This is a genomic window from Candidatus Eisenbacteria bacterium, from assembly GCA_035712145.1.
GTDB lineage: Bacteria > Eisenbacteria > RBG-16-71-46 > RBG-16-71-46 > RBG-16-71-46 > DASTBI01.
The window spans coordinates 1-57,671 of record DASTBI010000158.1 but is presented as its reverse complement, the minus strand read 5'-3'; the positions used below and the strand labels follow the sequence as shown (position 1 = coordinate 57,671).

The following is a 57,671-nucleotide window of genomic DNA, read 5'->3' as shown; positions in this document are numbered from 1 at the left end:
CGGGCGTGGCGACGGTCGAAGGCGCTGCCGCGCTGCCGCTCAATCCCGCCGCGCTCGGCTTTCGTTATCGATCCGAGCTGCTGCTGGCTTTCCGTGAAAAGGCGGAGCGCGATCGCGCCTATGGAGCGTGGGCCACGTTCGGCAGCCTCGGCTTCGTCGCGGCCGCGGAGGAGGACGCGCGCAGCGCCATCGGCATCGGGATCGGCGGCGGCGACCCGCGCTTCTCGGCCGGGGCGAGCCTGGCCTGGCTCGATGGCCACGGCAGCCGCGCATCGGATCTGACCTTCGGTTTGTTGTCGCGACCCGCTCCCTGGCTCGCGATGGGCGCGACGGCCGCTCACGTGGCCGAGACGGAGTTCGAAGGCACGCGCCTCGGCAGGGCGTACACCGTGGGTCTCGGCTTGCGCCCGCTCGCCTGGTCGCGTTCGAGCGCCGCGCGCTTCGGACCGCGCTTCACGCTGGGCGCGGACGTGCGCATGGTGGAAGACGAGCCGGCGGAAGCCGCGCGAACGCGCGCCTTCGCCGAGCTCGAGCCGCTGCCGGGCATCGCGCTGCGCGGATCGGTCGAGCGTGGCGGCTTTCGAATCGGGATCGGAGTCTTCGGCGTCCGCGGCGGATATCACGGCGGCAGCCGGTACGACGACGAGGGTGAGCGACATGGCGGCGCACACGCGCTCTCGTTCCACGAGGACGAGGACCGCACCGTGCTCGCGGGGCCGCGGGACCGGCGCGTCGGCGTGCTCCGGCCTTCCGGAGCCTTGGGCGACGAGGCGTTGCCGGACTTCTCGGTCTTCGGCGGCTCCTCCACGCGCTCGGCCGGCGACCTGCGACGCCAGCTGGATCAGGCCCTCGAAGACCCGCTCACGCGCGGCGTGCTGCTCGAGCCGCGCGGCATCTCCAACATGGCCCAGATCGAGGAGCTGCGAACCCGCATTCAGCGACTGCGCGCGAGCGGCAAGCCGGTCGTGGCGTTTCTCGAGACCGGGGGCGGCCGGGGCGATCTCTACCTGGCCAGCGCGTGCAATCGCGTCGTCGCCACCGAGGAGGCGATCTTCGCGGCGCTGGGGCTACGCACCGAGCGCCGCTCTTACCGCCGCTGGCTGGCATCGCTGGGACTCAAGATCGATCGCGCATCGGTCGGAGACTTCAAGTCGGCGTACCGCAGCTTCAGCCAGGACTCCACGCCCAAGGCAGACCGCGAGCAGATCGAGCAGCTCCTCGACCGCAGCCAGAGTCTGTTCGTCGGCACGGTGGCGGCCGATCGCCACATGGATCCCGCGCGACTCGAGCGCATTCTCGACGGGCGCTGGTGGCCGGCGCGTGAGCTCCAGCGCGCGGGGCTGATCGACACGGTGGCGTATCGCGAGGACGCGCTCGCAATCCTCGGCCGTCTGTCCGGTCTCTCCGACAAGCCGCACCGGGTCTCGATGTCGCAGGTCCGCCCCGCACGGCGCCCGTGGCGCGTCCCGCGACCGGTGGCGGTGGTGTACGCGAGCGGAGGGATCGAGACCGGCGGCGACGGGCACGATCTGCTCAACGGCCCTTACATGGGCTCGGATGCGATGACGCGGAGGCTGGAGCGCGCCTTCCGCGACCCCGAGGTCAAGGTGGTCGTGCTGCGCATCGAGAGTCCTGGAGGCTCCGGGCTCGCGTCCAATCTCATTCTCCACCAGACCCAACGGCTCAAGCGCGAGACCGGGAAGCCCTTGATCGTCTCGATGGGCGGCGTTGCCGCGAGCGGCGGTTACTACATCGCGCTCGGCGCCGACCGCATCTACGCCGATCGCTACACCCGCACCGGCTCGATCGGCGTGGTCTTCGTGAAGCCTTCGCTGGAGGGCTGGTACCGCGAACACCACGTGCGGCAGGAGGCTTTCGAGCGCGGCCCGTTCATGGGAGGGAGTTCCTTGGGCCGGGACTGGACGCCGCGCTGGCAGGCGGCGGCGGACTCGACGGTGCGCAACGCCTATGAAGTGTTCAAGACCAAGGTGAGCCAGGGCCGCAAGCTGGACCCGGCGCAGGTGGAGGCGGTGGCGCAGGGACGCGTGTGGATGGGAGAGGAAGCGCGCGAGCGCCGGCTCGTCGACGCGATCGGTGGTCTCGACGAAGCGATCGAGGAGGCGAAGCGCCTCGCTCGCGTGAGGCCCGGCGAGAAGATCGAGCTGCTCGAGGTCCGCCGGCCGAGGCCGCGGCTGGTCGAGCGCCTGGCCGGCATGGCGGTGCGCGACATGTTCGGATCGGTGCGCATCCCGCAAGGGGAAGCCATCGATCTGCGCGCCGATGTCGACATCGACGAGTAAGCGCCGTCGCGCAGCTCGAGACCAGGGCACGCCGGCGCTCGGCCGTCCCGCCGCCGCCATCGTCCTTTGGGTGGCGCTGATCACACTCGCCGTGCTGCGCGCGGCGCTCGCGACGCCCGGCTCCATGGCCGCATGGGGATTCTCGCTGCTTCGCTTCGCGCCGGGCGCGCTCTCGTGGTCGCTTTGGGTCGTGGGCCTGGCGCTGCTCGTGCCGGGAATCGCTCGGGCCGCGTCGCGCTGGGCGCAGCGGATCGCGCCGCGCGGAATCCTCGCGGCCGTGCTCATGGGCGTCACGCTGGCCGCGCTCGTCCTGGGATGGCCGGACCGTCTGCACTTCGTCGGCGACTTCCTGCTGCGCGAAGGCGCCTCCGCGCGCTCGCTGAAACCTTCGGGACTCTTCCCTCAGGCGCTGCCGCTCGATGTCTTCCTGCACCACGGGCTCCCGCGCGCGATGGCCGATGCCTGGAGCGTCCCGACCGCCGTGACCGAGCGGGCCCTCGGCGCTCTCGAAGCGGCCCTGATCGGCGTGCTCGGCTACGGCTACGCGCGCACGCTGCGAATGGAAGGCGCCTCGGCGCTCGCCATCGCGGCGGTGACGGCGCTCGGAGGGTTTCTCGGGATCTACACCGGTTACTCCAAGGCGATCGCCGAGATCACGCTGCTCACGCTCGCCCTGGGCCTGTTCGCGCTGCGCGCGCTGGAATCGCCGCGCTGGCTCTTCGCCGTCGGCCTCACGGTGGCGGTCTCGGTGATCCTGCATCGATCGGCGCTCGCGCTCCTGCCCGCGGCGGCGCTGGCGACGGTCCTGGCCTGGCGCCGCGATTCCCGGAGGATCAGAGACCCGCTCGTGGTGGCCGGGCTCCTGGCGGGCGTCGTCATGTCGGCGATCATGCTGCCGCGAATCGTGGGCACGATGCTTCGCTTCGATCCGGTCCACTTCACTCCACTCGAGCCAGGAGCTCACGGCGCGCTGGGTGCTTTGACGACGGGAACGCGGCTCCTCGACCTGATCAACGTCATGGGTCTCGTCTCGCCTCTGGCCATGGCGATTCCGATCGTGGCGGTCGCGATCGGCCGTCGCGTGCTCACCTCGCCGGTGGGCTGGGTCCTGGCGACTCTCGCGCTGCCCTGGATCGGGATGACGCTGCTCATCCATCCTCCGCAGGGCATGTTTCGCGACTGGGACAATTACTCGGCCGCCGGCATCGCGCTGTCGATGATCGCGGCGTGGCTGGTGGTGGAGTCGGGGGCCCATCCACGCCGGCCCGGCCTGATCCTCGCCGCGGCGCTCGCGGCGGCCGGTCCGAGTCTCTCCTGGCTCGCGCTCAACGCCGATGTCGACCGCGGCTTGGCGCGCATCCACGCTTACCTCGCCGAGCCGCCGCGCCGCAGCGACGCGGAGCGCGCGCGTGTGTGGGACTTCCTCGGCATCCGCAACGCGCAGCTCGCACGCTGGGACGCGTCCGCCGAAGCCATGGCCCGGGCCGCCGAGACCGCGCCGAGCCCGCGGGTGCTGCTGCAGTGGGCCCTGGCCGAGCAGGCGCGCGGCCGCTCCGCGACCGCCCGGGACGTCTTTCGACGCGTCACCGAGATCCAGCCCGCGGACGCGCGCGCGTGGTACGGGCTCGCCGCCGAGTCCTGGAATCTCGGCGATTATGATGAGTGCCGGCGCGCGGCCTTGCGTCTGGAACAGCTGAGTCCGGGAAGTCCGGAAGCGCGCCAGCTCCTCGAAAGCCTCGAGAGGATCCCTTCGCCCGATGGCTCGTCAGAACGCTAGGAAAGGAAGCGCGCGTCCCGCCGCGAAGGCAGGCCGCGCCGCCGAGACTCCGCTTCCGTCGCCGGTCGCGTGGACCTTGTGGGGGCTGCTGGCCACGCTGCTCCTGCTGCGCGCGATCATGGTCTTCCACCCGTCGATGTGGACCTGGTCGCTCAATCTCCAGCGCTTCCTCGCCCCGGCCTGGGGCTTCGGACTGTGGGCGCTCGCCGCGGTGGCGCTGATCCCGGGCGTGGCGCGGCGCGCGACGCCCGCATGGAACGCGATCGGGGAAGCGATCGCGAAACGGCCCGGCCTGACGACTTCCGCCGCCGTCCTCGCCGCGATGCTGCTGGTGTGGCTATTTCCCGATCGCGTCCGGTTCACCGGCGACTTCCTGCTTCGCCAGGGAACGGTCGAAGTGGCGGAGCGTCCCTCCCAGCTCTTTCCTCAGGCGCTTCCGCTCGACGTGCTGCTCCACTATGGAGTGCCTCGCGTGCTGACCCAGGCGCTGGCGATCGACGCCAACGGCGCCGCGCGACTGCTGGGCATGCTCGAGGCCGGCACGCTCGCCGCGCTGGCGATGGGTTTCGCGCGAACGCTCGGGCTCGTGGCGGGCGCCGCGGTGGCGGTGGCGGGCATCGTCTTCTTCGGCGGCTACCTGGGCATGTTCACCGGCTTCAGCAAGGCATTCGCCGAGATGTGCCTGCTGGTCGCCGCGGTCGGCGTGTTCGGGCTCTCCGCCATCCGCCAGGGGCGGGGGCTCCTGGGGCTCGGTCTGGCGCTCACGATCGGCGTGACGCTGCATCGCTCGGCGCTCGGCCTGCTACCCGCGGTCGTGTACGCATGGGTGGCGTGGTGGCGCGTGCACGCACGCGAAGGCGCGTGGAAGCGCTCTTCGGTCCTGGTCGCGCTCGCCATCCCGGTGCTCGGCCTGGCGGTCATGGTGCCGCGCATCATCGCGGTGGTGCGGCGCTGGGATGCCGCCCACTTCGATCCACGCGGGGCCGAGCTGTCGGGGAGCGTCCTGAGCGCGGCTTTCTCGGGCGCGCGACCGGTGGACCTGGTGAACCTCGTGGTCATGCTCTCACCCGTCTCGTTGCTGCTCGCTTCGTGGGTGGTGCTCGCGCGACATCGCGCGGCCGGAGCCTCTCGCGAGGCCGTCTTGCTGGTGCTCCTGGCCCTGCCGTTCCTGCTCGTGATGCCGTTCATTCATCCGGCACAGGGTCTGTTTCGCGACTGGGACGACTTCGCCGCGACCGGCGTGGCGATCTCGCTCCTCTCGGCATGGACCGTCGCGCAAGCGCTCCGCGCATCCCCGCGCCACGCGCTGGCGGTCGCGATCACGCTCGCGGCGATGGTACCCGCCGTCCAGTGGCTCGCGCACAACGCCGACGTCGATCGCGGGTTCCAGCGCGTGCGCGCCTTCGTGCTCGAGCCGCCGCCGCGCGCGCCTCGCGAGCGCGGCACGACCTGGGACTTCCTCGGCATTCGCAACTTCCGGCTCGAGCGCTGGGAGGACGCCGCCGAGTCCTTCGCGCAAGCCGCATCCACGTCTCCCAGCCCGCGCATTCTCCAGGAGTGGGCGCTGGCCGAGACGATGCGCAAGCAGTACCCGCTGGCGCAGCAGATCTATTACCGCTTCCTCGAGAAGAGTCCCGCGAATCCCCTCGGATGGCTGGGCCTGGCCCAGGTGTCCATCTATAACGGCGATCTCTCAGAGGCCCGCCGCGCCGCTCACCGCCTGCTCGAGCTGGAGCCCGGCAACCGTCATGCGCTCGAGGTCCTCGCGCGCGCCGAACAGATGGAAGCGGCGGCGCGGGGTCCGCAGGCGCAACCGTGACGAGCCGCGTCCGCACGGCGCTGGCGCTGGCGCTGGTGCTGGCCACGGCGGCGCTCCTGCATGCCGGCTCGCTCGAAGCACCGTTCTTCGCCGACGACTATCTGTTCCTGGATCAGGCGCGCGGCCGGTCGCTGCCGGCGTTGCTGGCCAGTCCCGACCCGCTCGGCAACTACCTGCGGCCCGTCAGCCGGCAGGTGTGGTTCTGGACGATTGCGAGCGTGTCGGGAGAGTCCGCGCGAGCCTTCCACCTCGCCAATCTGCTGCTCTTTCTCGGGATTCTGCTCCTGCTGTACCGCGTGGCGCGGCGCTTCCTTCCATTCCACGCGGCGCTGTCCGGCGTCGCGGTCGTCGCCGTGCATCACGCCGCGGACGTGCCGCTCCTGTGGGCGAGCGGCAGCCAGGATTTGCTCGCGGTGCTGGGGTCGCTGGCGGCGATCGAGCTTCACGCCGCCGGCCGGCGAGGCTGGGCGGCGCTCGCGATGGCGCTCGCGCTGCTCTCCAAGGAGACCGTGGTCGCGGCGCCGCTCCTGGCGATATGGCTCGCGCGCCGGGAAGGCGAGAGCGCCTGGGTCACCGTTCGCCGCGGATGGCCTCAGCTCGCCACGCTCGCCTCGTGGGCGGTGGGCTGGCTCGCGACCTCGGCGCGGCGGCCGGTGATGGGACTCGAAGTGAGCGTGACGCCCGAAGGCATCCCGGCGACGCTGCTGCACCTCCTGCAGGTCACTCTCGGCCTCGAGGTCCCGCATCGCGGTCTCGGCAGCGTCCTCCACGTGGCGCCGCCGGTCGCGCTGATCCCGGCGCTCCTGGGCGTCGGGTGGCTGGCATTCACGGCCGTGGGCGCGCCGCGCACCGGTCGCTTCGCGGTCGCCTTGCGGGGTCTCGCCTGGGCGTTGCTCGGGGCGATGCCGGTGGTGGCGGTGGCCGCCATCTGGAGCGCCTACTACTACCTGTTCTCGGTGTGCGGCATGGCGCTCGTGATCGGCGCGCTGGTGGCGAGGTCGCGGCCCTGGGTCGCCCTGCTCCCCCTGCTGATCGTGGGCACGATGTCGGCGAACGCGCGCCACCTCTCGGAGTTCGCGATCGAGCGCGATCCGTGGTCCACGCAATCCCATCTCAACCGTCACTATTTCGATCGCGGGATGAGGTTGGCGGAGCGCGTCCTCGACGATCTCAGGCGCCAGCGTCCGCGGATTCCGCCGCGCAGCACGCTCTATTTCTCGGGGCTTCCCCATTCGATCGCGTTCCAGGCCGGCGACGGTCCGTTGGTGCGATGGGCGTATCGCGACAGCACGCTGCGCTCGTACTACTTCACCGGTTTCCGTCTGGCTCACGCGCGGCGCGGCTCGCTCTTCTTCTTCAGTTACCGCCGCGACAGCCTGGCCGAGATTGAAGGACCGGACTCGCTGCGGCGCGTCGCTCTCGCCCTGATGTTCAGCGATGCGCCGCTGCCCGCGCGCGACGTGCTCGCACTCGACTGGGAGCGCTCGGCCTCGCTCGAGACCGCGTACCGAGTGGCGTGGGTCGAGCTCACGCTGGGCGGGCTGCACGCGGCCCGGCCCTGGCTGCAGCGCGCGGGGGTGACGCTCGCGCTCGGTCCGACGCCGGAGATCGAAGGCGCGCTCGAGTCGGTGGCGCGTGGTGATACCGCGGCCGCGATCCGCTCGATGGCCGAGGCGGTGCGGCGCCACGGACTCGATCCCGGAGCGCATGCGCTCATGGCGGATCTCCTCCTGGCCACGCGCGAGCTCGACCTGGGCGCCGTCGAGGCCTACGCGGTGCGAGCGCTGGCGCCCGGCGATCCGATGGCCTGGCGGCGGTGGGGCATGGTGGAAGCCTTCGTCAACCGGGATCAGGAAGCGGTGCGGGCATTCTCGCGTTACCTCGAGCTGGCGGGCATCGCGGAGAGCGACGATCCGGAGGTGGCGGCGCTGCTGGCCCAATTGCGCCGCCGCATCCCCGGCGGCGACATCGCGCAGGCGGAGCTCGGCCGCGTGAAGTAGCTAGCCCTGCTCCAGACGGCGCCGCAAGGCTTCCGTCCACGCGCTGGTCGGCTCGAGCTCCTCGTAGCGCCGAGCGAGCCGCTTCGCTTCCTCGGCCCGCCCGACGTCGAGCAGGAGCAGCACGCGATCGTAGAGTGCGAACCGGTAGAAGGAGTCTCTCTCGTCCACGGCTGCGAACTGGGCGATCGCCTGCAACAGAAGGCCGCGGGACGAAGCCTGATCGCCCTCCGCCAAGGCGCGGCGCGCCAGCGTGACGCCGAGGCCGAGCCGCGCCTCGCCGTAGCGCGGGGTCAGCGAGAGCGCCGCGCGGAAGCGACGCTCGGCCAGCTCCAGGCGGTCGGCTTCCAGCGCCACGTGGCCGAGCAGACAGTCGAAGCGCGGATCGAAGCGATGTCGCGCGCGTCCCTGCTCGAGGCGGAAGGCGGCTTCGGTCAGGCGCCGGTCGCGAGCCCCATCCGGGCGAGCGCGTTTCCCGCCTTCACCGAGCGACGTGGCGTAGCGGAGCGCGCCGGCATCCACCTCGATCGAGCCGCCCAGGAGATCGAGCGCCTCGGCGACGCTCGAGTCCTGCGGCAGACCCGAGGGCGCCGCCGGGCGGTAGAGCCAGCTGGTGAGACCGATCCCCATCAGCAGGGCGAGGATGACCACGAAGAGCACGACCGCTCTCGTGTTCCAGGACGGACGAGTGGCGGGTGGCGGCGGCGTGGGATCGGCTCGGTCGTGTTCCATGCGAGATCGAAGGACGAGGCGATGCTACCTCAACGAAGTCGAGGTTCCATCCGTTGTCGACGGTGGCGCTTCCTGCTATGTTGCCGCGGTTCCGCGACTCCAGCAGGTCCTGGATGGACGTGGCCGCGAGGCGAGCGCAAGGAGGGGTTCGACCGCCATGGGCCTGGTGCGGCTTCTCCAGATCTCCGACTTCCATCTCGGCCGGCCGTTCGGCTGGCTGCCGCCCGATCGTCGCGAGCTCCGCCGCCGTGACCAACGCGAAGCGCTCGAGCGCGCAGTCAAGGAAGCCATCGAGCGCAACGTCCAGGGCATTCTGCTCGCCGGCGATCTCTTCGACGAGGAAGGCGTCGATGCCGACACGCTCGCCTTCGCGATCGGCGCCTTCCAGATCCCGGGCTGCCCTCCGGTCTTCATCGCGCCCGGCAACCACGATCCGTGCTCGCCGCAGAGCCTCTACTGGAATCCGCGATTGCTCAAGGCGCGCGGCCGTCAGTGGCCCGACCACGTGCACGTCTTCACCGACGCCCGCTGGACTCATGCGCCGCTGGTGGATGGCGTGCGGGTCTGGGGCCGCTGCTACATCTCCAAGGTGAGCGTCGCGGAACGCCCGCTGTCCAAGGACTGGCTTCGCGACGTCCAGGTCGGGGATCCGCAAGTGAACGTCGCGGTCTTCCACGGCTCTCGCGAAGGGCACGTGCCGCCCGGCCAGACCACGATCTCCCCGTTCTCGGACGAGGAGGCCGTGGATTCCCCCTTCACCTATCACGCGGTCGGGCACTACCACGCGGCCGGCCGGCTGGCATCGCCCCAGGGACGCGTGGCGGGCGTGCGGCTCGCCTACGCTGGCTCCGCGGTCGCGCTCGACACCACCGAGCTCGGAGCGCACGGCGGGCTCGAGGTGAGGATCGAGCACGGCCACCGGCAGCCGTTCGTCGAGACCGAATTCGTGCCGCTCGACCGGCGCCAGGTGCACACGCTGCTGGTCGACGTCACCGGCTGCGTGAGCGCGGAGCGCGTGGATCGCAAGATCGAGCGCGCGCTCGACGACGTCGGCGCCGGCGATGACGACATCGTGACCGTGCGTCTCACCGGACGCCTGGCGCGCGACGTCCGCTACGAGCCGGCGCGCGAGGTGTCCGCTCGCGTGTTCCATCTCCGCATCGACCGCCGCAGCCTGCGTCCCGACTATCCGCTCGACAGCTACCGGGAGTCGAGCGGCGCGACCACCGACGAGCGCTTCGCGCGCGCGCTCCTGCAGCGGCTGGATGCCGCCTCCGATCCCGAGGAGAAGGCGCGGCTCGAGCGCGCGCTCTATCACGGACTCGATGCCTTCCAGCTCAAGGAAGCGATCCCGGTCCACGAGGAGCTCGAGCCGTGAAGCTGCTGCGTCTCAAGGCCGACGGCTTCGGCGCGCTGCGCGGCGAGATCCACTTCGATCCCGACCGCATGACCGTGATCCTCGACGACAATGAGCGCGGCAAGTCCACGCTCCTCGCCGCCGTGACGGCCGCGCTCTACGGACTGAACGGTGATCGCCGCAGCCACCGCCCGCTGACTCCGCTCGAGCGCTGGAAGCCATGGGACGGCGGCACCTATCGGGTCGAGCTCGAATTCGAGTGCGAAGGCGAGCAATACACGGTGTCGCGCGACTTCGACCAGGGCACGGTGGCCGTCTGGAGCAGCCGCGGCCAGGATGTGACGGCCGACTTCCGCGACGGCAACGACTATCCCGTGGGCAAGCGCCTGCTCGAGCTCGACGCCGACGAGTTCGAGCGCTGCGCACTGGTCCGGCAGGGCGAGCTGTGGCAGGTCGTGCCCGACGACGAGCGGGAGCGCCGCTCGCCCACGCTGCGCGCGCGGCTCGAGGCCGTGGCCGACTCGCGGGTGGGGGACACGCGAGCGAGCGAGGCGATCAAGATCCTCGAGACGGCGCTCAAGCGTTACGACTGCCCGGAGCTGGAGTTCACCGGCACCATCGTCAACGCGCTCGCGCGCCTCGAGGCCAAGAGCCGCCTGCTCGAAACCGAGCTGCAGGAGCTCACCCACGAGCTGGAACAGAATGCCGCCCCGCTCGCGGAGCTCGCCGACCTGGAAGAGGTCGAGCGGGAGACCCGCGACGCCCTTGCCGGGCTGGACTCCGAGTGGCGCGGCGTGCTCGCCAGCGACGCGTTGCGGCAGCTCGAAGAGGACCAGAAGCGTCAGGAGGAGATCGAGGCGCTGCGCCGCGAGGCCGACAGCCTCTCGGCGGTGAGCCAGATGCCCGGCGACGCCGAGAGCCAGCTGCGCGACACCGTGGCCCGCCTCGAGGAAGCCGAGCGCAACGTGTCCACGCTCGAGGGACGGCGTCAGGAAGAAGCGTCACGCCAGCGCGCCGAGCTGGAGAGCGAGCGGAGGAGCCTCGCGACCTTCGAAGCCGGCGGCGCGCTCGAAGCCGATCGCTGCGTAAGCCTTGGCGCCGAGATCCGCCGGATCGGCGAGGAGGAATCCCGGCTGCGCGACGAGATCTTCCAGGTGCGCGAATCGCTGGCCGGTGAAGGGCACGACCCCGGACGGCTCCAGTGGCTGACCCATCGCCTCGGCCGTCTCTCGGAGGCCGACCATGCCCTGCTGCGGCGCCAGTCGGAGCTGACCATCGCCCATCACACCGAGAGCGCGACGCTCGAAAGCCAGCGCACCACCAGCAGCGAGACCCTGCGCGCCATCGACGCCCAGCGCTCCAGCCGCACGCTGCCCGGCTGGTTCCTGCTCGCGCTCGGCATCGCCACGCTGGTGGCGGGGACGGTGGTGGCGTCGCTGCGCGGACTTCCCTGGCTCTCGACCACGTTCTTCATCGCCGGCACGGTCCTGTTCGGAATCGGCATCGCGCTGGTCACGGGCGGCCGGAACATGAGGGCCGATGAGCGCGAGGAGTCGCTGCGTCTGCTCGCCGACGCGCAGCGTAGTCTCAACCAGCTCAAGCATCAGCGTGCCGAGACCGAGACCGCGCTCCAGAGCCTGTCCCGCCAGCACGGCTATCGCGATCACATCGAGCTGCTCCGCGAATGGAACGAGCTGGCGCGCCTCCGCGACGAGAGCGCTCCGGCGGTGCAGGCGCAGTCTCGTCTCGCGGCGCTGGATGCGCGCCGACGCCAGTCCATGGAGGAAGCCGGCGAGCTGCTCGCGCGATTCGGCGTCACCACGGCCGACCCCGAGAGCCTCGAAAAGGTGGCGGGGCTCCTTCGCCAGCTCGAGGCGGTTCGCCAGAAGCTCGCGGCGCTCGACCGCAACTGGGGATGGATCGATCAGCAGAAGCAGGTGGACGAAGCCGCGGCGTCGGGACTTCGGGAGCGGGCGCTGCGGATCCTCCAGTCGGCCGGGCTGACCTACGATCCGTCGCGGCCCTGGTCCGAGCACCTCCGCGAGCTGGCAGAGAAAGAGCAGTCGCGACAGCGGCTGATGCTGCTGACCCGTGAGCTGATTCCGAGCGCCGAGCGCCGCCGGCTCTCCGATGCGCGGCGCGCGGAGCTGGAGAGCCAGGTGGCGCTCGCCGAAGGAGGCACGTCGTCGCGATCGCCTCGCAATCAGCGCTCGATCGACGAGGAGCGCCGCCGGCTGCTCGAGCGCCAGGAGGAAGCGCAGAGGAAGCGAGCGGATCTCCGGGTCCAGGTGGAGGAAGTCTCGCGCCGCGTGCACGCCCAGCGTCCGGAGCGCCGCGCGCAGCTCGAGCGCATCCAACGCGCGCGGGTCCGCGCACAGCGCTTCATGGAATCGGTCGAGCTGGCGATCACCACGATCCGCGAGGTCGCGGCCGAGACGCACCAGCGGTGGGCGGACTATCTGAACCGCCGGGTCGCCGAGCTGCTGCAGATGGTCGGCTCCACGATCGACCAGATCCGTTTCGGGGACGATCTCGATTTCTCGGTGCGGCTGATGGGGGGACAGACGCTGGCACGAGGCAAAGCCGACCAGCAGCTCTCGGCCGGCGCCCGTGATCAGCTCTACCTGGCCGTGCGCCTCGCGGTGAGCGAATTCCTGTCACGCGGGCAGACTCCGCTGCCGTTCCTGCTCGACGATGTCTTCGTGACGAGCGACGACGAGCGAGCCCGGAGCGGGATGCGGTTGCTGATCGAGCTCGCCACCACACATCAGGTCGTGCTGCTCACCTGCCATCGGCGGCGATTCGACATGATGGCCGAGGTCGATCGCGAGCTGTACCTCGGGCGCGTGCAGTGGCTCGATGCCCGCTCCGTGGGCGCCGAGCGAGACGCCGGCGAGCTGGCCGGCTAGGCGGTATCGACCGTCGCGCGCCAGCGCGCCAGCCGGAGGCGATACGTCCGCTCGATGCGGCGCTGGATCAGCAGGTGGCGGGCGAATCCCGCGAGCACTCCGCCGCACGCCGTAACCCACGCGCCGCCGAGAAGCATCATTCCGGCCAGGTCATAGAGATCGGAATCGATCCACATCGAAGACACCTCGTGCGCGAGGGAACGTGGATAGGGAAAACCGGCTACGCGCTCGGAGGATTGCCGGCCACTCCGCCCCGGGGATGGACGATCAACGCCGAGAGCAGCAGCGCGACACCCGCGGCGCCTGGAATGATGCCGACCGCCCAGAGGTTCTTGCCCGGCTCCATCAGCGTGAAGAACGCGATGAGCCCGGCGGAGACAGCCAGCGTGATGATCCCCGCGATCAGGAGCCCCTGCGCGCGACGTCGGTCTCGCTCGGGGCCGGAGAGTCCGAGCAGGTCGTCTTCGTCGAGCCCGATGTTGGGCAGGGGCGGAAGCTTCGAGACGTCGATGCCGCGCTGGATCGCGGCGATCCGCTCCTGCTGAGCCAGCTCGATCAGTCGCTGCCGACCGAGCGTCTTGATGATGCCCGTGGTGATGCCGCCGACGATCGCGATGATGGGGATCGAAAACACCAGAAACGGGATGAAGTCTCCGCCGTCGAATCCGAACATGGCCTTGCCCTCCTTCGGGTGCGGGGCGCCGGGCCCATGCCGGGCCCCGGCCTGGTGGTGTTCCATTCGCAGGTTTGGACCCTCGCGGGTCGTTCCCGGGTTTCAGCGCCGCGATGAAACCTGACGAGCCCCACACCGGGTCCAAGGAGCTGATGGGGACCATGGGCCCGGCGCCCGGCCTCGAGATCGAGTGGATCGAGCGGGCCCGGCGTGGTGAAACCGAGGCGTTCCGCGCTCTGGTGGAACGCCATCGGGATCGGGCCTATGCCCTCGCGCTGCGGATCGTGCGAGTCCCGGCGGACGCCGAGGAGGTGGCCCAGGACGCGTTCGTGAGAGTGTGGCGAGCGCTTCCGCGCTTTCGCGGTGACGCCGCCTTCACGACGTGGCTCCACCGCATCGTGGTGAGGCTCGCATTCGATCGCGCGGCGAGGCTCGCGGCACGCAGGACGCGCGAGGCGCGGCGGATCGGCAGGGAGGCCATGGAGCCGTCCGGGCACCGATCGGCCGACACGGGGGAAGCAGGGGAGAAGCTGGAGCGCCTCATGACCCGGCTGACGGAAGCGCAGCGCGCGGTGGTGACGCTCTACTACTTCTACGATCGGTCGGTGGAGGACGCGGCGCGTGTGCTCGGCATGCCGGAGAACACGGTGAAGACTCATCTGAGTCGCGCGAGGTCCGCGCTGCGCGCGGCATGGCAGGAGAGCGAGCGAGGATGAGCTCCGAAGACCTGGACCGCTGGGTCGATCGGACGCTGGAGCGGACGCTGAGCGCCCGGGATTCGGCTCCCGATGGGTTCACCGACCGCGTCATGGCCCGCGTCGGGAGCGAGTCGTTCGAGATGACCGTGGTCGCGCCAGCGTTTCCCTGGTGGGTTCGCGTGATCCTCCAGCCAGTCACCGTTCTGTCACTGGCGCTCGCCGGCGGACTCGCCGGGGGTTGGCAGGGACTCTGGGCCCTGGCCACGGCGAGCCGATCGGTGGTTTCCCAAGGCGTTCCATGGCTTTCGACGGCCTCCGGGATCTCCGCGGCGGGAATGCTCGCGCTCGAGCTCGCGCTCGCCACGCTGCTCGCGCTGTCGGCGGGTCCCCTGGCCCGCGCGGCAGGCCGGTTTGCCCGGCGTATTCCGCTGACCAGCCCCTGACACCGCGTCGGAGGCCTCTGATACCCTTCCCGCGTGCTGCGTGACCCCGCGGACCACTCCCGCAAGCCCAACCGACTCTCGAGCCAGAAAAGCCCCTACCTGCTCCAGCACGCCACGAATCCTGTGGACTGGCGACCCTGGGGGGAGGAGGCCTTTCGAACGGCGCGAGACGACGACAAGCCGGTCTTTCTCTCGATCGGCTATTCGACCTGCCACTGGTGTCACGTCATGGAGCGCGAGTCCTTCGAGGACGACACGATCGCCGAGCTGCTCAACCGCTGGTTCGTGCCGGTCAAGGTGGACCGCGAGGAGCGTCCCGACGTCGATCGGGTGTACATGACCGCGATGCAGACGATGGGCGCCGGAGGGGGGTGGCCGCTCAACGTCTTCCTCACGCCGGATCTCAAGCCGTTCTTCGGGGGCACGTACTTCCCGCCGCGATCCGCCTACGGGCGCCCGGGCCTCGCGGAGGTGCTGTCGCGCGTGCACGAGGTGTGGACCACGCAGCGCGCCGATCTGGAGCGCACGGGAGATCAGGTGCTGGCAGCGCTCGCCAGTCTGAACCGCGCGGACCGCGAAGCTCCGCCCATCGAGGCGCTGATCGACCGCGCCTTTCGCGAGCTCTCGGCGTCCTACGACGCCCGCCACGGTGGATTCGGCACGCAGCCCAAGTTCCCTTCCACCGTCAATCTGGACTTCCTCCTGCGCGTCGCCATGCGCGACCCGGCGCGGCGCGAAGCGGCGCTGTCGATGGTGCTTCACCAGCTCGACGCGATGCGCGCGGGCGGGATCCATGACCACGTGGGCGGAGGTTTCCACCGCTACTCGACCGATGCGCAGTGGCTGGTGCCGCACTTCGAGAAGATGCTCTACGACCAGGCGTTGATCGCGACCGCCTTTCTCGACGCCTTCCAGGTGGCGCGGCGGCCGGTCGACGCGGCCACGGCGCACGGGATCTTCGAGTACGTGGCGCGTGACCTCACCGCTCGGGGAGGCGCATTCGACTCGGCCGAGGATGCCGACAGCGAAGGCGAGGAGGGGAAGTTCTACGTGTGGACGCCCGCCGAGCTCACGGAGGTCCTGGGCGCGGACGACGCGCACCTCGTGGCGTTGCGCTTCGGCGTCACCCCCGCGGGCAACTTCGAGGGCGGCGCCTCGATCCTCCACGAATCGCAAGACCCGGAGGACGTGGCCCGCAAGCTCGGGACCCAGCCTGACGAGGTCGAGCGCCGCTGGCAGGCCGCGCGCTCACGGCTGCTCGCCGCGCGATCGCGGAGGCCGCGCCCCCATCGCGACGACAAGGTCATCACCGCCTGGAACGGGCTCATGATCACCGCGTTCGCGCGCGGCGCGCGGGTGCTCGAGCAGCCCGAGTACGCGTCACGCGCGAGCCGCGCGGCCGACTTCCTGTGGAGCCATCTGCGCGACGAAGAGACCGGTGTTCTGCGACGGAGATGGCGCGAAGGCGAAGCCGCGGAAGCCGGCCAGCTCGACGACTACGCCTATTTCGCGCAGGGGCTGCTCGAGCTCTATGCCGCCACTTTCGATCCCCTGTGGCTCGAGCGCGCCGTCGAGATCACCGCTCGCCAGATCGAGCTCTTCTGGGACGAGGAGCAGGGGGGGTTCTTCGAGAGCCCCGCTGACCCTTCCATTCACGTGCGGCTCAAGGACGGCCACGACGGAGCGGAGGTCGCCGGCAATTCGGTTGCGGCGTGGAATCTCCAGCGCCTCGCGGAAGTGCTCGATCGCGACGACTGGCGGCGCCTCATGGCGCGCACGCTCGAGTACTACGCGCGCCGGCTCGAGCCCTTCGCCTCGGCCATGCCGCGGATGCTGATGGCGATGGATCTGGCGGCGGTCAAGCCCCGCCACGTCGTGGTGGCGGGCGACCCCGCAGCGGCCGACACCCGAGCCATGATCCGGGTGTTCGATCGGCGTTACCTTCCGGACGACATGCTGATGGTGGTGGATTCCGGCGAGCGCAGGAAGCGCCTCGCCCGGCTGGCGCCGTTCGTGGCCACGCTGGCGCCGCAGGGCGCAGCGACCGCATACGTCTGTGTCGACCGTGCGTGCCGGCTTCCCACCGACGATCTCGAAACCTTCGCTGCCGAGCTGGAGGGAGCGCCGGCGGCCGTCACGGGCAAGGAGACCTCTCGATGAAGTTCGTTCCTGCTTTGGCGCTCACGCTGCTCGCCGCAGTCTTCACCGACGCTCGAGCCCAATTGGGAACGAACGTTCCGGAAGCCGCCGAGCTGGTCCAGATCACGACGGTCGAGGCGAAGATCACCGCGGGCGGAAGCGTGCGCGCTCGGATCGAGCTCGCGATCGCCGAGGGATGGCACGTGAACGCCAACCCGCCGGCGCTCGATTACCTGATCCCCACCGAGGTCGAGGTGAGCGCCAGCTCGGGGATCGTTGCCGGGAGCCCGATCTATCCCGCGCCGAAGAAGGCGAAGCTCGCCTTCGATGACAACGAGCTCCTGGTCTACGACGGCGCGGCGGTCATCGAGGTGCCGCTGACCGCCGCCGCGAGCTCGCCGGGGGGACGCCGGACGCTCTCCGGAACGCTGCGCTTCCAGGCGTGCAACGACCAGATCTGTCTGGCGCCCGCGACGGTCGCGTTCAAGATCCCGGTCGATGTCGAAGCCGGAGCCTCGAGCGGGACGGCGCCGATGCCGCAGGGCGCGGGGGCCCCCGCCGACTCGGCCCCGGGCACGGGGACCGCGCCGTCCTCCTCCTTCCAGATCGCGCCGCCCGCGCAGGGAAGCCAATCGGCGGCCATCGGCAAGAGCCTCGAGGCCGCGCTGGCGAGCGGCGGACTGGTGTGGTTCCTGGCGCTCTTCGTCGGCGGCCTGTTCCTCAACCTCACCCCGTGCGTGTTCCCGATGCTGGGCGTCACGGTCTCGATCTTCGGCGCGCGCCGCCAGGAGCCGCTGCCCACGGTGATCAGCGCGGCCTCGCTTTACGTGCTCGGCATCGTGGTCATGTACTCCACGCTCGGCGTCGTCGCGGCGCTCACCGGCGGGTTGTTCGGCGCGGCGCTGCAGAGCGTCTGGGTCGGCATCGCGCTCGGTGCTTTGCTGATCGGACTCTCGCTCTCGATGTTCGGCCTCTACGAGATGCAGCCGCCGGCCTGGCTGCTCCAGCGGGTGGGTGGCGCCAACACCACTTCCGCGATGGGACTCTTCGTCTCCGGGCTGATGGTCGGCATCATCGCCGCCCCTTGCGTCGGGCCGTTCGTCGTCGCGGTGCTGGCGATGATCGCGCAGCGCGGCGACGCGATGTTCGGGTTCCGCACCATGTTCGCACTCGCCCTCGGGCTGGGCTTTCCATACCTGTTCCTGGCGAGCTTCTCCAACCTGCTCCAGCGCCTGCCGCGCTCCGGCGACTGGATGGTGTGGGTGAAGAAGGTGTTCGGCGTCATCCTCCTGGGCGTCGGGCTCTTCTACCTGCTGCTGGCGATCGCTCCCGACTGGGCGCCGTGGGTGCTGCCGGCCGCATTGGTGCTGGGTGGAATCTACCTGGGCTTCATCGACCGGAGCGCCACCGCCCGGCCGCGATTCCGGCTGTTCCGCTACGGAGTCGGCGCCCTCGCGGCCCTGGCGGGCGTCATGGTCGTCGCGACCACGCCTCGTCAGAGTGTGGCGTTCGAGCCGTTCGCCGCGGAGGTGCTCGCAGCGGATCTCGGCCGCGGGCATTCGGTGATGATCGACTTCTCCGCCGACTGGTGCGCGCCCTGCCACGAGCTCGACCGCTTCACCTTCACCGATTCACGGGTGCGGGCCCTGGCTCGCTCGTTCCGCGCCTATCGGGTGGACCTCACGCGCTACGACTCGCCGGAGTCCAAGGCGCTCAAGCAACGCTACGGCATTTCCGGCGTGCCCACCGTGGTGTTCATCGGACCCGACGGGCAGGAAGTGATGGAAGCGCGAGTCGAGGGATTCCTGCCGCCCGAGCACTTCCTCGAACGCATGAAGTATGCGGGCCGTCGAACGGGCGCGATGGCGACGAATCAATGAGTGCTCGGCTCACCCGCGCGCCGATCAGATCTTGAAGTTCCAGCCGGCCACGATCTTGATCTCCGGAATGTCGCCGAGCCCCAGCCGGAGCTCGCCGAAGAAGCGGTTGCCGGACTGCGTCGGGACTCCGGCGCCGCCGACCAGGTTGAGGCCGACTTCGGTGTCCGAGCCGCCGCCCCCGTCCACCTCGATGAATGCGAGTCCGAGTCCGGCGCCGGCATAAGGCCGCCAGGCCGAACCCTCGACGGTGAAGTGGTAATGGAGGTCGAAGTTCATGGCGATCACCGTGACGTCGTCGCCGAACCCGAACTCGAGGCTGGGATCGAAGGTGAGATCGGGTGCGAGCTCGCCGATGATGAGCTGTCCGCCGAGGACGAGCTGGTCGGGGTCGATGCTCACACCGACACGGGGCCCGACTCCGCCGAGCGTCGCGGCGGCGTGGGCCGCGGGAACTCCGGTGAGTGCGCCGAGTGCTGCGAGGACGAGAACGATCCGCTTGAGCATCTCTTCCACCTCCATGGGAACGAGCACAAGACAGGGGAGCACACCAGCGCACCGAGCTTATAATGCGGCCCGCGGCTCATCAACCACATGGAGGCTGGTCATGACGTCGTCGAGCGTGAAGCGTCGCGACCGCGTGAGTTCGTCCTTCCTCGTTGCCTGCCTCGCGCTCGTCCTGTTCGCCGCTCCGGCCCGCGCGACGATCACCCCGGATGCTCAGAAGATCGTGGACCGTCATCTGAAGGCGGTGGGCGGCCGTGATGCCTGGATGCGTGAGCGTGCGCTGCACGTCAAGGGATCGGTCCAGGCGTTCGGCCTCACCGGTCAGGTGGAGATCTGGTCCCAGCGCCCCGATCGCTCGGCCAGTGTCACGAGCATTGGGCCGTTCACCATCCGCGAAGGGAACGCAGGCGGTGTCGCCTGGCAGGTGGACCAGAACGGCAAGCTCTCGCGACGGGACGGCAAGGACCTCGAAGATTCCCAGGCTTCGACCTACTTCGAGAACGAGCTGTGGCTGACGGACGACCAGGGCGGCGGTGCCGTCAAGCGCGTCGAATCCGAGCGAGACTCGGCCGGGCGCTACGACGTGCTCGAGGTCACGCCGCCGGTCGGGCGGCCGCGGCGCCTGTGGTTCGATCAGAAGAGCGGGCGCCTTGCGCGAGTGGTCTCGCGCCGCGATCAGCAGACGATCGTGAACCGGATGACGGACTACCAGATGATCGAGGGTCGGTGGCGGCCACGGCTCACGGTGGTCGAAGTCGAAGGCATGCCGATGAACACGGCGCGCCTGACCCTGGACAGCGTGTGGGTGAATCCCACGATCGAGGCCTCGGTGTTCGCTCCACCGACGCCGTCCACGAGGGACGTGCGGTTCGTGGGCCGTGCCGACTCCGCGCGAATTCCGTTCGTCTACCGCACGCGCCACGTCTGGGTGAAGGCATCCGTGAACGGCGGACCGCCCGAGGACTTTCTGGTCGACACCGGCGCGAGTCTGACGGTGATCGACAGCGCATTCGCCGCGCGGCGCGGCATCGCGACCGAGGGCCAGATCGGCGTCACCGGCGCCGGGGCCGCGGGCGGCGCGTCGTTCTCGGCGGTCGATTCGATCGTGGTGGCAGGCGAGGGCGGCGGTGTGGTGATCGGCCATCAGAAGGTGGCCGTGCTCGGCTTGAATCCGCATCTCGAGCCGTTCTTCTGGCGACCGATCGCCGGAGTGCTGGGCTACGACTTCATCAGCCGCTTCGTGATGGAAGTGGACTACGACCGCGGTGTGATGACCCTCCATGATCCCAAGACGTTCCGTGGAACCGGGTTGGGGGCTGCGGTGCCCATGACGATGGCCGGCAACATTCCGGTGGTCAAAGCACGGCTCGATTCTGTGGAAGGAGAGTTCCGTCTCGACGTCGGTAGTGGCTCCCCGGTGGACATGCACAGTCCGTTCGTCAGGAAGCACGACCTCCACGCGAAAGCCGGAAGGAGCTTCCAGGTGACGGGTGGCGGTTTCGGCGGCACATTCACGAGCACGTTGTGCCGGATGAAGTCATTCGCGATCGGCCCCTACCAATGGAAGGACCCCATCGTGGTGCTGTCCCAGGCGACGACCGGCGGACTGGCGAGCGAGGACTATGCGGGCAACATCGGCAACCAGATCCTGGAGCGCTTCAAGGTGACTTTCGACTACGACCGGCGGGTGGTCTATCTGCAGCCCGGTCAGCGCTACGGTCAGCGCGATCGTTTCTCGATGGCGGGTTTCCAGCTGGCCAAGCTGGGCGACCGCTACGAGGCGATGCAGGTGCTCCCGGGCTCAGCCGCCGCCAAGGGCGGGCTCAAGGCGGGAGATCGCGTGCTGACCATCGACCGGCAGACGGTCGCTTCCTACGATCCGGAAGTGCTGAGACGGATGTTCGAGGAAGGAAAGGCCGGCGAGCGCCACACGCTCGAGGTCGAGCGCGGCAGCAAGAAGAAGAAGATCACGCTGACGCTTGCGGAGATTCTGTAGCGCCCCCACCATGAAGGTTGAGGACTCGACGCGGCGGCGACTAGACTTCGCCTGTCGATCGCGCCGGACGTAGCCTCTCCAGTCCCGCGGACGAGGGCTGCCATGACTCATCTTCGACGCGTCGCGTCCTTCCGCACGCTCGGCTTGCTCCATGCCGCGTTGCTATTGGCCCTTGCTTCGGGCGCCTCGGCCCAGATCGGTGTCTGGCGCGAGTCTCAGCTTCCCGCTCGCCAGGGGCATTGCGGCGTCTTCGATCCGACGGGTCGCCGGCTGGTGACGTTCGGCGGGATGGAAGCGACGACGCTTCGTGCCGGCGTGTGGGAGCTCTCCCTGCCCGATCTCGGGCCTTCGCGATGGCGACCGGTCGCGGCCCTCGGGTTGCCGCCATCGCCGCGCGCCGGCCACACGGGCATCTACGATCCGGTGCGGCATCGCATGGTCGTCTTCGGAGGAAACGACGGCGCCAGATCGAACGAGGTATTGGCGCTCTCGCTCACGGCTCCTGAGACCTGGAGCCTTCTCACGCCGAGCGGTTCGCCGCCCACCGCCCGCGAGCTGCACGCGGCGATCTACGATCCGGTCGGCGATCGGATGATCGTCTTCGGAGGCACCGACGGAACCAAGCTGAACGACGTGTGGGCGCTGTCGCTCGCCGATCCGCCCGTGTGGACTCTTCTGACGCCCGCGGGGACGCCGCCGACACCCCGAAGCGGCGCCAGCGCGGTCTACGACTCGCAGCGCCAACGAATGGTCGTGTTCGGCGGGAAGCCCGACTCCGGAGACGGCAACGAGACCTTCGCGCTCGACCTCGCCGGCCCACCTGCGTGGTCCCAGATCGTCACCTCGGGAACGGGGCCGGGGCAGCTGACGCGGCACGCGGCGCTCTACGACGCGCCGCGTGATCGCATGCTGATCGTCTCAGGCGAGAGCTTCTTCGGAGACCAGGTGAGACTCGACAGCTATCAGCTGAATCTCGCGGGCTCGCCGACCTGGCAGTCCTTCACGATCATGATGGGATCTCGCAGCACGTTGATCTATGACGCGCCCAAGGACCGCGCCATCCTCTACGGGGGATGCGTCGACACTCCGCCAGCCACCACCAGCCAGGCATGGATCGTTCCGCTGACTGGGACGGCGCCCGCGACTCGTCTGGTGCCGTCGTTCGGCCCGCGCACCGGATGGATCGATGAGACTGCCGTGTTCGATCCCGTCCGCCGCCGAACCCTGGTCTTCGGCGGAGTATTCGTGGACTTCCTCGAGCCTATCTTCTCGAGCTTCACGTCCACGTTCATCATCCCGCTATGGCAGGGACCCAACCCGCCGCCAGACCTGGTCTACGACTGGATCAACTTCGGGAACTCCGGAGCTCTCCCCTCGCCGCGCTATGCACACTCCGCCGTCGTCGACGCTCCCGGCGACCGCATGATCGTCTTCGCGGGCCACTCGGAGTCCTCCCTTCAGCCCGTCAATGATGTGTGGTCCCTCGAGCTCGGCACGGGAACCTGGTCGGCGCTGGAGCCCACGGGAGATCCACCCGCGGCGAGACTCGAGCACTCGGCCATCTTCGACAGTCCGGCCCGCAGGATGATCGTGTTCGGCGGGCAGACGGTCGCCTTGTTGCCACCCTTGAATCCACTGAACGACCTGTGGCAGCTCGATCTCGACGTCAGCCCTCCCGCCTGGTCGCCGATCACGCCTGAGGGCACGCCGCCGCCGGCCCGCTCGTGCCACAGCGCGATCTTCGACGTCGCCCAGCGACGCATGGTCGTGTTCGGCGGTCGGGATGCGAGCGACGCGCTCCTCAACGACGTCTGGTCCCTGGACCTGAACGGCACCCCGACCTGGACGGAATTGACGCCGAGCGGAACGCCGCCGTCGCCGCGCGATCAGCACGCCGCGATCTACATGGGAGGGACATCTCCTCGCATGCTGGTGTACGGCGGGAACGCCACCCGCGAAGTCTGGAGCCTTTCGTTGAACGGGAGCCCGGCTTGGACTCTGGAATCCGTCGGCGTCCCTCCCGACGTTTCGGATACGCCGCTCGCCGTGGTGCCTGGCGCCGATGGCGTGCCATTCGACGACGGCCCGACGATGCTGATCCTGGGTGGCAAGAGCGCGAGCGTCTGGGAGCTGCGATCTCCGACCTCGGTTGCCGTGGGCGCGAGCCCCTCCAGTGGGCTTCGGCTTCGGGGCGTCCGACCCAATCCCACCGCCGGGCTTTTGAGCGTTGCCTTCACGCTCGAAGACGGCGCCAAAGCGACACTCGACCTGTTCGATCTCTCGGGTCGTCGGGTGGCGACGCGCAACGTTGGCGTGCTCGGCGCGGGAGCACATGTGGTTTCGATCGCAGAGGCCACGTCACTCGCTCCCGGTCTCTACTGGGTGCGACTCACTCGCCTCGGTCAGTCGGAATCGGCCAGAGTCGCCGTGGTGCGCTGAACGAAGGCATGCCGGGCTCAGCCGAGACGCGCTGGATCCCGATGAGCGGCTCGAGCCAGCGGACGTCCTTCCATGGACTCGAGCTCACGCACCAGCTCCGGCGGCACCGGGATGCTGCGCTTGGCGGCGTAGTCGTAGCAGACCTGGACCGAGGTCGCCTCGACCACGAGCCGCCGCGTCGCTCGCTCCCGGATCTCGTAGGTGAAGGCGAACGACTTCGAGCCGATCCACTCGCAGCGGATCCCCACTTCCAGCACCTCCGAGACCAGGGCCTCGGAGCGAAAGTCGATGGTGACGTGAGCCAGGATGAAAGGAACGCGCCGGTAATCACCGCTCGGCTCGATCCGTTCCCAGTAGATCTGCCGGGCCACCTCCAGGTACGTGACGTAAACAGCGTTGTTGAGGTGACCCATCGCATCCGTGTCGCGGAAGCGCGGTCGCATCTCGTGCAGCACGGTGAACGGCCGATTGGATTCGGGACGGGCTGCGTTCATGCGGTCCTAGAAGGCGTTGAACTGATAGACGTAGACCGGGCGATGGCGGAACCAGCCTTCCACCAGCTCGGCGGCATCACCGGTGGACGACGCCAGGGAGACCTCGACGGCGCGCGCGGCGGAGAGCGTGCCGGTCACGATCGGCGACAGCACATCGATCGCCGCGGATAGCCGCGGAAGCCTTCGTGACGGCTCGGGCCCGACGTGAAGGCGGCCCTCGCGCGCCGTCACGTGGTACACGCGGGCGTTGACCGGGAGCACCGGATCCTGGATCTCCAGCGCGATCTCGCCGGTCGCGCTGGACGTGATGGGCAACATCTCGAGCGCGCCCTTGACGTCGGTGATCCGCATCATCGCACCCGTGGCCAGCCCTCCCGTGTCGAGATAGGGCCCGATCTCCGCCGCGGGGCGCAGGTTCTGGGCGGTGCGCAGGAGCGCCGCCCACGCTCCGTCGTGCGGCGACGCATGGTGGATCTCCTCCACCTGGTCGCGCAGCGATGCCAGGTGGCCGACCAGGCCGCGGTGCGCTTCGGGCGTCGCCGCCACGAACTCGTTGAGACTCACCGCCAGGCGGAAAGGCCCGTGCGAGTTCTCGACCTCGTAGTAGAGATAGCCTTCGACCTGGCCCCGCCGCCGGCCTTCGTACACGACCCAGTCGCCGGGATAGTTCCACAGACGGCGCTCCCACCATTCGGCCGTGCGCGAGATCGCGAAGTGGCCCTGCTGCGCGACACGCTCGTACAGCGCTTCGACCGCCGAGCGGTCCGGCAGCATCAGTCTTCGCACGCGGCGGGACTCGTCGGCCAGAGGAAGGTTCGACGCCGAGACCGCGAGCTGATGAAGGTGCTCGATCACCCCATAGCCCAGTTTGCGGTAGTACGAATTGCGGAAGGCATAGAGGATGGACAGATGATTCGCGCGCTGTCGCATCTCGCGCAGCGCGGCGCGCATGGCGGCCTCGCCGACGCCTCGCCGGCGATGCTCGGGCGACACCGCCACCGAGCCGATCCCCGTGAGTGGGAGCTTCTGTCCTCTCACCCATGCCTGGAGCGGATAGAGGACCAGCGACGCCACGACCTGGCCTTCGAGCTCGACGACCCGCACGTCGCGAAGGGTGAAGCGCGGATGATCGGTGTAGAACTCGCGGCGCTTCTCGACGCTCGCCACCCGATAGGTGCGCGAGCCGAGCTCGGCGAGCGTCTCGACGTCGGTCCGCCGAGCCGGGCGGTAGCGGATTGCGGGCGGTCGCGGGCCTTTCGGGCTCAACGCCGCGCCTCCTGATCGTGGATGAACACGATCGTGCCCGACCGCGAGCGGATGATTCCCGGCCCGCGCAGACGACTCCCGTTGCCCAGCGCGGCCATGACCTCGGCGGGTTGAATGTCGGGATCGAACCGGCCGAGCAGCTGGAAGTGATAGCTGCCCTCGGGCAGCGGGCCGCCGGGCCCGAACACCGGCGGCGATTCGAAGCGGCGGTCACGCAGCGTGAAGCGAGTGCGGCCCAGCACCTCGGAAGACCCCCCTGGGGGATAGATGTAGAGCTCGAGCACGGTAGCGTCCGGCAGATCCATGCGGCCCTTCGCGCGCATCGCGCCCGCCCCGTCGCGCTCCACCTCGAACTCGCGAAGCAGCGCCTCGCCCCTGGAGATCCCGCTGGTATCGGCCTTCGGGTCGAGACTCTCGAACGTGAGATTGGAATCGCTCTCGCGCGGCTGCGAGCCGCAGCCGGCCATCATCACCGCGGCCATGGCCGCCCACAGCATTCTGATCATCGCCCGCAAACTAGCGAACCTCGCCCGGAGGGGAAAGCGCGAATCGCACGCCCTCGCCACGAAAGCGGCTGCCGCTACGGTCCTTGAGGCCTGCCGCGGGCTTTGCTAGCTTCCCCGGCCTACTTCGACCGGGTGAGTGCTCGCAGAGCACGAAAGGAGCTGGATGGTGAGCAGGGGTGGGATGAGAGGCGACGGCTCCAGTCGCTGGTGGGTCTGGACGGCCGCGAGCATGCTTCTCCTCGGCGCAGCCCCGCTCCAGGCGCAGGAAACCGATCTCTGGGCGCGAGGCACCAGTTGGCTCTCGGTACGCGCCGGATACGCCAAGTCGACCGCGGCCGGAGCGGCCGACGGCAACATCGGCGTCGGATTCGGCTTCGCCCGCTTCCGCAACTCCAAGTGGTCCTACGGAGCGCAGGCGGCGTTCGACATTCTCGGCCGCTACGGTGACGCCGTCGAGATCGAGTCTCCCTGGACGCTCGAGATCCTGCGTCACTACCGGTGGCGGACGCCGGCTCGACCTTACATCGGACTGGGCGCCGGCGCTTACTACAACAAGCTGAGCGGGACCGGCAATGACCTGGCGGCCATCAATCCCGGCGTCTATCTGGCCAGTGGTCTCAACACCCAGATCAGCGCGAACGGCCTCTTTGGCTTCGACATCCGGATGAGCTGGGTGGGACTCTCGAACCAGACCAATCCGGTCTTTGGCGGAGAAGCCACGCTCGGCGAAGAGCAGGACATCGCGCTTCACTGGAGCATCAAAGCGACGTACTCCTTCGCCCACTGACGAGCGCCGCTCCGTCATTCCCTCGACGCTGCCGACCATCATCGCGGCGCCGCCCGTGGTTCCCGTCTGTGTTGAACCGCGAGGATATGCCCGGTTCTCCGCGGCATGAAATCTGCCGAATCGCGCTCGACGGATCGGGCGTGGCCGGGGGCGGTCGAGCGGCCGGGTCGAAGGGACCGTGGCGGGGAGCCTCCGAGGTCGATCACCGCCTCGGCCGTGCCTCGCGGCGCGATCAGCGCGAGGACGGCGGCTCGATTCGTTGGATGCGCCGGTCCACGAACTCGAGCACCTGGATCGCCAGATAGATTCCCATCGCCAGCAGCGCCACCACCAGCCAACCGTAGTGGCGCGGCAGGACCGACAGCACCACGGCCGTCACGCCCAGGTAGGCGCAGACGTACCACAGCACCAGCACGGCCGAGCGCTTCGACAGGCCGATGCTGAGCAGCCGGTGATGGATGTGCCCGGCGTCGGCGACGAAGACCGAACGGCCGCTGAGCGCGCGGCGCCCGAACGCCAGCAAGCCATCCAGGATCGGCACGCCCATCGCCACCAGCGGAAACAAGAGGGTGATGGTGGCGGCGCCTTTCCGGTTGTCGATCAGCGAGATGGTGGCAAGCGCGAAGCCGAGGAATTGACTGCCGGTGTCGCCCATGAAGACCCGCGCCGGAGGAAAGTTGTAGCGCAGGAACCCGAGCGTCGCGCCCGCGAGCACCGCGGTCAGGAAGAGCACGTAGATGTCCTCGTGAATCCGCCCGACGGTCCACAGCGTCATCGACGCGATCAGCACCGTGCCGGCGGCCAGGCCGTCGAGACCGTCGATCAGGTTGATGGCGTTGGTGACGAGCAGGATCCACGCGATGGTCAGCGGCGCGCTCATGGACCCGGTCGAGATCTCGCCGATGAAGGGCAGCGTGATCCGTGGAATCCCGAGTCCGAACTGGATCAGGACCACCGCGGCCACCGCCTGGAAGAAGAGCTTCACCGCCGGAGAAGCGCCGCGGACGTCGTCGAACGTGCCGAGCGCCAGGATCACCAGGCTGGCGATCGAGAAGCCGACGAAGGGCCGAGGGTCGATCACCCCGAGCGGTCCCGGCAGCAGGTAGGCGGCCCAGGCCACGGCGAGGACGGCGAAGGCCATCGACCATCCGCCGAGCTTGGGCACCGGCGTCTCGTGAACGCGGCGAGGGCCGGGATGATCGACCGCGCCGAGGCGCAGCGCCAGGGCCCGCACCGGCGGTGTCAGCAACAGCGTGAGCAAGGCGGCCGCCACGAAGAGAATGAGCGAGTAGGGGATGCGGACGCCGCCGAGCCAGGGGAAGACCACGTCAGCGCGGCTTCAGCGCGTTCGCGGTCATCATCAAGCCCGCGCGCAGGAGGATGAAGCCGTCGGCCAGCAGCGCGACCAGCGGGTGGGTCGGATGATGCTTGTGGAAGTACCGCATCATGCCGCGGTGACGCTCGATGATGAGGCGATTCGAGACGCGTCGTCGGCTGGCGCCGACCTTGTGCGTCGCGCGGGCTTCGGGAACATAGGTGACGGTCCATCCTCCGTCTCCCATGCGCCGGCACCAGTCCACGTCCTCGTTGAACATGAAGAAACCATCGTCCATCGGGCCGACGGCCTGAATGGCCGCCCGGCGAACGAGCATGCACGCTCCCGAGACCCAGTCCACGTCCCTCACCGTCCGGTGATCCCAGTCGGTGAGGAGGTAGCGGCGCGAGAAAGGATTGCCGGGAAACCAGCGAGTGAGCAGTGAATAGCGGTTGAACAGGAAGGACAGCGCGTCGGGAAAGGCGCGGGCCGAGTACTCGATGGCGCCCTCCTCGGTCAGGAGCTGGGGTCCGACGATGCCGGCCCTCGGATGCTCCCGAGCGTGACGCATCATGATGCGCACCGCGTCGGGCGAGAGAAAGCAGTCGGGATTCATGACCAGCACGAACTCGCCCCGCGTCGCGGCGATCCCCTGGTTGACCGCCTTCGCATAGCCGAGGTTCTCGTCGTTCTCGATCAGCCGGGCGTCGGGATGCTCGCGCGCCATCCACGTGGCGACGCCGTCGCCGGAGGCGTTGTCGACGACCACGATCTCACTCTCGACTCCCTGCGTGGCTTCACGCAAGGCGTCGAGGCAGGTGGGAAGCGCGTCGAGGGAGCGGTAGTGAACGACGACGGTGGAGAGGTCCATGCGGGCCGAAGGAAGGCTTTCGGGCACACGAAGTCTAGCACCCGCCGAGAGGACCTTGAAAACCGGGGCCGAGGAACGAAGCGCGACCGTTCCGCGCCACGAACGAAACCGCCGAGCCCGGCGAGAAGGTCGCTCGCAGGAACTCGGCGGTTTCTTGATGCCTTGAGCGGGCGACGAACCTGTTGGAGCCGCTCCCCACTTACTCTCCGGGCTCCTCGAGTCCGTCGATTCCCGCTCAAGATTCTTATACTACGGACGGCCGCGTAGGGCGCAACCGCTCTTTAGAGCAGCTCTACGCGCGTGGACGCGTTGGGGGCGGTCTCCTTCCGCCCGCCTTGGTTGTCAGCCTCTCAGTGACAACCACGCCCAAAACGCGGCCGTCGTTACTTCTTCTTCGGCTCGAAACCTCCGCCAGGCTTCGAGCCACTTCGAAAGCTCCAGAGGCACGGGCCGGTCTGAGGGTGCAAAGTCACGGATGCGTTGTCCCTTGCGAACCGGCCCGACCCATGAAGCTCACCACCCCCGATGGTTTCCGTGGGGACTCCTGATGCGGACGGCCCATCGGTACTGCAAGCGCATGAGCACTTCATGTGACGCTCGCGGTTCCGCGTCGCGTCTCCGAAGTCCTTTGCCAGATTGGTGCCACGATGACGATTGGTGAGAAGGAACTTGCCAAGGTGCTACCACGAGCTAACTTCGCCTTGCCGGCAGGACCCATCGAGGATGTGGAAGAACCTGTGGATTTCCGGGAGATACTGAGTAATATCTACCGACCAGGAAAAAAGGAAATGGTTCAGCCCCCCTCCGAGGACCCTTGATGAGAGTCCTGGTCGTCGACGATCACCTGGCTTCAGCCGAAGGACTGCGGGACTACCTCAAGGAGTGGGGTCACGAATCGCACTGCGCTTCCGGCGCCGCCGAAGCGCTGGTCGTCCTCGAGTCCTGGCGTCCCGACGTCATCGTGTGCGATCTGCTCATGCCACCCGGTCCTGGGGGCCTCGAGCTCCTTCGCCAGGTCCAGGTCGCCGATCCGTGGATCGGGTTCATCATGCTGACCGGTCAGGGCACCATCGAGGACGCCGTATCGGCGATCCGGGAAGGGGCCTTCGACTTCCTCACCAAGCCGGTGGACCTCGAGCGATTGCGACTTCTGGTCGATCGGCTCGGCGAGCGGAACTCCATGCATGACGAAGTGGTGAGGCTGCGTCAACGCCTGGCTCATCTCGACGACGACGTGGTGGTCAGCCGCTCTCCCGCGATGCGGCGGGTCATGGACCTGGTGGAGCGGGTGGCCCCTTCCACGGCCTCCGTGCTGGTCACCGGAGAGAGCGGTTCGGGCAAGGACTTCGTTGCGCAGCGGCTCCACCAGCTTTCGGGCCGGTTTCAGGCCCCCTTCATCGCGGTCAACTGCCCGGCCATCCCCGAGGCTCTGCTCGAGAGCGAGCTCTTCGGCCACGAGCGCGGGGCCTTCACCGGCGCCATCAGCGAGCGCTCCGGCCTGTTCGAGCATGCGGGAAGCGGCACCTTGCTCCTGGACGAGATCACCGAGATGGCGCCGGGACTCCAGGCCAAGCTCCTGCGCGTCCTCGAGACGCGACGCTTCCGCCGCGTCGGCGGTCGTGAGGAGCGAAGCGCCGACTTCCGGGTCGTCGCCGCCACCAATCGCGATCCCGAGACCGCGGTGCGCCAGGGACGGCTCCGCGAAGATCTGTACTACCGGCTCAACGTGTTCAGCCTGGCGATGCCGGCGCTGCGCGCCCGCAAGGAGGACATCGCCCCGCTCGCCGCCCGCTTCATCGCATCGTTCGCCGAGCAGAACGGGCGCGCGGTGGAAGGCCTCTCCAACGAGGCGTTGATCGCTCTCGAGGGGTACGACTGGCCGGGCAACGTGCGCGAGCTTCGGAATGCGATCGAACGGGCCGTGGTACTGGCGCGCGGCTCGGTGATCGAGCTGAGCGACCTGCCGCAAAGGATCGCGCGGCCGCTCGGCCTGATCGAGCGTCTGCGTTCGGGTGAGGTGGAGCCGCTCCACGAAGTGGAGCGCAAGGCGATCCTGGACGCGCTCCAGAGTTTCGCGCAGAACAAGACCCACGCCGCGCGAGCGCTGGGGATCAGCCTCAAGACCCTGCACAACAAGCTCAAGCTCTACGCCCGAGGAGAGACGGCGTGAGGCTGCCGATCAGCCTGCGGGCCTCGCTGTCTCTGTCGATGGTCGGGCTCGCCGTGCTGGTGGCCATGCTGGCGATCGGCGTCCACCTGACGCTGGCGGTTCAGGAGATCATCCATGCGTCGGCGGAGCGCTCGCGGGCGCTCGCGCACCAGACCGCTTGGCTGGCCGGGCGCGCGGCGCGCGCCTCGTCCGCTTCCATCCCGAACGCCATCCAGGGCGACCGCGCGCTGAAGTCGCTGTTCGAGAGCGCCGTGGCCGGAGATCCCACGATCTACGACCTGACGATCGTCGATCGCCGAGGTGTGGTGCTGGTCCATTCCCAGGGCCTGCGGGTGGGACAACTGGCTTTGACTCGTCCGGATATCGAGGCCCTCGAAGAGGGCAACGTGTTCCGTCAGGGCGCGCGCCTCCTCGGCCCGTCCCGTGCCTTCGAGGCGCGCGTGCCGCTGAACTCCGGGGGGCGGCCCTTCGGGGAAGTGCGCGTCGGCCTGTCGACGGCGCTGATGAAGACCGCGCTCCTCGAGTCCCTTCGCGCCGGACTGTGGGTGACCGCGGTCGCGCTGCTGCTGGCGATCCTCGTGGCGCTCATCTCCGCCGAGCTCCTGTCCCGCCGCGTTCGCGCGATGACCACCGGCCTCGAGCGGCTCCGTGGCGGAGACTTCGACTACCGCCTTCAGGTGGAAGGCCGCGACGAGCTATCGGTGCTGGCTTCGTCGATCAACGCGCTGGGCGAGCGCCTGGAAGCCATGCGGCACCGGGCGGCGGCGGGTGAGGTGGACCACGACGAGCTGCTGGACGCCACCGGCCAGGCCTCGGCCTGGGCCCGCGTGGCGCGAGGCCTCACTCACGAGCTGGCCGATTCGCTCCACGCCGCGCAGCTCCACCTGGGCCACCTGAGAGCCAAATGGAATCTCGCGCCCGATGATGCGCAACGTCACCTCGAGGTGGTGGATCAGGAATTCGGTCGGCTGAAGACCGTGCTCGAGCGCTTCCGCGGTTTCTCCCAGCGTGGGGAGATGCGACCCGACTGGGTCGACCTGCAAGGGCTGCTCGAGGAGGAAGTGGATCGCGCGCGCCAGAGCATGAATCCATCCATCGAGATCCGGCTGGACGCCAGAAGTGCTCCCGAGCGCTTCTGGGGGGACGGCCTGCTGCTGCGTCAGGCCATCACCCAGCTGATCACCAACGCGGTGCAGGCCATGCCCGATGGCGGCCGCGTCACCGTCAGAGTGGACCGGCATGGTGGCCGCGTCGCCGTCACCGTCAAAGACGATGGCGCCGGCATCCCGGAAGAGCTTCACGGCCAGGTCTTCGACGAGGATTTCACCACCAAGCCGCGTGGGTCCGGCGTCGGACTGGCGGTGGTGCAGAAGGTCGTGAAGCTACACAAAGGGCGCGTCCGCCTGCACTCCGCGCCTGGTCAGGGGACGGAAGTGGTGCTCGAGCTGCCCGAGAGCAAGCTCGAGCCGGTCGGCGCGGCATGAGGCGCTCCTCGACGGCTGGCTGGCTGAGCGCCGTGCTCCTGCTCGCGCTCATGGCATCCCTGACGGGGTGTGCCCATCGGCCGAGGCAGACCGGGGTCCCCATCGACCAGCGGCCCACGCCGCCACAGCCGCCGCCCGAGGACGCGGGGAATCCCGGATCCTCCGCGGCCACGCCCCCGCCGCCGAGCAGCGGCTCTTCGCTCGGCACGACGATGACCGACGCGGAGCGCGAGCAGGCGCGCCAGCGCATCATCGCCGACACCACGGCGGCCAGCGCGGCGGTCCGCAAGTGTGCGGCGTCGAAGTCCCTGCTGCCCGATCAGGAGTCGGTGTTCGAGACCACGCGCGGCTACCTCGTGCAGGCTCGCGCCGCGTTGAAGCGCAACGAGCTCTGGCAGGCGGAGTCGCTGGCCCGCAAGGCCCGGCAGCTCGCGCTTTCGCTCGAGTGCCACTGAGTCGGCTCACCCCTCGGGCGGATGTCCGCCCAGGAGCGGTCGTCCGAGGGCTTCCTCAAGCCACACTCTCAATCGCGCGACGTGGGAGCCCTCCCAGTACCACTTGCCGCAGCTCGGACAGTAGGTCAGCTCGCGCGAGGTGCGCAGGACGCGACCAGGGACCTCGCCGCGGGCCTCGAACGCGTGCCTTTTCTGGAGGGCGACGTTGCACTCCGGGCAGCGACTGAACGGCGGGCCGGCCGGTTCCGCCTCTCCCGCGATGACCCGCACGAGCTCACGCGCGTCGGTCCGGGGCAGCGAGCGGCTGGTCACGTCCGCGAAGCGCCGGGGATGACGGCCGCTGGTCGTGAGCACCACGCGCCCCTCGGCCCGGCCCAGCTCGAGGAGCTCCTCCAGGCGAGCGCCGGGTGAGACCAGCACGTCATAGCCGAGAAACCGCAGCCGGCGAGCCAGAAAAGCCAGCGACGAATCGGTGACGAAGCGCGCGGGAGCCACCCCGGCACGCTAGCGATCGTCCTCGTTCGCGGCAAGAGCGGCAGGCGGCGCAGTCTGGCCTGCGCCAGCCGCTTGGGGGTGCCTATTGACGGCACGACGGTGGTCCCCCAATGTCGGATGCCTGATGGACGCCCCTCCAAGACGGACCCGCCGCGGGTCGTCCCACGATCGAGTCGAAGTCTGGAGCCTTCCTCGCCGGCGGTTCCTGACGGTGCTGGCCGGCGCGGGCGCGTACACCGTCCTGCGGCCCGCCGAGACCTGGGCGAAGAAGCTGTCTCGCCCGCGGCCCCCCGTTCAGCCCTGGTCGCTTCCCGCGGCCCCTCCCGGCGATCCTCAGGCGCTGGCGAGAGCCCTGGCAGGGGCAGCGGTCCTCGCTCCCAGCCAATGGAACTCTCAGCCCTGGAAGCTCGAGTTCAACGGGACCTCGATGCGCCTGCTGGCGGACGCCAGCAGAGCCATGCCGATCACCGATCCCGACGGCAGCGGCCTCATGCTGTCGCTCGGCGCGGCGCTCGAGAACGTGCTCGTGACTCTGCGGGCGTATGCCTATCGACCTTCGGTGACCTACTTCCCCTCCGGCGAGAAGACACAGGTCGTGGCCTCGGTGAGCTGGTCGCACGCCGAATCCCGTCGCGACCGGGATCTCTTCGCCGCCATCGTCCAGCGCCGCACCAACCGGCGCTCCTATGACGAGCGCGGGCTCTTCATGCAGAGCCGCGCCGCACTCTCGGCGCTGGTCCCGAGCGAGCTCGAGCTCTACTGGATCGACGACCGGCAGAGCATCCGCAAGGTCGCGGATCTGGCCTACGACGCGACCCGCGAGCGCATCCTGGATCCGCGCGCGCAGGCGGAGTGCTACTCGTGGACCCGCTTCGGCGATGACGACGCGCGCGAGCGCGCCGACGGCGTCACGGTGGACGACATGGAGATGAATGGGCCGGCGCGCTGGCTGTCCGGACGATCGCTTCGCCCCGGCAGCCTCTTCCTCGGCTTCGGCGCCGGCAGCGCGGCCAAGCAGGCGCGCGAGCAGGTCCGCTCGGTGGGCGCGCTGGCGCTGCTCACCACGCCCCACGACGGCGACGCGGCCCGGCTCATCGCGGGACAGACGTACGAGCGCTTCGCGCTGCGGGCGACGCACCTCGGCATCGCGCACCATCCGATCCAGGCGCCGATCGAGCGCACGCGCTATCGCGCCGAGCTCGGGCGCCTGTTCGGCGCCATCGACGAGCGTCCGCTGATGCTCCTGCGTCTGGGCCACGCCAACAAGCCCCGGCCCTCGATGCGTCGCGGCGTGACCCTCGTCGCCAGCTTTCGGAACACCTGATTGGCGCGCGCTTCAGCCTGCCCGCTGACGGACTAGCCCCCGCCCTGTGCTAGGCTCCACGGCCCGATGAAGAGCGAAGTCCTCAATACCCTGGTCCTGGTCGCCGCCGTTCTGGTCGCGGCGATCGGCGGCCCCTGGCTCTGGCAGCAGGTGCGGAGCCTTCCCGGACAACGCGCGCTGGCGGCGCGAGCGGGAGAGCGCATCGTCACCCTGGAAGTGGGTGGCATGACCTGCACCGGCTGCGCCACCAAAGTCCAGGGTGAGCTGGCCGCCTTGAACGGGGTATCGGCGGTCGAAGTGCGGCTGGCTCAGGACAAGGCCTTCGTGGTGTGCAGCCCGAGCGTCGAGGACACGACCCTGCTCTCGGCGGTCCGCCGGGCAGGTCCAGGATTCGCGGCATTCGTAACGACGCCTTAGCCAGAGCAGGCGAGCGGAATGCCCGCAAAAACGTCTGTGCTAACGTCCCGTCGTGAGCACCTCCGCCGAGTCACCTCGTCCCCTCGAAAGCGAACACCGGCCCTACGATCCAGGGTCTGACGGCTGCCTCGAGATCCTGTCGGACCGCCTCCGGCACAGCCCGGGTGTGATCGCGCTCGAAGCCGACTTCCCCGAGAACCGGCTCACCGTGCGCTATCAGCCGTCGATGGTGGAGCCCGACCAGCTGAACGCCCTCGCCGAGGAAGTCGGGGCGCTGTTCGCCCAGCGCGTCACCACCTGCGAGCGCCGCACTTCGCTCGACGCGTGCGAGGAGTGCGCACTGCGGCTCGGGCGCATCCCCGGCTCGCTCGACGAGTTCCGGGTCACCGCCGAGCAGGGCCGTGTGGGCCTCTCGCGCCGCCACGTTCCCGACGACACGGTCGAGCTGGTGAGGCCGCTCGGGAAGACCTGGGGCGCGCGCTTCACCGCCGACGAGCAACAGCAGCTCGGCAAGAGCCGGATGATGGCCCTGCTCACCGGCGGATGCCTGGGATTGCTGATCCTCGGAATGATTCTGGACCGCACCGCGCAGCCGGCCGGGCTGGTCACCGCCGTCTACACCCTGTCCGCGATCTGCGGCTCGTGGTTCGCGCTGCGCTCCACGCTGCGCTCGCTGCTCGACCGCCGGCTCGACGTCAACCTGCTGATGATTCTCGCCGCCCTCGGCGCAGGAGTGATCGGCTACGTGTTCGAGGCCGCGGTCCTCATGTTCCTGTTCTCGCTCAGCAACACGCTCGAGGTCTACACCATGGGCCGGACGCGGCGCGCCATCCACGCGCTGCTCAAGCTCCGGCCGGCCCGCGCGCTGGTCCTGCGCGGCGACCGGGAGATCGAGGTCGACGCCGAGAGCGTGCGGATCGGCGAGCGCGTGGTGGTCAAACCCGGCATGACCGTCCCGGTCGATGGCGTCGTGGCGTCCGGGGCGTCGCTCATCGATCAGAGCACCCTCACCGGCGAGTCGGTTCCGGTCGAGAAGCAGGCCGGTGACCGGGTGTTCGCCGGCACCTTGAACCAGGCCGGAGCGCTCGAGGTGCGGGTCACGCGCGAGTCCGGCGACACCACGCTGGCGCGCATCGTCGCCCTGGTCCAGGAAGCCCAGGAGCAGAAATCGCGCAGCGAGGAGATCGCCGATTGGGTCGGCCGCTATTACACCATCGCGGTCGTGATCGGCGCGCTGGCGATGATCGTGGTGCCCTGGGCGCTCGGCCATCCCTTCGCGCCTTCGTTCTATCGCGCCATGACGCTGCTGGTGGTGGCCTCCCCGTGCGCACTGGTGATCGCCACGCCGGCCACCGTGCTGTCGGCCATCGCCAACGCCGCGCGCAACGGAATCCTGTTCAAAGGCGGGCGCTTTCTCGAGGCCATGGGCCGGGTGCGAGCGGTGGCCTTCGACAAGACCGGAACCCTCACCCGCGGCCGATTCGCCGTCACCGACGTCGAGGGGCTCGCGGACGCGTCGGCGGACCAGATCGTGGCGTGGGCGGCGAGCGCCGAGAAGCGCTCGCAGCATCCGCTCGCGCAGGCCGTGGTGCGCGAGGCAGAGAACCGCGGGCTCACGGTTCGATCCGCGGACCACCTGGTCAACCACCTAGGCAAGGGCGTGGTCGGACGCGTGGAAGGCAACACCGTCGAGATCGGCACGCCGGAGCTGTTCCGTCATCTCGGCATCACCGTCCCGCCCGCTGGCCTCGAGCGGGTGAGCGCGCTGAGCGCTCAAGCCAAGACCGCCATGCTGGTGCGCTCCGGCGAGAGCTGGGGTGTGATCGCCGCCGCGGACGAGATCCGCCCCGCGGCTCCGGCCACGGTCGAAGCGCTCAGGAGAGGCGGTGTGCGGTCCGTGGTGCTGCTTTCGGGTGACAGTGCGCCCACCGTGGCGGCCGTCGCGCGACGAGCGGGAGTCGACGAGCACCATGGCGAGCTGCTTCCCGAAGAGAAGGTGAAGGTGGTCGGGGACCTCGAGCAGCGCTACGGCGCGGTGGCCATGGTGGGCGATGGCGTCAACGACGCTCCCGCGCTGGCGCGCGCCACCGTGGGCGTGGCGATGGGCGGAGTGGGCAGCGACGCGGCCATGGAGAGCGCCGACGTCGTCCTGATGGGCGACGATCTCAAAGCGCTTCCCTACGCGTTGACGCTGGCGCGGCGCGCGCGGAGCATCGTGATCCAGAACGTGGCGATCGCGTCGGGCGTCATGCTGACGCTGGTGGCACTGGTGTTCGTCGGGCATCTCACGCCGCTCGGCGCGCTGAAGCTTCCGGTGGCGGTCTCGGGACACGAAGGCAGCACGGTGGTCGTCATCCTGAACGGCCTTCGGCTGCTGGCAGGGAAGCGTGGTTGATCGCGGCACCGCGACGCGGATCTAGTTCCCGGTCTCGGCCGACATTGCTCCCGGGCTCGATCCCAGCGAGGTGACCACGATGTTGTCGAAGTAGAGCGTGCACTCCGCCAGGCCCCCCGTATACGCGGCGAGCGCGATGCCGCCGTTCGAGCGCGTCTTTCTCGCGTCTTCCTTGTCGATCACCACCTGGCCGTTCACCCACACGCGGTAACGCTGGTTGCGCGCCTCGATGCGGAGGTGATGCCACTGGGCGTTGCCGTTGAGGACCCGGGCTTTGGCCATCGCCCATTCGCGCCGGTGGAGCAGCACGTCCTGATAGCCCGGTCCGCGGAGATCCACCGCGATCGCGGTCTGGCCTTCGAGTACCCGGATCGCGACGCCCTTGTCGGCGCCGCGCATGCCGCATACGTCGAGGTCGACTGCGTAGTTGGTCCACGTGTCGGAGCCCGTGTAGAGGAAGGACTTCTGCTGCTTCTCGTCGGGAAGGTCGCCGCGGAGGACGCCGCGGCGCACCGTCCAAGTACCCTCGCGGTCGGGCTTCCAGCCGTCGAGGTCGCCGTCCGAGAACTCGTCGGAGAACAGCACCTGCCCCGGCGGCGTCGCGGGCTTCGGCGAAGGAGGAGGAGCGACGTTGCGCTCCATGTCGCGACCCGCCCCGAGGAGGAGGACCGAGGCGCCTGCGAGCAAGACGTTCTGGGCGGCGTTCATGGGATTTGGAGCTTGGACCGGCATTCGGCCAGCGTCAATTCAACTGCATCGGCCAATTCGGTCGCTGACTTGAGGACATCGTCGCGCCGTGCGTGACCTTCGGAAGCACGGCCGCCGGCGGTTGCCGCTCTCCGGAAGCCGCTGCTAGACTCCGCGGCCCTCATGCGCAAGCACATCGAAATCATTGGCTGTCCGATCGATCTCGGCGCCGGCCGCCGCGGTGTGGACATGGGTCCTTCGGCGATTCGAATCGCCGATCTCGAGCCGCGTCTCGAGGCGCTCGGCCACCAGGTCGTCGACTTCGGCGACCTCGACGTGATGATTCCCGAGACCCAGCAGGTCGGTCAGGGCAAGCTGCGCTACAAGGAGCCGATCCTCAAGACCTGTGACGAGCTGCGCAAGGAAGTCGAGCGCAGCCTGGGCGAAGGCCGCATGCCGCTGGTCCTGGGCGGCGATCACAGCCTGGCGATCGGCTCGGTGGCCGGATCCACGAACTTCTACGCGCGCAAGGGCGAAGCTCTGGGCCTCATCTGGTTCGACGCGCACGGCGACGCCAACACCCCGGACACGACGCCATCGGGAAACATTCACGGCATGTCGCTGGCGGTGAGCTTCGGCCTCGGCGACCACGATCTCGTGAACCTTGGAGGTCGCGCGCCCAAGGTGCAGCCGCGCAACACCGTGCTGATCGGAATCCGCGACCTCGACCCCGGCGAGCGCGACATCCTCAAGCGCTCGGGGTGCACCGTCTACACCATGCGCGATCTCGACGAGAGAGGCATGCGTGACGTGGTGGACGAGGCGATCCGCCTCGCGAGCGATGGAACCGCCGCCATCCATCTCTCGTTCGACATGGACGTGGTCGATCCGGAGGACGCCCCGGGAACAGGGACTCCGGTATGGGGCGGCATCACCTACCGGGAGGCTCACCTGGCGATGGAGATGTTCAACGACCGCGCGACCATCGCGGCGATCGACGTGGTGGAAGTGAACCCCGTGCTCGACAACCAGAACATGACCGGCATCCTGGCCGCCGAGCTCCTCCAAGGGGTGCTTGGCAAGAGGATTCTCTGATGCTCAAGCGTGTGCTCCTCGGGTTCCTGGTGTTGGTGGTCGTGGTCTTCGCCGCGGCGGCGTTCTACGTCGCCTCACGGCAGAATCTGCGCTTCGACGCGCCTTATCCACGCCTGGCGTACACGTCCGACTCCGCGACGATCGCGCGCGGTCACTACATCGTCCGCGTGGCCGCGCCATGCGCAGCCTGTCACAGCGATCCCAAGCAAAGCGATGCCTACGTCCGCGGGGAGGACGTTCCGCTTTCGGGTGGTTGGAAGTTTGCGATCCCGCCTGGCAACTTCTACGTGCGTAACATCACGCCCGATCCGGAGACCGGGATTGGATCGTTTGGTGACTCCACCATCGCTCGCGCGCTCCGTCATGGCGTGGGTCACGACGGACGCGCGTTGCTGCCGTTCATGGAGATGCAGGGGCTTTCAGACGAGGACCTGGGCGCCGTCGTGGCCTATCTCAAGTCCCAGCCTCCGGTGCGCAACCCGGTTCCGAACCACGAATACAACCTGCTGGGCAAGGTGGTGAGGGCGACGGTGCTGGCCAACCCCGTTGGCCCGCGTTCGACGCCACCCGCGATCTCGCCGCGCGGTGCGACGGTCGAGAACGGGCGGTACCTCGTGGAATCGGTCACTCTGTGCGGAGGGTGCCACACGCAGCGGGACGTGAATACCGGAGCGTTCACCGGCCAGCCGCTCGCGGGCGCCACGGAGTTCAAGGATGAAATGGATCCGAGCCGCACGTGGTCGCCGCCCAACATCACGAGCGGTGGGCGGCTCGGCAACCTGAACGAGGACCAGTTCGTCGCGCGCTTCCGCGCTGGACGCGCCATCCCCGGATCGCCGATGCCCTGGCAGGCGTTCCAGAAGCTCGACGAGGACGACCTGCGCGCGATCTATCGGTTTCTCATGACTGTGCCGAAGTCCACGGCCGACGTGGGGCCGCCGTTCGTGAAGGCCAAGAGCTAGAGTTTGGGCCGGCGCGGAAGCGTCGAGATCATGCGACGCAGCGCCGAACGCAGGCGTGGATGCGCATCGAACCGGCCCACGAACTCCGATTCTCTGCGACCGCCCTTGGCCCGGATCACATCGACCAGCGAGCGTCGCTCGGCCTGGCTCCACCGGTCGACGCCTGCGAGCAGCGCCATCGGAGCCCAGCGGGTCCATGCCTGCTTCTCCTCGAGACTCCAGCTCGAGGCAGGGCCGGCGCCGATTCTCTGCGCGGCATCGATCGCGCACGTCTCGGCCGCCTCGGGATCGCTTCCGTAGCGCTCGGCGAGGAAGCGGCCGGCATGCAGGCCGACGTTCGCCAGAGGCAGCTCGCCGAGGACGTCGGAGCGCGGACGCCCGAGGTAGAGGTGCAGGTTGGCGCGTGCCAGACGCCGCAGCGTCGCGAGGCTCGAGCGGTGCGACGGGTCGCGGCGCATGCGCCGGAGCTCGTCCTTCATCAGGCGCAACGCCGAACGGTCGCGGGGCTGGAATCCCATCTTGCGATAGAACCACCACGCGCCGGACTCGAGCGCCTCGTCGTTCCCTTCGCCGAGCTGATACGGCACGATCGTGAAGGCGTCACATCCATAGAGCCAGCGCGTCATGGCCAGGACCCGCGCGTAGACGGCGCCAGCCTCGGCGCCGCGCCAGGTATCGAACACGTTGAAGGCGACCTCGGCGGATCCGAACAGCGCAGCGGTGAGCACATAGCCGATCGGCACGCCGTTCTTCAGCGTGAGATAGCCATAGACGGCCTCGAGCAACAGCCGGCGCTCGGGCTTCGTGCCGATGCAGGCGAACTCGAGCCCGCCGCCGAAGTCCACCATCCGCACGTCGGCCGGATCTCCGTTCGTGAACGCGTCGAGATCGCGACTGCGAGTCACCATGGCGGCGCGCGCCAGGTCGATCACCGGCTGCCCTTCGCGCGGGGTGAGCTCACGGACTCGGAGCGGGCGCATGCGGCTCCAGGCCGCCGGCGAGGGGCGATCATGGGACAGCTTGCGGCGCTGCCAGTGAGCCCGCGCTGCTTTGCGCTTCGCGGCGGTGCGCGAGGGGGTCGTGGCATCCGGAAGAAGGACGAGCGGTGGGTCGAGCTGGTCATAGAGCGTCTCTCGGGCCGCCTCGCTCATCGGTAAACGGCGAAAACGGCGCACCAGAAATGTCGCGTCGGTTTCTGCCGGGGCCTTGAGCCAGGCGAGCCACTCGCGCATCGGCATCTCGTATTCGTCGAGTGCGGGCACCTGCGACGGGTGGACCAGGTGCGGCAGCCAGGGCTCGAGCGCAGCGGCGTCGAATTGCGCCCAGTCGATGTGGAGGCGGTCGGGCCATCGCTCCGCGATCCAGTCCGCGGTCGGAGAGAAGAATCGAAAGTGGATCTCGGTGCCGGCGATGCCGCTGTCCTTCAACGCGCGCGCGTGGCGAAGGAGGTCCCGACGCCGTGCGAATCCCGAGAGCAGCCGTTCGACCAAGGCGAGGATGCGGCGGTTGTCGGGGTAGGCGCGCCAGAAGCACAGCAGCTCGTGAAGGCGGAGCACGTCGCGCGCTCGGGGTAGATCGGCGTGCTCGAATCGGCGGAGGAGATCGAGCCTGCGCGCAGCCTGTGCCGGTCCGAACTCGTGCTTCAGTGCTTCCGCATGATCCAGCAGCGCAATTGGAGAGCGCGGAGCCGCAGATTCAGGTCGGGCGGGTCTGGCGCGGCGTTTCATTCGGGGGCGGCCGGATGGGGGCGGGTCCGGCCCTAGCTTCCGCTGCCCGAGCGCGGGCGTTCGGTCTTGACCACGACCTTGTGGGCGACCGAGCGGCCTCCTTCGTCACGGTAGTACACCGTGACGCGGGAGTCCTTCTCGACGTCTCCCGTGCTCTTCATCTCGGCGTGTCGCGTGAACACCACGGTCCGGGGTTTCTTGCCGCGCTTCTCGACGGTCAGCGTGCTCTTGTCGAGCGCCGTCACCACGCCCGTGAACTGATGCATCCCGTTCGAGGCCTTGGCGCTCTTCGTCCCTGAGGTCGCCGCGTCCGCAGTGCGCAACGCCGGCGTGGCGATGCTGCCCGCGACGATGCCGAGCGCCACCGCGGCGCACGGCAGCCAATGCACTGGACCCTGCCTCATTCCTCCTCACCTCCCTTCCTCGCCTCGGGGGCAGAGCGTCGCGATGCTAGGAAGGCGACGTGTTCCTCGTCAAGGGTTCAGCGCGCATGTGTACGGCGTCGACAGGATCGTCCACGGCAGCGACAGCCGGACGCTTGCGGCGCGCGGTCCGCGCCTCCCGCCACACTCCGAGATGCGCTTCGATCGAGGCATCGTGGGGCCTCGAGTAGCCACCACCGAGCGTGATCGCCACCGGAAGCGCGCGCGTCTCACAGCACGCGAACACGCGAGCGTCACGCGCGCGCAATCCCGCGCGAGTCAGCGCGAGCTGGCCGAGCGCGTCCTCGGTGAGCGCGTCGACGCCGGCCTGATAGAAGACGAAGTCGGGCTCATGGTGATCGAGCGCCGCGGGCAGGTGGCGCTCGAGCGCCTCCAGATACGCTTCGTCACCGGTTCCGTTCCGGAGCCCGAGATCGAGCGAGCCGGCCATCTTGCGCGACGGATAGTTGCTCTCTCCGTGGATCGAGAATGTGAACACGCTCGGATCGCCGGCAAAGATCGCCGCGGTGCCGTTGCCTTGGTGCACGTCGAGATCGAGCACGAAGGGACGGCGCAGGCGCCCTTCGGCGCGCAGCGTCACGATCGCGACGGCGAGGTCGTTGAACAGGCAAAAGGCTTCGCCGCGATCGCGAAAGGCGTGATGGCTTCCCCCGGCGAGGTTGCCGGCCACGCCATGCACGAGCGCCGCCCGCGCGGCCGAGACGGTTCCGAAGACCGCGGCGCGCGCCCGCGCCACGAGTTGCGGGGACCATGGGATGCCCAGCCGGCGGATCTCCGCGTCGTCGAAGCGGCCTTCGAACACGCGCTCGACGTAATCCTGGTCGTGCGCCGCTTCCAGCCACTCGCGGGGCGCGAGGCGTGAGGCATGGACGTGTGCCAGGTCGAGAACGCCATCGGTGATCAGCCGCTCGACCAGCACCGCGTACTTGGCGATCGGCAGCCGGTGGTGCGCGGGCAGCGGCACGGTGAAGGCATGGCTGGTCCAGGCATACAGAGGCCGCGAAGTCATCGTGGAGGCCGTCGCACGCCGAGCTTCTTCATCCGCGACTGGAGCGTGGTGGGCTTCAATCCGAGGACCCGCGCGGCGCCGCGCGAGCCGCTCACCCGGCCTCCGGTCTGGACCAGCGCGCGCTCGATCGCCTCGCGCTCGATGTCACGCAGGGGACGCACGCCCTGATCGGCGGGGTAGGACGGCAGCGCCAGCGCCAGCAGCTCGGCCACCGCCGTGAGTCCTCGCATGTCCTCGTGTCCCAGAGCTCGGCGGGAGAACAGCGCGAACACCCCGACGCTGGCGCCGTCGCGCCGGAGCGGGAACGCGGCGAAGCCCCGGATGCCGTGAAGCTCGAGCCAGGAACGGTCGGCCAGCTCCAGCGCGTCGAGCCGGTCGTTGGCCACGTACGGCGTGGCCGTGGAGACCACCTTGCCGACTTCGCGAGCGCCGATCGGGAACCGGCGGTAGGGCCCATCCACACGGCTCGAGAGGCCCGCGCTGGTCACGAGATGGAGGCAGGTGGTGCGGTCTCGGCACTCGGACCGAAGCGCGCAGCTCGGGCAGATGTCGCCCGGCCGGAGCCTCCACACCCGTCCGAGGACTCCTCCGTAGGGAGCCATCAGGTCTTCGAGAAGATTTCGCGACATTTCGCGCCCTCCGTGGCGAGATTTCGTCGAAAAATGACCGAAGAAGCGACTGACGATATATCGTCAGTCAGCTCGTAAGTCAATGTCCTCCATACCTTCGAGCTCGTGCGCTATGCTCCGTGTCGTGCTCGACTTCGAAGACGGCGTCCATTGGATCGGCACCGACATCTTCGTGGATTCTCGGCGTTCGCGCGACCGCGGGATCGTGACCCACGCGCACAGCGACCACGTCGGGCGTCACAAGCGATGGGTCGCCTCGCCGGCGACCGCGGCCTTGTGCGCGCACCGATTTGGGGCCGTGGACCTCGAAGTCCATCCCTTCCACACCCCCTGGGACGAAGACGGCGCCCGTGTCACCCTGCTGCCGGCGGGACACATCCTCGGCTCCTCGATGGTGCTGGTCGAGCGCGGCGGCACGCGGGCTCTCTACACCGGCGACTTCAGGCTCGAGCCCTCCGCGACCGCCGAGCGGTGCGATCCGGTCCAGGCGGACGTGCTGGTGATGGAGTGCACGTTCGGAGACCCGCGCTATCGGTTCCCGGACCGGCTCGACGTGCTCGATCAGCTCTGCGCCTTCGTCGAGGAGACGCTCGCACGCGAGGCGGTCCCAGTTCTTCTCGCATATTCCCTCGGCAAGGCGCAGGAAGTCGCGCGGTTGCTCACCCAGCGCGACGTTCGAGTGTGGCTGCCCGATCAAGCGTGGTCGATGCTCGGGGTCTACCGTGAGTTCGGTCACGAGTTCCCCGGCTGCGAGCGCTTCGAGAAGACCGTCCCGCGGAACGGTGTCCTGATCGTTCCGCCGGGTCCCAAGACGCGCGAACTCCTTCGTTCCTTTCGCCGGCGGCGGACCGCGGCGGTCACCGGCTGGGCCATGGATCGCTGGAGGCTGCCGCGCTGCGACGCCGCGTTTCCAATCAGCGACCACGCCGACTTCGACGAGCTGATCGAGCTGATTCGCCGCGTCGAGCCGCGAAAGATCTACACCCTGCACGGCCCGGACCGCTTCGCCGCGCGGCTCCGCAGGCTGGGGCACGACGCCGAGCCCGCATCGCTCGCCACTCAGGGCAGTCTGTTCTGAGCGCTCATCGCTTGCCCACCCGCGCCAGCACGAGCATCGGGCTGCGCGCCAGGATCTCGAGCGGCGCGGGCGCCGCGGCGCGAGCCACCTCGGACTGACGCCGCGGCGTGAAGGCGACGTAGGTCCATCCGTCCTCGCCGCGCAGCTCGCGGAGTCCGGACACGAGGCTCCGCGGAAAGGCCAGCGGACGCTCGAGCCTCATTCGCAGCGACACCGGCGGCGGCTCCAGAACCAGCAGCCGCGCGGCGGGCGCCGACACCTGGTTCATCGCGCTCGCCACGGGTCCGGCGCTCAGGCGGTCCTCCAGCGCCGGAAGGACTTTCCATGCCGCGAGCGGCGTCCCTGCGGCAACGACCAGCGTGATGAGCGCCGGCACGGCGCGCACGCGTCCGATGAAGGAAGCGAGCGCCGGAGCCCACGAGACGAGGAACAGGAACGCCGCCATCAATCGGAGCTCGGGAGCTCCGAGCTCCAGGCGGCGGGCGATCCACGCGAGCATCAACGCCGCCACCGTGCCCGACCCGGCGATCAGCCATGATGCCTGCGCCGTCGCGCGCGCGGCCAAAGCTTCGCCCGTGAAGACGCGATCGAGCAGCGCGCCGGTCAGCATCGCTGCCGCTGGAAGCGCGGGCAGGATGGCCGGGATGGGCGCGGCCGGCGCGAAGAGAAGCGGAACCAGGGTTGTCAGCAACGTCACCGTCAGCAGGTCGGTGACCCGGTTGGTGGCGAAGTCGGAGCCGCCTTCGCCGGTCCAGCGGTAGAGCGCCGCGGCTGGGAGGAGAGCGCTCCACGGAAAGAAGCCCACGACCATGAAGCCGATCGCGCGCGCCGGTGCCACGTACCACGGCGACCCCGGCTCGCCGCCGTAGGGAAACGCGGGCAGCGCGAGCGCGAACGGCGCACCGTGACGCTCCAGCATCGCGCCGTACCATGGAAGCCCCCATCCGACGACGAAGAGGAATCCAGCGAGGGCGCCGAGACTCGGGCCCTTCTCCGCGATCCGATGGCGTCGCGCGTGGAGCACAACCGCCGCCAGCGGCCAGAAAGCCGGAAAGGGCCCGGCCACGACCAGGAGGATCGCCATCAGGGCGTAGGATGCGAGGCGGGCTCGCGACGGATGCCCCAACGCAACCTTCGCAAGGCCGGCCCACGCGAGCCATCCCAGCAGCGTGGCAAAGAGCTGGGTGCCGTCCGACCGCGATGCGACCGGCAGCGCGAGCGACGTGGCCAGGACCACGCCGGCAATGGCGCCCGCGCGCGCTCCGAGGTGGCGCGCGCCGATCCAGGCGGTGAGGACCACGAGCGCGACCGCGAGCGCCGCTTTCACGGCGCGCGGTCCGGCGGGCGAGTCCGGCGTCAGGGACGCGGCGGCAATTTCGAGCCCGTAGGCCAGCAGCGGCTTTTCGAAGCGCGGCACGCCGCCGAGCGAGGGCGTCAGCAGCTCGCGCCGCTGGACCAGATCACGCGCGATCCACGCGTCTCGTGCCTCGCGAGCGTCCATCCAATCGATCCGGCCGAGCCCCACGAAGAGGCCCGCCAGCGAGAGAACGCCGAGGACCAGGAGGGCGCGCACGGCCGCAGGGTATCAGAGGTGCGCGCGACCGGTCCCAGTCCGCTAAGCTGCGCCGGTGCGATACGTCCACCGTTACGTTCCAGCCCCCGGCGGCCAGCTCGAGCCGCGCACACTGCTGCTGCTCCACGGCACCGGGGGCAACGAGCTCGATCTGCTCCCGCTCGGGCCGATGCTCGATCCGTACGCGGCGCTGCTCAGCCCGCGGGGAGACGTTCTCGAGAACGGCATGCCGCGTTTCTTCCGTCGCATCCGCGAGGGCGTATTCGACGAAGAGGACGTGAAGCTCCGCGCCAGGGCCCTGTCGGAATTCGTCGCCGAGGCGCGCGCGGAGTACGGCCTCGGCCAGGTGACGGCGGCGGGGTTCAGCAACGGCGCCAACATCGCGAGCGCGGTCATGCTGCTTCATCCCGCCACTCTGGCCGGAGGTGTGCTGCTGGCGCCGATGGTCCCGATCGAGCCGGATCCGCTGCCCGACCTCACCGGTACGCCGGTGTTCCTCGGCGCCGGGCGCAGCGATCCGCTGGTTTCGGTGACCGAGGCCGAGCGGCTCGCCGCGTTGCTCACTCGCGCCGGCGCGGACGTCACGCTCCACTGGCATCCCGGCGGGCACTCGATCGACCGCGGGGTGGTGACCGCGGCGCACGACTGGCTCGCGGCGCGCGTGGGCTGAGCCGGGTGCTCGAGCTTACGATCCAGTCCGTCTCCAAGCGGTATCGTGGAGACGTACTCGCGCTGTCCGACTTCAGTCTCGACGTGGGGCCTGGCGTCCTGGGCCTTCTCGGTCCGAACGGAGCCGGGAAGTCGACGCTGATGCGCATCGTGGCCACCGTGACCCGGCCCAGCTCCGGCCGTGTGTCGTGGAACGGCAGGGACACCGCGCGCGACCCCGACGCGATTCGGCGCGTGCTCGGGTACCTGCCGCAGGACTTCGGCGTGTATCCCAACCTCACGGCCCGAGAGTTCCTCGAATACCTCGCGGCCGTGAAAGGGATTCCGGCCCGTGCCGCGCGCGCACGGATCGAAGAGCTGCTGCAGCTCGTGCATCTCCTCGACGCGGCGAACCGCCGGCTCGGCGATTTCTCGGGCGGAATGCGCCAGCGTGTGGGGATCGCCCAGGCATTGCTCAACGACCCGAGGCTGCTCATCGTCGACGAGCCCACCGGCGGCCTGGATCCCGAGGAGCGCGTGCGCTTCCGCAACCTGCTGGCGGAGCTGGCGGGCGAGCGCGTCGTGGTCCTCTCGACACACATCGTCAGCGACGTCGAAGCCTCGGCGACGCGCATCGCGCTGATCGCGTCGGGCCGTCTCATCGAGCACACCACGCCCGAAGCGCTGCTCGCCGCCGCTCAGGGAAGCTGCTGGGAGTGGGTGGTTCCGAGCGCGCGCTTCGAGGAGATCAAGCACTCGCACCTGGTGAGCAGCACCGCTCGGCGCGGCGACGGCGTTCACGTGCGCGTGGTGTCGGACCAGCGTCCCTCGCCGGAGGCCACGCCGGCCACACCGGCTCTCGAAGACGCCTACCTTCGCAGCCTCGCCATGCACCGCGCGGCGCTCGCTCGATGACCCCATGAGTCCCGCTCGCGCGCTGCTGGGTATCGCCCGCGCGGACTTCCTCGAGCGCAGTCGGCGGCCCGCCTTCCTGGTGACCATGGGCATCACGCTCTACGCCGCTTACGTCTTCCTTCCGCCGAACCATGCGCCCTACGCCACCATGCAGTTCGGCGGCCATCGCGGGATCTACAACTCGGCTTGGGTGGGCAGCGTGGTCTCGCTGCTCACCTCGATCTTCCTGTCGATGGTCGGCTTCTATGTGGTGAAGAACGCCGTGACCGGCGATCGCCGCTCTCGCGTCGGCGCGATCCTCGCCGGCACGCCGGTGCCGAAGCTCGTCTACGTCGTCGGAAAGAGCTTGAGCAACCTGGCGATCCTGGTCTCGATCGTCCTTCTGCTGATGGTCGGCGCGGGTGTCATGCAGTGGATCCGCGGCGAGGATCCCAGGATTGCGCCGCTCCCGCTGATCACTCCATTTCTCCTCGGGACGATCCCGATCATGGCGGTGGTGGCGGCGCTCGCGGTGCTGTTCGAGGTGGTACCCGTCCTGCGCGGAGGCATGGGGAACGTCGCGTGGTTCATCCTGTGGAGCTTCGGATTGGTCCAGGGCACGATGCGCGGCGCTTCGTTCGATCTGCTCGGGGTCTCGCTCTTCACGCCCAGCATGATCGCGGCGTGCAAGCGAGCATTTCCCGATTACGACGCCGAAAAGGGAGACATGAGCCTTGGACTCACCTTCAAGGCTTCGGGCAACTGGGATCTCACCACGTATCGCTGGGAAGGAATGGAATGGACCAGCGGCATGGTGGCGGCCCGCCTGTCGTGGCTCCTTCTGGCATTCGCCATCTGCATGATGGCCGCCTGGGTTTTCGATCGATTCGACACCGCCGAGTCCCCCGTGAAGCCGGGGCGCCGGCGGCTCGGAATGGCCCCCGCGATCCCCGCGCCTTCGGCGCCCATGGCCGAACGCAGAACACGACTGACTCCGTTCGAAGGAGCGCTGGACCTGAGCCTTCTCCCTCTGGTCCTGGCCGAGCTCAAGCTCATGCTTCGGGGCGTCCCGAGAGCCGGGCTCGTCGTGGCCGCAGGGTTGTTCGCGGCATCGCTGCTCGCGCCACTGGGAGCAGTGGCTCGCGGCATCCTTCCCGCGCTGTGGATCCTGCCGCTGTTCCTGTGGTCATCGCTCGGCAACCGCGAGGCGGTTCACGGCGTGGAAGGGTTGCTGCGCGCGGCGCCGAGCCCAATCGTGCGACCGGTGCTCGCGCAATGGGCCGCCGGCGCCCTCTTGGCGCTCGCGATCTCGCTCGGCGGGCTCATCCGCTGGGCGGTGGCGGGGGATCTCGTAGCCATCTACGGCTCGGTCGCCGGAGCCCTGTTCGTCCCTGCGCTCGCCACGGCGCTGGGCTCCTGGAGCCGCGGCTCGAAGCTCTTCGAGGTGATCTACCTGCTCCTCTGGTATGCGGGTCCGCTGAATCGAGCGCCCGGTCTGGACTTCACCGGCGCCGAAACGACGCCGATGGCGGCCTCGATCTGGACCATGCTCGGGGGCGCGTGCCTGGCCGCTGCGATCGCGGCGCGTCAACGTCGCTGAAGATTCGACGCGGCAGTTGATTGCATGCGTTCAGGTTGCGCGACGCCAATTCTGCCTTGCGTTTCGGGGAGCACTGGCCGATATTCCCTGCGACTTCGGTTGTCTGTGGTACCGGCTGTCCAATGCATGCCGCCAGCGACAACTGGCGGCTGTTTCTATGTTCGGCCGCACGGCACCGAGGATCGGTCACGCCGACCGGGCGGGCCGCCACGCGGAAGGCGGCGTTGGAGGGTCGCAAGACCCAAGAGGTAAGGAGTAGTTCAGTGGCACTCGGTACCGTGAAGTGGTTCAACGAGGCGAAGGGTTTTGGATTCATTTCCCAAGAGGGTGGGGAAGATGTCTTCGTGCACTTCTCCGCCATCCAGATGGACGGGTTCAAGACGCTCGCCGAAGGTGATCGGGTCGAGTTCGAGGTGACTCGCGGCCCGAAAGGTCTGCAGGCGAGCAACGTCCGACGGGCATAGTCCCCGGGAACCACATCACGTCAAAGGGCGGCACGGCAACGTGCCGCCCTTTCGTCTTCCCCGCCGGGATGGCGCCTCAAGACCCCTCGTCAGGGTGCCGAAACCGGAATCGATCCCCAGGCTTTGGTCCTTGGATGGATTCCGGAATGAACACCGAAGCCCACTCGGAGAAGGAAGCTGCCGCCCGCGAACCGGATGACGCCATCACCCGGCTGGTGGGAGCGTGGGTGAATCAGCTGGGGCGGACGCTCAAGACCTGCCGGCTCTACGACGGCAACAACCCCACCGTCATCCGCTTCCGCGAAGATCTCTACGCCTCGCTCGGCCGTCTGCTCGAGGAGCACGGCGCCTTCACGCTCAAGTTCTCGCCCGAGGACGTTCTCTTCGAGGAGCATTCGCTCTATCCCGCGCGCTCCCGTGACGACAACCTCGCGCTGCCCTTCCACCGGGACGGGATCCGCGGCCTGACCTTCTCGCCCGGGATCGAGGAGCGGGAGGTCGACGTCCTGCTCGATTCCGTGCTTCAGGTCTCCGGCCAGAACTTCGGTCAGGACGACCTCGTCACGCTCCTGTGGGAAGCCGGACTCGATCACCTCGACGTCGACTACGTGCCGTCGGATGGCGACATCGGCGGTGGCGAAGTGCCGGGATCGGAGGCGGCGGCCACGGTGCCATGGCCCCAGGGCGGTCTCGAGCCGGAAGCCAGCGAGGAGCCGGAGGCCACGCCGGTGGCGGTCGAGAGCGACGAGCCCGGAACCCGTTCGGACGACTGGACCACGGGCGAGCTGACGGTCGAGATCGAGGCCGGCTTCGCGGAGCTCGACGCCATGTCGGCCTGGGAGGTGGAGCGATTCAATCGCGAGTTCGCCGCGGAGCACGAGGTGTCGCCGACCACGACCGCGCTGGCGATCATCCGCGCCGCCTTGTCCTCCGAGGTGACGCCGGACGACCGTGTGGAGATCCAGCAGTTCACCCCGCGCCTGCTTCGCCTCGCGCTGTCGAAAGGCGCGTGGCTCGAAGCGCGTGAGGCGATCGCGTTGCTGCGCGGAGACGGCGGGGTGGCTCTGGCGAATCTGGTGCAGGAGATGCTGCAGCCGATCTCGATCGGCACCACCGTGGAGCATCTCGACCAGCAGGAAACGCAATCGATGCTGGATTTCATCGAGTTCGCCAAGGCGCTCGGCGATCCCGGAATCGACCTGCTGACGGGAGTGCTCGGCGAGAGCCAGCAGCGGCGCAACCGGCGGCTGTTGGCCGAGGCGATCGCGGGACTCTGCCGCGAGAACCCCGAGCGCCTGGCGCCGTACCTCATGGATCGGCGCTGGTACGTGGTGCGAAACGTCGTGCACATCCTGGGCTGGATCGGCGGCAACCCGATCGTCGGCATGCTGCGCACCGCGCTCAAGCACCCCGAACCGAGGGTGCGCTACGAGGTGGTGGCGGCCCTCGGCCAGGTGGAGCCGCCGGTCGCGCGCCCGGTGCTGCTCAAGCTGCTCGACAACGCTGACACCCGGCTCTTCTGCGCGGTGCTGCATCAGCTCTCCGTCGAGCGCGACGCTTCGGTGGCGCGGCTGCTGCTGGCTCATCTCCAGGATCCCAACTTCGAGACCCGGTCCGCCGATGAGAGGCGGGCCGTGTACTCCACGCTCGGCGCCGTGGGTGGCGACGAATCGGTGCCGACGCTCGAAGCCGAGCTGCTCAAGGGCAATTGGTTCGCCCGCGGCCAGGAAGCGCATCGTCAGGCGGTGGCCCGAGTGCTGGCGCGGATCGGCAGCGACGAGGCGCGCATGGTGCTCCAGCGCGGCGCTTTGTCGAAGCGGGGTCCGGTGCGGAAGGCGTGCGAGGATGCCTTGTCGGGGCTGGGCGGATGAGCGTGGATCCCGGACTGCGCTCGCCCGAAGGCGGCGAGGGGACGGCGAGCGCACAGCTCGGCCTGAAGCTGCTGGTGCGTCTCAACGCGCTCCTGCGGACGGCCCGCACGCACGATGTCACCAACCAGGCATTCAGGCGCCAGCTCAAGGAATTCCTCGAGGTCATCACCCAGCTCGTGGAGGAGGACCAGGAGGACGAAGTCACGCTGGTCGCGGTCGCGGACTACTTCTATCTGAACGGCGTTCGCATCAAGGCGCAGCCGTCGATGCTGAGCGTCTACCACTCGGTGATGTCCGAGTTCGAGCGCCGCGAGCTCGGCGGGCTCCGATTCCTGCCCGACGTGCACGAGGCGGAGCTCGAGAGGTTCTTCCAGCTGTTCGTCGCCGCCGACGAGACCTCGATCGCCGACCGCCTGGTGGAGATGGTGCGCGAAGCGAACATCCATGGCGTGATCCCGGTGCCGGCGGTGGAGCTGGACGCCGACGACCTCACCCGCGATCTCGAGGACCGCAAGGAGAGCACCGAGCGTGGGCGGGCGAAGCGCGTGTTCTGGCGCGCCGTGCTCGGCACACGCAAGATCGTGTTGCGCGCTCATCAGACTGGCCGCCCCGATCTGCGTCAGGCGAAGCGCCTGGTCCAGCCCGTGGTCGACAACATCATGCGCCACGAATACTCGGTCGTCGGGCTGACCGCGATGCGCGATCACGACGAGTACACCTACGCCCATTGCGTGAACGTGAGCGTGCTGTCGATCGGCATGGGGCAGGCGCTCGGCCAGTCGCGTCAGGTGCTGGCGGATCTGGGCGTGGCGGCACTGCTCCACGACATCGGCAAGATCGCCGTTCCAGGGGACGTGCTGCGCAAGCCGGCGAAGCTGTCCAACGACGAGTGGAACATGGTCAAGCGCCACCCGATCGAAGGCGTCAAGATGATCTGCCGCATGCCCGGGCTCACTCCGCTCACACTGGACGCGCTGCGCGTGTGCCTCGAGCACCACATGAACTTCGATCGCAGCGGTTATCCGCAGATCGATCTGGACTGGGGGCAGGCCACACTGAGCCGCGTGGTGGCGGTGGCCGACTGCTTCGACGCCATCACCGCGCACCGTGCCTATCACCGCCGTCCGCGGACCCCGTTCGAGGCCCTGCAGTACATGCTGGGGCCGAGCCGCGTCACGTTCGACCCCGCGGTCCTCTGGGCGCTGGTGAAGACGGTCGGTCTCTACCCGGCCGGCTCGGTGATGCAGACCGACACGGGACACCTGGTGCTCTCGCTGAGTCCGAATCCGGAGGACGTGAGGCGACCGATGTGCCGCGTGCTGGTCAACCCCGACGGCAGCTCGGCGCCCGAAGAGAATGCCGAGCTATGGAGTCCAATGCCCGAGGACCGTCATGTGGTCCGCGTGCTGAAGCCCGAGGAGCACTCCTTCGCGACCAGCGAATACCTGGCGGCCTGAAGCCCTAGGGGATCAAGCGAACGGGCGGCGTCTTCCGACGCCGCCCGCCGCATTTCGGGTGGGACCCGCTGCGCAACCTGGACGCTCCCCGTCTCCGGCCACGCCACCACGGGTGCCCACCACAACTCACTCGTCACATAGGTGCTCGTCGCCCCAGTATTCCCCGCCGCAATCCGGGCAGGAGTGCAGGTCGACCGACTCGTATCCGTACGGAGCCTCGACGACCTGGATCACGTGCTCGTGCGGGTGACGCCGAAGATGGACGTCATACATCTCGAGCGAAGCAAACCCGCGGTCGCAGTAGGAGTCCCAGTAGACGAATCCATAGGGCGCCGCGTTGGAGAGCGTCGCTCCCAGGAAGAGCCCGCCGAGAAATCCCGCGATCACGGGCCCACGCTCGGAACGCCACACCGTGTACCGCGCGTAGGGCGCGTGACGAACGACCCGAACCGAGCGGTATACCGGCCGCCGCTCCACGACGACACGCCGCTCCACCACACGGCCCTTGTACCGGCGGTGCCGCTTCTTGGCCTCCGCCAGCGGCGCGACGGTCCCGAGGACGACAGCCGCCATCACGGCGATCGTCACCAGGCGCTGGAATCTCGATCGGAACGACATGAGCTCGACCTCCATCCCCGGCAAGGAGCTGTTCGGTCAGGGTTCAACGCAGGGGACGTGCCATTCGAGAGGGGCTCGGGGAACGCCGGAACCGCTTGATTTGCAGCGTTTCGAGCCGGGCCGCGGCTCTGAATTGTGGCGCAGGTGCCACACGCCGCATCGACCCTGAAACGCCACGGCCGGCCCGGGGTAATCCGGACCGGCCGGCTTGGACCGGCCCTCGAAGGGCCTGGTCAACTCCTCAGTTGCTGGTGACGGTGTGCGTGCTGCTCCCGTTGTTGGTCCAGGTCACCACTCCGCCTGGGCCTACGGTCACCGTCGTGGGATTGAAGGCGTTGTCGGTGATGCTCACGGAAGCGCTGGCTGCGCCTCCGGTGGCCACGATCACTGAACCGGTCATCGCGCTGTGGAACTTGCAGTGATAGTTGTAGGTCGTGAGCGTGGCCGGCATGGTGTGCGCGTAAACCCCGCCGTTCACGAGGTTCTGTGAGTTGAGCTCGAGGGTGCCGCCGCCCGATGGCGGACGGTTCGGCTCATCGTCATCGCCACACCCCACGGAGAGCAACGCGACGAGGACGAAAACTGCGGCGGAGAGCAGCCGCCTGGATTTGGCGCTCTGAAGCATGGGACCCTCCCGTCAGACACACGATGGTGGCTCGGAACACTTTGGATTATCCGACAACGAGGCCGGGTTCGATCGGGTTCATTCCCTAGATCGCCTTCCACCGGCTCTCGAGTCCGGGGCTTCGCGCGGGTAGCTCCGCGGCCCAGAGGGAGTTGCCGCGGTCGGACCGGGGTGTAGACTCTGGCCGCGCATCCTCGGATCCACCGATCGCCCTCTCTCGGAAACGATGATCGAACGCTTCGCAGGTCGATTCCTGCTGCTCAGACGTCTCGGGACCGGCGGCATGGGCGAGGTCTTTCTGGCCCGTGACACCACGACCGGCCTCGAGTGCGCGCTGAAGCGGTTGCACGTGCAGGAAGCCGACCTGGCGGACAGCGTGCGCCGCGAGTTCCAGGCGCTCACCCGAGTGCGCCACCCGTCGATCGTGGCGGTGCACGAGTTCGGCGTTTCGCCCGATGGGGTTCCCTACTACACCATGGAATACGTGCCCGGATTGCCTTCCCACCGGGCTCTTGCCTCCGACGATCGCGCCGCCATCTTCTACGTCGCGGCGCGCGTTGCTCACGGGCTCGAGGTCCTGCACGCGGCCAATGTGGTGCACGGCGACCTCAAGCCCGAGAACCTGATCGTGCTCCCCGGCGATCGGCCCGGCGCGCTGCCTCGCGAAGTGAAGCTCGTCGATTTCGGACTCGCCACGCTGATCGGACGCACCGGGCAGAGCCATGCGGGAACCGCCGGCTTCGCGGCTCCGGAGATCGTTGCGGGGCAGACGCCCAGTCCGTCGAACGACCTGTACGGCCTCGGGGCGACGCTTTATGCCCTGCTCGCCCGCCGTCCACCGTTCGGGGGCGAGACCGTGGATGCGGTGCTGCGGCGCCAGCGCGAGAGTGCGCCGTCGACCGGACCGCTCGAAGCGGCCGGAGCTCCCGGAGCGCTCATCCAGCTCATCTACCGACTGATGGCCGCGTCGCCCGCGGAGCGGCCACGCGACGCCCGCGAAGTCCGCCGAGCGCTGGAGGCCATGCACCCTGCGGCGCGCCGGCCGCTGGCAGAGCGCATCGAGGTCGAGTCGATCGCCGGCCGAGAGTCCGAGCTGACCCGATTCGAGAGCTGGTGGAGCCGAACGCCGCTGCGCCCGAGGCTGATCGTTCTCTCCGGTGTGGCGGGTGCGGGGAAGTCGGCGCTGCTCACCGAGCTCGCCCATCGCGCGACGCTCGCGGGGCGGCCGGTGTTCCATCTCTCGAGCGCAGCATTCGAGGAGCCGCGCGCGACGGCGATGACGCTGCTGCGCCGGCTGGCCCTCCAGGCCGGCGCCGACGCCGACGCCACGCTCGGGCTCCGTGACGCCACGAGTGCCAACGTCGAGACCTGGACCGAAGCAGCGTCGGGATGGATCGCCACCCTGTCCCGCGCCGGCAGCCCTGTCGTGCTGATCGATGACGCCGAGCGGCTCGATGAGTGGTCGCGCGCCTGGGTGCGCCGCCTGATCTCGCGACCCGAGCCATCCACGGTGGCGTGGCTGTGGGCCAGACGCCGCGCCGATCGCGTGCCCGAGGACGAGGCGATGATGGTGGCCACCGGTCTCGCGGAGCGCATCGAACTGCCGCCGCTCTCGCGCGAAGGACTCGCCCGTCTCGCCGCGGTTCGGCTCGGCGACACGCTTCCTCCATCGCTCGAGCACGATCTCTGGTCCCGGAGCGGGGGACATCCCGGACTGGCCGTCGAGCTCCTGCGTCGCGCGGTGGCGGCAGGGGCGGTCGTCGAAGACGAAGCCGGAATGCGCGTCGATGAAGACGCGCTCTCGAAAGTGGGCGCGCCGGCGGACTACGAGGAATCACTGCTCGCCCGCTGCGCGGCGCTCGAGCCCAGGGCGCGGATGCTCGCGGAGGCGCTCGCGGTGTGGAGGGCTGCGCTGTCGGCCGATGAGATCGCCCGACTCCTTCCTGAGGCCGGCGCGGATGCGATCGAGTCGGTGATCGACTCAGGGCTGGCGACGCGGCAGGTCTCCGGAGCCATTCAGCTCTGGCCGCCGCTCCTCGCCGATCGACTGGCTGAGGAGATCCCGAACGAGCGTCGCCGCGAGCTTCACCGGATGGCGCTCGGCCTGACTGAACTCAGCCGGCTCCAGCGCTTCCATCACCTGCGCGGCGCGGGGGAGGCGCGAGCCGCGCTCGACGAAGCCGCCCTGGTGCTGGAGGAAGGCCCCGACACCGAAGTCGCGCGTCTCGCGGCGAGCCTCGCCGAGGCCGAGGTTCCGGACGCCGCGGCGGAATGGCACGAGCGCGCGGCCAGGCAATTCATGGAGCGCAGGCTGTTCGTGCCCGCGGCGCATCATCTGCGTCGCGCGCTCGAGCTGGAGCCTTCTGGGCCGAGACGCGCCGATCGCTGGGTGATGCTGTGCCGCGCAGCGCAGAGAACCGGACAGCCGGATGAGGTCTTCCGGATCGTCGAGACGGCGAGCCGGGAAAGCCTGCCGCCAGGCGCGCGGGCTCGAATGCTCGCCGATGAGTCGATGGCGAGATTGAGCGCGGGTCAGCGACCTGAAGCGCGGGAGCGCGCACTGGAGGCGCTGGCCTTGGCGGAGGCATCCAAGGAGCCGGAAGCCGAGGGTGTCGCCGCGCAGACGCTCGGCTATCTGGACTACGAGGC

The 57,671-nt window shown here is 69.0% G+C and carries 47 protein-coding genes (1 of these 47 running past the window's edge); 29 read left to right on the top strand and 18 right to left on the bottom strand.

Going from position 1 to position 57,671, the window contains the following annotated elements; genetic code table 11:
* The 4 genes in view from sppA to VFQ05_10015 are tightly spaced (each overlapping or abutting the next) and all read left to right on the top strand, a layout consistent with a single transcriptional unit that may run on beyond the window.
* Positions 1 to 2,300 carry the 3' portion of a signal peptide peptidase SppA gene (gene sppA / locus VFQ05_10030; GenBank protein ID HET9327100.1) on the top strand. Its footprint begins 115 nt before the window's first position, so the window shows 2,300 of its 2,415 coding nt (coding positions 116-2,415); its start codon lies beyond the left edge, outside the window; it ends in the stop codon at positions 2,298 to 2,300.
* On the top strand, positions 2,281 to 4,077 hold the full coding sequence (locus tag VFQ05_10025) for a tetratricopeptide repeat protein (GenBank protein HET9327099.1): 1,797 nt from the start codon (positions 2,281 to 2,283) through the stop codon (positions 4,075 to 4,077). The genes sppA and VFQ05_10025 overlap by 20 nt, the downstream gene beginning before the upstream one ends.
* Positions 4,058 to 5,896 (top strand): tetratricopeptide repeat protein, encoded by a 1,839-nt coding sequence (locus tag VFQ05_10020; GenBank protein HET9327098.1) that lies wholly within the window; start codon positions 4,058 to 4,060, stop codon positions 5,894 to 5,896. The genes VFQ05_10025 and VFQ05_10020 overlap by 20 nt, the downstream gene beginning before the upstream one ends.
* Positions 5,893 to 7,896, top strand: coding sequence for a hypothetical protein (locus VFQ05_10015; protein HET9327097.1), 2,004 nt, complete (start codon positions 5,893 to 5,895; stop codon positions 7,894 to 7,896). The genes VFQ05_10020 and VFQ05_10015 overlap by 4 nt, the downstream gene beginning before the upstream one ends.
* Here the strand turns inward: VFQ05_10015 and VFQ05_10010 are convergent, their stop codons facing one another.
* Entirely contained in the window at positions 7,897 to 8,625 is a 729-nt protein-coding gene (locus VFQ05_10010) for a hypothetical protein (protein HET9327096.1), read from the bottom strand.
* 157 nt (positions 8,626 to 8,782) lie between these two features.
* Here VFQ05_10010 and VFQ05_10005 point away from each other — a divergent pair, with 157 nt between their 5' ends.
* Together VFQ05_10005 and VFQ05_10000 are read left to right on the top strand one after the other, a co-directional pair.
* A complete protein-coding gene (locus VFQ05_10005) occupies positions 8,783 to 10,003 on the top strand; it encodes a DNA repair exonuclease (GenBank protein HET9327095.1) in 1,221 nt (406 codons plus the stop codon).
* Entirely contained in the window at positions 10,000 to 12,891 is a 2,892-nt protein-coding gene (locus VFQ05_10000) for an AAA family ATPase (GenBank protein HET9327094.1), read from the top strand. The genes VFQ05_10005 and VFQ05_10000 overlap by 4 nt, the downstream gene beginning before the upstream one ends.
* Here the strand turns inward: VFQ05_10000 and VFQ05_09995 are convergent.
* Both VFQ05_09995 and VFQ05_09990 read right to left on the bottom strand, forming a co-directional pair.
* Positions 12,888 to 13,067 (bottom strand): hypothetical protein, encoded by a 180-nt coding sequence (locus VFQ05_09995; protein ID HET9327093.1) that lies wholly within the window; start codon positions 13,065 to 13,067, stop codon positions 12,888 to 12,890. The genes VFQ05_10000 and VFQ05_09995 overlap by 4 nt on opposite strands.
* Positions 13,068 to 13,111: 44 nt before the next feature.
* A complete protein-coding gene (locus VFQ05_09990) occupies positions 13,112 to 13,564 on the bottom strand; it encodes a hypothetical protein (protein HET9327092.1) in 453 nt (150 codons plus the stop codon).
* 113 nt (positions 13,565 to 13,677) lie between these two features.
* Here VFQ05_09990 and VFQ05_09985 point away from each other — a divergent pair, with 113 nt between their 5' ends.
* Genes VFQ05_09985 through VFQ05_09970 form a run of 4 tightly spaced genes read left to right on the top strand, consistent with a single transcriptional unit; the run spans position 13,678 to position 18,724 of the window.
* The gene (locus tag VFQ05_09985; protein HET9327091.1) at positions 13,678 to 14,280 is read left to right on the top strand and encodes an RNA polymerase sigma factor; all 603 of its coding nucleotides are present in this window, start codon (positions 13,678 to 13,680) and stop codon (positions 14,278 to 14,280) included.
* Positions 14,277 to 14,705, top strand: coding sequence for a hypothetical protein (locus tag VFQ05_09980; protein HET9327090.1), 429 nt, complete (start codon positions 14,277 to 14,279; stop codon positions 14,703 to 14,705). The genes VFQ05_09985 and VFQ05_09980 overlap by 4 nt, the downstream gene beginning before the upstream one ends.
* 33 nt (positions 14,706 to 14,738) lie before the next feature.
* Entirely contained in the window at positions 14,739 to 16,865 is a 2,127-nt protein-coding gene (locus tag VFQ05_09975) for a thioredoxin domain-containing protein (protein HET9327089.1), read from the top strand.
* The gene (locus tag VFQ05_09970) at positions 16,862 to 18,724 is read left to right on the top strand and encodes a cytochrome c biogenesis protein CcdA (protein ID HET9327088.1); all 1,863 of its coding nucleotides are present in this window, start codon (positions 16,862 to 16,864) and stop codon (positions 18,722 to 18,724) included. The genes VFQ05_09975 and VFQ05_09970 overlap by 4 nt, the downstream gene beginning before the upstream one ends.
* 24 nt (positions 18,725 to 18,748) lie before the next feature.
* On the opposite strand, the gene VFQ05_09965 is transcribed toward VFQ05_09970, so the two are convergent.
* Entirely contained in the window at positions 18,749 to 19,228 is a 480-nt protein-coding gene (locus VFQ05_09965; protein ID HET9327087.1) for a hypothetical protein, read from the bottom strand.
* Between the two features lie 100 nt (positions 19,229 to 19,328).
* Between VFQ05_09965 and VFQ05_09960 the strand changes: the two genes are divergently transcribed.
* Both VFQ05_09960 and VFQ05_09955 read left to right on the top strand, forming a co-directional pair.
* Complete coding sequence (locus VFQ05_09960; protein HET9327086.1) at positions 19,329 to 21,224, top strand: aspartyl protease family protein; 1,896 nt, start codon at positions 19,329 to 19,331, stop codon at positions 21,222 to 21,224.
* A 102-nt stretch (positions 21,225 to 21,326) separates the two neighbouring features.
* Positions 21,327 to 23,663 (top strand): kelch repeat-containing protein, encoded by a 2,337-nt coding sequence (locus tag VFQ05_09955; GenBank protein ID HET9327085.1) that lies wholly within the window; start codon positions 21,327 to 21,329, stop codon positions 23,661 to 23,663.
* A gap of 17 nt (positions 23,664 to 23,680) precedes the next feature.
* Here the strand turns inward: VFQ05_09955 and VFQ05_09950 are convergent, their stop codons facing one another.
* Genes VFQ05_09950 through VFQ05_09940 form a run of 3 tightly spaced genes read right to left on the bottom strand, consistent with a single transcriptional unit; the run spans position 23,681 to position 25,929 of the window.
* A complete protein-coding gene (locus VFQ05_09950) occupies positions 23,681 to 24,157 on the bottom strand; it encodes a thioesterase family protein (protein HET9327084.1) in 477 nt (158 codons plus the stop codon).
* Between the two features lie 6 nt (positions 24,158 to 24,163).
* Entirely contained in the window at positions 24,164 to 25,423 is a 1,260-nt protein-coding gene (locus VFQ05_09945) for a GNAT family N-acetyltransferase (protein ID HET9327083.1), read from the bottom strand.
* The gene (locus tag VFQ05_09940; GenBank protein ID HET9327082.1) at positions 25,420 to 25,929 is read right to left on the bottom strand and encodes a hypothetical protein; all 510 of its coding nucleotides are present in this window, start codon (positions 25,927 to 25,929) and stop codon (positions 25,420 to 25,422) included. The genes VFQ05_09945 and VFQ05_09940 overlap by 4 nt, the downstream gene beginning before the upstream one ends.
* 181 nt (positions 25,930 to 26,110) lie before the next feature.
* On the opposite strand from VFQ05_09940, the gene VFQ05_09935 reads away from it, so the two are divergent.
* The gene (locus tag VFQ05_09935) at positions 26,111 to 26,716 is read left to right on the top strand and encodes a hypothetical protein (GenBank protein ID HET9327081.1); all 606 of its coding nucleotides are present in this window, start codon (positions 26,111 to 26,113) and stop codon (positions 26,714 to 26,716) included.
* A gap of 232 nt (positions 26,717 to 26,948) precedes the next feature.
* On the opposite strand, the gene VFQ05_09930 is transcribed toward VFQ05_09935, so the two are convergent.
* On the bottom strand, positions 26,949 to 28,043 hold the full coding sequence (locus tag VFQ05_09930) for an MraY family glycosyltransferase (protein HET9327080.1): 1,095 nt from the start codon (positions 28,041 to 28,043) through the stop codon (positions 26,949 to 26,951).
* Position 28,044: 1 nt separating this feature from the next.
* On the bottom strand, positions 28,045 to 28,929 hold the full coding sequence (locus VFQ05_09925) for a glycosyltransferase family 2 protein (protein HET9327079.1): 885 nt from the start codon (positions 28,927 to 28,929) through the stop codon (positions 28,045 to 28,047).
* Between the two features lie 790 nt (positions 28,930 to 29,719).
* Between VFQ05_09925 and VFQ05_09920 the strand changes: the two genes are divergently transcribed.
* The 3 genes from VFQ05_09920 to VFQ05_09910 are packed head-to-tail and all read left to right on the top strand — an operon-like array spanning position 29,720 to position 33,011.
* Positions 29,720 to 31,072: a sigma-54 dependent transcriptional regulator gene (locus tag VFQ05_09920; GenBank protein HET9327078.1), complete on the top strand. Its 1,353-nt coding sequence runs from the start codon at positions 29,720 to 29,722 to the stop codon at positions 31,070 to 31,072.
* Positions 31,069 to 32,556, top strand: a complete 1,488-nt coding sequence (locus tag VFQ05_09915; GenBank protein HET9327077.1) for an ATP-binding protein — start codon at positions 31,069 to 31,071, stop codon at positions 32,554 to 32,556. The genes VFQ05_09920 and VFQ05_09915 overlap by 4 nt, the downstream gene beginning before the upstream one ends.
* Positions 32,553 to 33,011, top strand: a complete 459-nt coding sequence (locus VFQ05_09910; GenBank protein ID HET9327076.1) for a hypothetical protein — start codon at positions 32,553 to 32,555, stop codon at positions 33,009 to 33,011. Before VFQ05_09915 ends, VFQ05_09910 begins: the two co-directional genes overlap by 4 nt.
* A 6-nt stretch (positions 33,012 to 33,017) precedes the next feature.
* Here the strand turns inward: VFQ05_09910 and VFQ05_09905 are convergent, their stop codons facing one another.
* Positions 33,018 to 33,506, bottom strand: coding sequence for a Mut7-C RNAse domain-containing protein (locus tag VFQ05_09905; protein ID HET9327075.1), 489 nt, complete (start codon positions 33,504 to 33,506; stop codon positions 33,018 to 33,020).
* A 124-nt stretch (positions 33,507 to 33,630) separates the two neighbouring features.
* Here VFQ05_09905 and VFQ05_09900 point away from each other — a divergent pair, with 124 nt between their 5' ends.
* The 3 genes from VFQ05_09900 (at position 33,631) to VFQ05_09890 (ending at position 37,642) form a co-directional block, all read left to right on the top strand.
* Positions 33,631 to 34,830, top strand: coding sequence for a hypothetical protein (locus VFQ05_09900; protein HET9327074.1), 1,200 nt, complete (start codon positions 33,631 to 33,633; stop codon positions 34,828 to 34,830).
* A gap of 66 nt (positions 34,831 to 34,896) precedes the next feature.
* Positions 34,897 to 35,247, top strand: coding sequence for a heavy metal-associated domain-containing protein (locus VFQ05_09895; protein ID HET9327073.1), 351 nt, complete (start codon positions 34,897 to 34,899; stop codon positions 35,245 to 35,247).
* 52 nt (positions 35,248 to 35,299) lie between these two features.
* Entirely contained in the window at positions 35,300 to 37,642 is a 2,343-nt protein-coding gene (locus VFQ05_09890; GenBank protein ID HET9327072.1) for a heavy metal translocating P-type ATPase, read from the top strand.
* 21 nt (positions 37,643 to 37,663) lie between these two features.
* Here VFQ05_09890 and VFQ05_09885 read toward each other — a convergent pair whose 3' ends face one another.
* Positions 37,664 to 38,350 carry a DUF1080 domain-containing protein gene (locus VFQ05_09885; protein HET9327071.1) on the bottom strand — a complete coding sequence of 229 codons (687 nt, stop codon included), beginning with the start codon at positions 38,348 to 38,350 and terminating at the stop codon, positions 37,664 to 37,666.
* Between the two features lie 162 nt (positions 38,351 to 38,512).
* Here VFQ05_09885 and rocF point away from each other — a divergent pair, with 162 nt between their 5' ends.
* Both rocF and VFQ05_09875 read left to right on the top strand, forming a co-directional pair.
* A complete protein-coding gene (gene rocF / locus VFQ05_09880) occupies positions 38,513 to 39,424 on the top strand; it encodes an arginase (GenBank protein ID HET9327070.1) in 912 nt (303 codons plus the stop codon).
* A complete protein-coding gene (locus tag VFQ05_09875; GenBank protein ID HET9327069.1) occupies positions 39,424 to 40,386 on the top strand; it encodes a cytochrome C in 963 nt (320 codons plus the stop codon). The genes rocF and VFQ05_09875 overlap by 1 nt, the downstream gene beginning before the upstream one ends.
* Here the strand turns inward: VFQ05_09875 and VFQ05_09870 are convergent.
* The 4 genes from VFQ05_09870 to VFQ05_09855 form a co-directional block, all read right to left on the bottom strand.
* Positions 40,383 to 41,942, bottom strand: coding sequence for a hypothetical protein (locus VFQ05_09870; protein ID HET9327068.1), 1,560 nt, complete (start codon positions 41,940 to 41,942; stop codon positions 40,383 to 40,385). The genes VFQ05_09875 and VFQ05_09870 overlap by 4 nt on opposite strands.
* 203 nt (positions 41,943 to 42,145) lie before the next feature.
* Complete coding sequence (locus tag VFQ05_09865) at positions 42,146 to 42,517, bottom strand: hypothetical protein (protein HET9327067.1); 372 nt, start codon at positions 42,515 to 42,517, stop codon at positions 42,146 to 42,148.
* Between the two features lie 46 nt (positions 42,518 to 42,563).
* Positions 42,564 to 43,565: a histone deacetylase gene (locus tag VFQ05_09860; GenBank protein HET9327066.1), complete on the bottom strand. Its 1,002-nt coding sequence runs from the start codon at positions 43,563 to 43,565 to the stop codon at positions 42,564 to 42,566.
* Complete coding sequence (locus VFQ05_09855) at positions 43,562 to 44,194, bottom strand: GAF domain-containing protein (GenBank protein ID HET9327065.1); 633 nt, start codon at positions 44,192 to 44,194, stop codon at positions 43,562 to 43,564. The genes VFQ05_09860 and VFQ05_09855 overlap by 4 nt, the downstream gene beginning before the upstream one ends.
* Positions 44,195 to 44,306: 112 nt before the next feature.
* Between VFQ05_09855 and VFQ05_09850 the strand changes: the two genes are divergently transcribed.
* The gene (locus VFQ05_09850; protein HET9327064.1) at positions 44,307 to 45,272 is read left to right on the top strand and encodes an MBL fold metallo-hydrolase; all 966 of its coding nucleotides are present in this window, start codon (positions 44,307 to 44,309) and stop codon (positions 45,270 to 45,272) included.
* A gap of 4 nt (positions 45,273 to 45,276) precedes the next feature.
* Here VFQ05_09850 and VFQ05_09845 read toward each other — a convergent pair whose 3' ends face one another.
* A complete protein-coding gene (locus VFQ05_09845; protein ID HET9327063.1) occupies positions 45,277 to 46,845 on the bottom strand; it encodes a hypothetical protein in 1,569 nt (522 codons plus the stop codon).
* Positions 46,846 to 46,900: 55 nt separating this feature from the next.
* On the opposite strand from VFQ05_09845, the gene VFQ05_09840 reads away from it, so the two are divergent.
* From VFQ05_09840 to VFQ05_09815, 6 genes are all read left to right on the top strand, one after another.
* Positions 46,901 to 47,515: an alpha/beta hydrolase gene (locus tag VFQ05_09840; protein HET9327062.1), complete on the top strand. Its 615-nt coding sequence runs from the start codon at positions 46,901 to 46,903 to the stop codon at positions 47,513 to 47,515.
* A 5-nt stretch (positions 47,516 to 47,520) separates the two neighbouring features.
* Entirely contained in the window at positions 47,521 to 48,408 is an 888-nt protein-coding gene (locus VFQ05_09835; GenBank protein HET9327061.1) for an ABC transporter ATP-binding protein, read from the top strand.
* Positions 48,409 to 48,412: 4 nt separating this feature from the next.
* Positions 48,413 to 49,987 (top strand): hypothetical protein, encoded by a 1,575-nt coding sequence (locus VFQ05_09830; protein HET9327060.1) that lies wholly within the window; start codon positions 48,413 to 48,415, stop codon positions 49,985 to 49,987.
* 263 nt (positions 49,988 to 50,250) lie between these two features.
* Positions 50,251 to 50,451 carry a cold-shock protein gene (locus VFQ05_09825; protein HET9327059.1) on the top strand — a complete coding sequence of 67 codons (201 nt, stop codon included), beginning with the start codon at positions 50,251 to 50,253 and terminating at the stop codon, positions 50,449 to 50,451.
* A 146-nt stretch (positions 50,452 to 50,597) separates the two neighbouring features.
* Positions 50,598 to 52,322 carry a HEAT repeat domain-containing protein gene (locus VFQ05_09820; protein ID HET9327058.1) on the top strand — a complete coding sequence of 575 codons (1,725 nt, stop codon included), beginning with the start codon at positions 50,598 to 50,600 and terminating at the stop codon, positions 52,320 to 52,322.
* The gene (locus VFQ05_09815; protein ID HET9327057.1) at positions 52,319 to 53,779 is read left to right on the top strand and encodes an HD domain-containing phosphohydrolase; all 1,461 of its coding nucleotides are present in this window, start codon (positions 52,319 to 52,321) and stop codon (positions 53,777 to 53,779) included. Before VFQ05_09820 ends, VFQ05_09815 begins: the two co-directional genes overlap by 4 nt.
* 126 nt (positions 53,780 to 53,905) lie before the next feature.
* Here VFQ05_09815 and VFQ05_09810 read toward each other — a convergent pair whose 3' ends face one another.
* Together VFQ05_09810 and VFQ05_09805 are read right to left on the bottom strand one after the other, a co-directional pair.
* Positions 53,906 to 54,397: a hypothetical protein gene (locus tag VFQ05_09810; protein HET9327056.1), complete on the bottom strand. Its 492-nt coding sequence runs from the start codon at positions 54,395 to 54,397 to the stop codon at positions 53,906 to 53,908.
* Between the two features lie 241 nt (positions 54,398 to 54,638).
* A complete protein-coding gene (locus VFQ05_09805) occupies positions 54,639 to 55,022 on the bottom strand; it encodes a hypothetical protein (GenBank protein HET9327055.1) in 384 nt (127 codons plus the stop codon).
* A gap of 226 nt (positions 55,023 to 55,248) precedes the next feature.
* Here VFQ05_09805 and VFQ05_09800 point away from each other — a divergent pair.
* Positions 55,249 to 57,671, top strand: a 2,423-nt coding sequence (locus VFQ05_09800) for a protein kinase (GenBank protein ID HET9327054.1), incomplete at its 3' end; no start/stop codon positions are given.

What these genes read in the sequence shown, in the direction of transcription:
- VFQ05_10025 (HET9327099.1), top strand. Translation starts at nt 2,281, where the DNA reads ATGTCGACATCGACGAGTAAGCGCCGTCGCGCAGCTCGAGACCAGGGC.
- VFQ05_10020 (HET9327098.1), top strand. Translation starts at nt 4,058, where the DNA reads ATGGCTCGTCAGAACGCTAGGAAAGGAAGCGCGCGTCCCGCCGCGAAG.
- VFQ05_10010 (HET9327096.1), bottom strand. Translation starts at nt 8,625, where the DNA reads ATGGAACACGACCGAGCCGATCCCACGCCGCCGCCACCCGCCACTCGT.
- VFQ05_10005 (HET9327095.1), top strand. Translation starts at nt 8,783, where the DNA reads ATGGGCCTGGTGCGGCTTCTCCAGATCTCCGACTTCCATCTCGGCCGG.
- VFQ05_09995 (HET9327093.1), bottom strand. Translation starts at nt 13,067, where the DNA reads ATGTGGATCGATTCCGATCTCTATGACCTGGCCGGAATGATGCTTCTC.
- VFQ05_09990 (HET9327092.1), bottom strand. Translation starts at nt 13,564, where the DNA reads ATGTTCGGATTCGACGGCGGAGACTTCATCCCGTTTCTGGTGTTTTCG.
- VFQ05_09985 (HET9327091.1), top strand. Translation starts at nt 13,678, where the DNA reads ATGAAACCTGACGAGCCCCACACCGGGTCCAAGGAGCTGATGGGGACC.
- VFQ05_09980 (HET9327090.1), top strand. Translation starts at nt 14,277, where the DNA reads ATGAGCTCCGAAGACCTGGACCGCTGGGTCGATCGGACGCTGGAGCGG.
- VFQ05_09970 (HET9327088.1), top strand. Translation starts at nt 16,862, where the DNA reads ATGAAGTTCGTTCCTGCTTTGGCGCTCACGCTGCTCGCCGCAGTCTTC.
- VFQ05_09965 (HET9327087.1), bottom strand. Translation starts at nt 19,228, where the DNA reads ATGCTCAAGCGGATCGTTCTCGTCCTCGCAGCACTCGGCGCACTCACC.
- VFQ05_09960 (HET9327086.1), top strand. Translation starts at nt 19,329, where the DNA reads ATGACGTCGTCGAGCGTGAAGCGTCGCGACCGCGTGAGTTCGTCCTTC.
- VFQ05_09955 (HET9327085.1), top strand. Translation starts at nt 21,327, where the DNA reads ATGACTCATCTTCGACGCGTCGCGTCCTTCCGCACGCTCGGCTTGCTC.
- VFQ05_09950 (HET9327084.1), bottom strand. Translation starts at nt 24,157, where the DNA reads ATGAACGCAGCCCGTCCCGAATCCAATCGGCCGTTCACCGTGCTGCAC.
- VFQ05_09940 (HET9327082.1), bottom strand. Translation starts at nt 25,929, where the DNA reads ATGATCAGAATGCTGTGGGCGGCCATGGCCGCGGTGATGATGGCCGGC.
- VFQ05_09935 (HET9327081.1), top strand. Translation starts at nt 26,111, where the DNA reads ATGAGAGGCGACGGCTCCAGTCGCTGGTGGGTCTGGACGGCCGCGAGC.
- VFQ05_09920 (HET9327078.1), top strand. Translation starts at nt 29,720, where the DNA reads ATGAGAGTCCTGGTCGTCGACGATCACCTGGCTTCAGCCGAAGGACTG.
- VFQ05_09910 (HET9327076.1), top strand. Translation starts at nt 32,553, where the DNA reads ATGAGGCGCTCCTCGACGGCTGGCTGGCTGAGCGCCGTGCTCCTGCTC.
- VFQ05_09900 (HET9327074.1), top strand. Translation starts at nt 33,631, where the DNA reads ATGGACGCCCCTCCAAGACGGACCCGCCGCGGGTCGTCCCACGATCGA.
- VFQ05_09895 (HET9327073.1), top strand. Translation starts at nt 34,897, where the DNA reads ATGAAGAGCGAAGTCCTCAATACCCTGGTCCTGGTCGCCGCCGTTCTG.
- VFQ05_09885 (HET9327071.1), bottom strand. Translation starts at nt 38,350, where the DNA reads ATGAACGCCGCCCAGAACGTCTTGCTCGCAGGCGCCTCGGTCCTCCTC.
- rocF (HET9327070.1), top strand. Translation starts at nt 38,513, where the DNA reads ATGCGCAAGCACATCGAAATCATTGGCTGTCCGATCGATCTCGGCGCC.
- VFQ05_09875 (HET9327069.1), top strand. Translation starts at nt 39,424, where the DNA reads ATGCTCAAGCGTGTGCTCCTCGGGTTCCTGGTGTTGGTGGTCGTGGTC.
- VFQ05_09865 (HET9327067.1), bottom strand. Translation starts at nt 42,517, where the DNA reads ATGAGGCAGGGTCCAGTGCATTGGCTGCCGTGCGCCGCGGTGGCGCTC.
- VFQ05_09860 (HET9327066.1), bottom strand. Translation starts at nt 43,565, where the DNA reads ATGACTTCGCGGCCTCTGTATGCCTGGACCAGCCATGCCTTCACCGTG.
- VFQ05_09855 (HET9327065.1), bottom strand. Translation starts at nt 44,194, where the DNA reads ATGTCGCGAAATCTTCTCGAAGACCTGATGGCTCCCTACGGAGGAGTC.
- VFQ05_09850 (HET9327064.1), top strand. Translation starts at nt 44,307, where the DNA reads ATGCTCCGTGTCGTGCTCGACTTCGAAGACGGCGTCCATTGGATCGGC.
- VFQ05_09830 (HET9327060.1), top strand. Translation starts at nt 48,413, where the DNA reads ATGAGTCCCGCTCGCGCGCTGCTGGGTATCGCCCGCGCGGACTTCCTC.
- VFQ05_09820 (HET9327058.1), top strand. Translation starts at nt 50,598, where the DNA reads ATGAACACCGAAGCCCACTCGGAGAAGGAAGCTGCCGCCCGCGAACCG.
- VFQ05_09815 (HET9327057.1), top strand. Translation starts at nt 52,319, where the DNA reads ATGAGCGTGGATCCCGGACTGCGCTCGCCCGAAGGCGGCGAGGGGACG.
- VFQ05_09810 (HET9327056.1), bottom strand. Translation starts at nt 54,397, where the DNA reads ATGTCGTTCCGATCGAGATTCCAGCGCCTGGTGACGATCGCCGTGATG.
- VFQ05_09805 (HET9327055.1), bottom strand. Translation starts at nt 55,022, where the DNA reads ATGCTTCAGAGCGCCAAATCCAGGCGGCTGCTCTCCGCCGCAGTTTTC.